60 protein-coding genes (2 of these 60 only partly in view) are annotated in these 54,848 nt (G+C 66.9%); 17 read left to right on the forward strand and 43 right to left on the reverse strand.

What is annotated here, in order from left to right; genetic code table 11:
• The 9 genes from IB230_RS07595 to IB230_RS07635 all read right to left on the reverse strand — a co-directional run.
• Window positions 1-1,619, reverse strand: the 5' portion of a protein-coding gene (locus IB230_RS07595; protein WP_192270565.1) for a VirB4 family type IV secretion/conjugal transfer ATPase. The gene continues 889 nt to the left of window position 1, outside the view; the window shows 1,619 of its 2,508 coding nt (coding positions 1-1,619); the start codon lies at window positions 1,617-1,619; the stop codon falls past the left edge of the window.
• Between the two features lie 4 nt (window positions 1,620-1,623).
• Complete coding sequence (locus tag IB230_RS07600) at window positions 1,624-1,938, reverse strand: VirB3 family type IV secretion system protein (protein WP_192270567.1); 315 nt, start codon at window positions 1,936-1,938, stop codon at window positions 1,624-1,626.
• A complete protein-coding gene (locus IB230_RS07605; RefSeq protein WP_192270569.1) occupies window positions 1,931-2,308 on the reverse strand; it encodes a TrbC/VirB2 family protein in 378 nt (125 codons plus the stop codon). The genes IB230_RS07600 and IB230_RS07605 overlap by 8 nt, the downstream gene beginning before the upstream one ends.
• A 73-nt stretch (window positions 2,309-2,381) precedes the next feature.
• The gene (locus IB230_RS07610; protein WP_192270571.1) at window positions 2,382-3,176 is read right to left on the reverse strand and encodes a lytic transglycosylase domain-containing protein; all 795 of its coding nucleotides are present in this window, start codon (window positions 3,174-3,176) and stop codon (window positions 2,382-2,384) included.
• 76 nt (window positions 3,177-3,252) lie between these two features.
• Window positions 3,253-4,293: a P-type DNA transfer ATPase VirB11 gene (gene virB11, locus IB230_RS07615; protein WP_192270573.1), complete on the reverse strand. Its 1,041-nt coding sequence runs from the start codon at window positions 4,291-4,293 to the stop codon at window positions 3,253-3,255.
• Window positions 4,294-4,302: 9 nt separating this feature from the next.
• Window positions 4,303-5,508, reverse strand: a complete 1,206-nt coding sequence (locus IB230_RS07620) for a TrbI/VirB10 family protein (RefSeq protein WP_192270575.1) — start codon at window positions 5,506-5,508, stop codon at window positions 4,303-4,305.
• A complete protein-coding gene (locus tag IB230_RS07625) occupies window positions 5,505-6,266 on the reverse strand; it encodes a TrbG/VirB9 family P-type conjugative transfer protein (protein ID WP_192270577.1) in 762 nt (253 codons plus the stop codon). The genes IB230_RS07620 and IB230_RS07625 overlap by 4 nt, the downstream gene beginning before the upstream one ends.
• The gene (locus tag IB230_RS07630) at window positions 6,263-7,183 is read right to left on the reverse strand and encodes a type IV secretion system protein (RefSeq protein ID WP_192270579.1); all 921 of its coding nucleotides are present in this window, start codon (window positions 7,181-7,183) and stop codon (window positions 6,263-6,265) included. Before IB230_RS07630 ends, IB230_RS07625 begins: the two co-directional genes overlap by 4 nt.
• A gap of 15 nt (window positions 7,184-7,198) precedes the next feature.
• The gene (locus IB230_RS07635) at window positions 7,199-7,621 is read right to left on the reverse strand and encodes a TcpQ domain-containing protein (protein WP_192271381.1); all 423 of its coding nucleotides are present in this window, start codon (window positions 7,619-7,621) and stop codon (window positions 7,199-7,201) included.
• A gap of 678 nt (window positions 7,622-8,299) precedes the next feature.
• Between IB230_RS07635 and IB230_RS07640 the strand changes: the two genes are divergently transcribed.
• The 3 genes from IB230_RS07640 to IB230_RS07650 all read left to right on the forward strand — a co-directional run bounded on the left by IB230_RS07640 (window position 8,300) and on the right by IB230_RS07650 (window position 11,046).
• Complete coding sequence (locus tag IB230_RS07640; RefSeq protein ID WP_192270581.1) at window positions 8,300-8,890, forward strand: hypothetical protein; 591 nt, start codon at window positions 8,300-8,302, stop codon at window positions 8,888-8,890.
• Window positions 8,891-8,953: 63 nt separating this feature from the next.
• On the forward strand, window positions 8,954-10,603 hold the full coding sequence (locus IB230_RS07645; RefSeq protein ID WP_343227290.1) for a type IV secretory system conjugative DNA transfer family protein: 1,650 nt from the start codon (window positions 8,954-8,956) through the stop codon (window positions 10,601-10,603).
• Between the two features lie 68 nt (window positions 10,604-10,671).
• On the forward strand, window positions 10,672-11,046 hold the full coding sequence (locus IB230_RS07650; protein WP_192270583.1) for a zf-TFIIB domain-containing protein: 375 nt from the start codon (window positions 10,672-10,674) through the stop codon (window positions 11,044-11,046).
• 15 nt (window positions 11,047-11,061) lie between these two features.
• Here the strand turns inward: IB230_RS07650 and IB230_RS07655 are convergent, their stop codons facing one another.
• From IB230_RS07655 to IB230_RS07700, 10 genes are all read right to left on the reverse strand, one after another.
• Window positions 11,062-11,784 (reverse strand): haloacid dehalogenase-like hydrolase, encoded by a 723-nt coding sequence (locus tag IB230_RS07655; protein ID WP_192270585.1) that lies wholly within the window; start codon window positions 11,782-11,784, stop codon window positions 11,062-11,064.
• Window positions 11,781-12,575: an indole-3-glycerol phosphate synthase TrpC gene (trpC, locus tag IB230_RS07660; RefSeq protein ID WP_192270587.1), complete on the reverse strand. Its 795-nt coding sequence runs from the start codon at window positions 12,573-12,575 to the stop codon at window positions 11,781-11,783. The genes IB230_RS07655 and trpC overlap by 4 nt, the downstream gene beginning before the upstream one ends.
• A gap of 47 nt (window positions 12,576-12,622) precedes the next feature.
• On the reverse strand, window positions 12,623-12,982 hold the full coding sequence (locus IB230_RS07665) for an antibiotic biosynthesis monooxygenase (protein ID WP_192270589.1): 360 nt from the start codon (window positions 12,980-12,982) through the stop codon (window positions 12,623-12,625).
• Window position 12,983: 1 nt separating this feature from the next.
• On the reverse strand, window positions 12,984-14,027 hold the full coding sequence (gene trpD / locus IB230_RS07670; RefSeq protein WP_192270591.1) for an anthranilate phosphoribosyltransferase: 1,044 nt from the start codon (window positions 14,025-14,027) through the stop codon (window positions 12,984-12,986).
• 3 nt (window positions 14,028-14,030) lie between these two features.
• The gene (locus tag IB230_RS07675; protein WP_192270593.1) at window positions 14,031-14,609 is read right to left on the reverse strand and encodes an aminodeoxychorismate/anthranilate synthase component II; all 579 of its coding nucleotides are present in this window, start codon (window positions 14,607-14,609) and stop codon (window positions 14,031-14,033) included.
• 3 nt (window positions 14,610-14,612) lie between these two features.
• On the reverse strand, window positions 14,613-15,701 hold the full coding sequence (locus IB230_RS07680) for a beta-eliminating lyase-related protein (protein ID WP_192270595.1): 1,089 nt from the start codon (window positions 15,699-15,701) through the stop codon (window positions 14,613-14,615).
• The gene (trpE, locus tag IB230_RS07685) at window positions 15,701-17,173 is read right to left on the reverse strand and encodes an anthranilate synthase component I (RefSeq protein WP_192270597.1); all 1,473 of its coding nucleotides are present in this window, start codon (window positions 17,171-17,173) and stop codon (window positions 15,701-15,703) included. The genes IB230_RS07680 and trpE overlap by 1 nt, the downstream gene beginning before the upstream one ends.
• A gap of 145 nt (window positions 17,174-17,318) precedes the next feature.
• On the reverse strand, window positions 17,319-18,257 hold the full coding sequence (gene yegS, locus IB230_RS07690) for a lipid kinase YegS (protein WP_192270599.1): 939 nt from the start codon (window positions 18,255-18,257) through the stop codon (window positions 17,319-17,321).
• A gap of 275 nt (window positions 18,258-18,532) precedes the next feature.
• Window positions 18,533-19,207, reverse strand: a complete 675-nt coding sequence (rpe, locus tag IB230_RS07695) for a ribulose-phosphate 3-epimerase (RefSeq protein WP_192270601.1) — start codon at window positions 19,205-19,207, stop codon at window positions 18,533-18,535.
• 8 nt (window positions 19,208-19,215) lie between these two features.
• The gene (locus IB230_RS07700; protein ID WP_192270610.1) at window positions 19,216-19,545 is read right to left on the reverse strand and encodes a DnaJ domain-containing protein; all 330 of its coding nucleotides are present in this window, start codon (window positions 19,543-19,545) and stop codon (window positions 19,216-19,218) included.
• 198 nt (window positions 19,546-19,743) lie between these two features.
• Here IB230_RS07700 and IB230_RS07705 point away from each other — a divergent pair, with 198 nt between their 5' ends.
• From IB230_RS07705 to IB230_RS07720, 4 genes are all read left to right on the forward strand, one after another.
• Complete coding sequence (locus IB230_RS07705; RefSeq protein WP_192270612.1) at window positions 19,744-20,670, forward strand: phosphoribosylaminoimidazolesuccinocarboxamide synthase; 927 nt, start codon at window positions 19,744-19,746, stop codon at window positions 20,668-20,670.
• Between the two features lie 94 nt (window positions 20,671-20,764).
• Window positions 20,765-21,097, forward strand: a complete 333-nt coding sequence (locus IB230_RS07710; protein ID WP_192270614.1) for an SMR family transporter — start codon at window positions 20,765-20,767, stop codon at window positions 21,095-21,097.
• Between the two features lie 89 nt (window positions 21,098-21,186).
• Entirely contained in the window at window positions 21,187-21,666 is a 480-nt protein-coding gene (locus tag IB230_RS07715) for an Mpo1-like protein (RefSeq protein WP_192270616.1), read from the forward strand.
• Between the two features lie 38 nt (window positions 21,667-21,704).
• Window positions 21,705-22,073, forward strand: coding sequence for a hypothetical protein (locus tag IB230_RS07720; RefSeq protein WP_192270618.1), 369 nt, complete (start codon window positions 21,705-21,707; stop codon window positions 22,071-22,073).
• A gap of 21 nt (window positions 22,074-22,094) precedes the next feature.
• Here IB230_RS07720 and IB230_RS07725 read toward each other — a convergent pair whose 3' ends face one another.
• The 9 genes from IB230_RS07725 to IB230_RS07765 all read right to left on the reverse strand — a co-directional run bounded on the left by IB230_RS07725 (window position 22,095) and on the right by IB230_RS07765 (window position 30,683).
• A complete protein-coding gene (locus IB230_RS07725; protein WP_192270620.1) occupies window positions 22,095-22,961 on the reverse strand; it encodes an NAD-dependent epimerase/dehydratase family protein in 867 nt (288 codons plus the stop codon).
• A 6-nt stretch (window positions 22,962-22,967) separates the two neighbouring features.
• Window positions 22,968-23,339, reverse strand: a complete 372-nt coding sequence (locus IB230_RS07730) for a Na+/H+ antiporter subunit G (protein ID WP_192270622.1) — start codon at window positions 23,337-23,339, stop codon at window positions 22,968-22,970.
• Window positions 23,336-23,578: a K+/H+ antiporter subunit F gene (locus IB230_RS07735; protein WP_255430486.1), complete on the reverse strand. Its 243-nt coding sequence runs from the start codon at window positions 23,576-23,578 to the stop codon at window positions 23,336-23,338. The genes IB230_RS07730 and IB230_RS07735 overlap by 4 nt, the downstream gene beginning before the upstream one ends.
• Window positions 23,579-23,616: 38 nt before the next feature.
• The gene (locus IB230_RS07740) at window positions 23,617-24,117 is read right to left on the reverse strand and encodes a Na+/H+ antiporter subunit E (RefSeq protein ID WP_192270626.1); all 501 of its coding nucleotides are present in this window, start codon (window positions 24,115-24,117) and stop codon (window positions 23,617-23,619) included.
• A gap of 2 nt (window positions 24,118-24,119) precedes the next feature.
• Window positions 24,120-25,685: a monovalent cation/H+ antiporter subunit D gene (locus IB230_RS07745; RefSeq protein WP_192270628.1), complete on the reverse strand. Its 1,566-nt coding sequence runs from the start codon at window positions 25,683-25,685 to the stop codon at window positions 24,120-24,122.
• The gene (locus IB230_RS07750; RefSeq protein WP_192270630.1) at window positions 25,682-26,104 is read right to left on the reverse strand and encodes a Na+/H+ antiporter subunit C; all 423 of its coding nucleotides are present in this window, start codon (window positions 26,102-26,104) and stop codon (window positions 25,682-25,684) included. Before IB230_RS07750 ends, IB230_RS07745 begins: the two co-directional genes overlap by 4 nt.
• A 16-nt stretch (window positions 26,105-26,120) precedes the next feature.
• Window positions 26,121-28,952, reverse strand: a complete 2,832-nt coding sequence (locus IB230_RS07755; RefSeq protein ID WP_192270632.1) for a monovalent cation/H+ antiporter subunit A — start codon at window positions 28,950-28,952, stop codon at window positions 26,121-26,123.
• A gap of 87 nt (window positions 28,953-29,039) precedes the next feature.
• Window positions 29,040-29,990 carry a calcium/sodium antiporter gene (locus IB230_RS07760; RefSeq protein ID WP_192270641.1) on the reverse strand — a complete coding sequence of 317 codons (951 nt, stop codon included), beginning with the start codon at window positions 29,988-29,990 and terminating at the stop codon, window positions 29,040-29,042.
• Between the two features lie 72 nt (window positions 29,991-30,062).
• Window positions 30,063-30,683, reverse strand: a complete 621-nt coding sequence (locus tag IB230_RS07765; protein WP_225589251.1) for a lectin — start codon at window positions 30,681-30,683, stop codon at window positions 30,063-30,065.
• 126 nt (window positions 30,684-30,809) lie between these two features.
• On the opposite strand from IB230_RS07765, the gene IB230_RS07770 reads away from it, so the two are divergent.
• Window positions 30,810-31,349 (forward strand): hypothetical protein, encoded by a 540-nt coding sequence (locus tag IB230_RS07770; RefSeq protein WP_192270643.1) that lies wholly within the window; start codon window positions 30,810-30,812, stop codon window positions 31,347-31,349.
• A 6-nt stretch (window positions 31,350-31,355) separates the two neighbouring features.
• Here the strand turns inward: IB230_RS07770 and hmgA are convergent, their stop codons facing one another.
• The 3 genes from hmgA to hppD are packed head-to-tail and all read right to left on the reverse strand — an operon-like array spanning window position 31,356 to window position 34,219.
• Entirely contained in the window at window positions 31,356-32,654 is a 1,299-nt protein-coding gene (gene hmgA, locus IB230_RS07775; RefSeq protein WP_192270645.1) for a homogentisate 1,2-dioxygenase, read from the reverse strand.
• Complete coding sequence (locus IB230_RS07780) at window positions 32,644-33,063, reverse strand: endonuclease domain-containing protein (RefSeq protein WP_192270647.1); 420 nt, start codon at window positions 33,061-33,063, stop codon at window positions 32,644-32,646. Before IB230_RS07780 ends, hmgA begins: the two co-directional genes overlap by 11 nt.
• Before the next feature lie 58 nt (window positions 33,064-33,121).
• Window positions 33,122-34,219: a 4-hydroxyphenylpyruvate dioxygenase gene (gene hppD, locus IB230_RS07785; protein WP_192270649.1), complete on the reverse strand. Its 1,098-nt coding sequence runs from the start codon at window positions 34,217-34,219 to the stop codon at window positions 33,122-33,124.
• A 78-nt stretch (window positions 34,220-34,297) separates the two neighbouring features.
• On the opposite strand from hppD, the gene IB230_RS07790 reads away from it, so the two are divergent.
• The gene (locus IB230_RS07790; RefSeq protein ID WP_192270651.1) at window positions 34,298-34,771 is read left to right on the forward strand and encodes a MarR family transcriptional regulator; all 474 of its coding nucleotides are present in this window, start codon (window positions 34,298-34,300) and stop codon (window positions 34,769-34,771) included.
• 87 nt (window positions 34,772-34,858) lie between these two features.
• On the opposite strand, the gene IB230_RS07795 is transcribed toward IB230_RS07790, so the two are convergent.
• The 3 genes from IB230_RS07795 to IB230_RS07805 form a co-directional block, all read right to left on the reverse strand.
• Window positions 34,859-36,361 (reverse strand): oligopeptide:H+ symporter, encoded by a 1,503-nt coding sequence (locus IB230_RS07795; RefSeq protein ID WP_192270653.1) that lies wholly within the window; start codon window positions 36,359-36,361, stop codon window positions 34,859-34,861.
• A 184-nt stretch (window positions 36,362-36,545) separates the two neighbouring features.
• Entirely contained in the window at window positions 36,546-38,129 is a 1,584-nt protein-coding gene (locus IB230_RS07800) for an AbgT family transporter (RefSeq protein ID WP_192270655.1), read from the reverse strand.
• A 122-nt stretch (window positions 38,130-38,251) separates the two neighbouring features.
• Window positions 38,252-39,112, reverse strand: a complete 861-nt coding sequence (locus tag IB230_RS07805) for a tryptophan 2,3-dioxygenase family protein (protein ID WP_192270656.1) — start codon at window positions 39,110-39,112, stop codon at window positions 38,252-38,254.
• 209 nt (window positions 39,113-39,321) lie between these two features.
• Between IB230_RS07805 and IB230_RS07810 the strand changes: the two genes are divergently transcribed.
• From IB230_RS07810 to IB230_RS07840, 7 genes are all read left to right on the forward strand, one after another.
• Window positions 39,322-42,567: a lamin tail domain-containing protein gene (locus IB230_RS07810; protein WP_192270658.1), complete on the forward strand. Its 3,246-nt coding sequence runs from the start codon at window positions 39,322-39,324 to the stop codon at window positions 42,565-42,567.
• A gap of 286 nt (window positions 42,568-42,853) precedes the next feature.
• Entirely contained in the window at window positions 42,854-43,939 is a 1,086-nt protein-coding gene (pdhA, locus tag IB230_RS07815; protein ID WP_192270660.1) for a pyruvate dehydrogenase (acetyl-transferring) E1 component subunit alpha, read from the forward strand.
• A gap of 8 nt (window positions 43,940-43,947) precedes the next feature.
• Window positions 43,948-44,979, forward strand: a complete 1,032-nt coding sequence (locus tag IB230_RS07820; RefSeq protein ID WP_192271387.1) for an alpha-ketoacid dehydrogenase subunit beta — start codon at window positions 43,948-43,950, stop codon at window positions 44,977-44,979.
• A complete protein-coding gene (locus IB230_RS07825; RefSeq protein ID WP_192270662.1) occupies window positions 44,979-45,347 on the forward strand; it encodes an SH3 domain-containing protein in 369 nt (122 codons plus the stop codon). Before IB230_RS07820 ends, IB230_RS07825 begins: the two co-directional genes overlap by 1 nt.
• Window positions 45,344-46,720, forward strand: a complete 1,377-nt coding sequence (locus IB230_RS07830) for a dihydrolipoamide acetyltransferase family protein (protein WP_192270664.1) — start codon at window positions 45,344-45,346, stop codon at window positions 46,718-46,720. The genes IB230_RS07825 and IB230_RS07830 overlap by 4 nt, the downstream gene beginning before the upstream one ends.
• Window positions 46,717-47,088: a VOC family protein gene (locus tag IB230_RS07835; protein ID WP_225589256.1), complete on the forward strand. Its 372-nt coding sequence runs from the start codon at window positions 46,717-46,719 to the stop codon at window positions 47,086-47,088. The genes IB230_RS07830 and IB230_RS07835 overlap by 4 nt, the downstream gene beginning before the upstream one ends.
• Before the next feature lie 50 nt (window positions 47,089-47,138).
• A complete protein-coding gene (locus IB230_RS07840; RefSeq protein ID WP_192270666.1) occupies window positions 47,139-47,525 on the forward strand; it encodes a VOC family protein in 387 nt (128 codons plus the stop codon).
• Window positions 47,526-47,529: 4 nt separating this feature from the next.
• Here IB230_RS07840 and IB230_RS07845 read toward each other — a convergent pair whose 3' ends face one another.
• The 5 genes from IB230_RS07845 to IB230_RS07865 form a co-directional block, all read right to left on the reverse strand.
• Entirely contained in the window at window positions 47,530-47,964 is a 435-nt protein-coding gene (locus IB230_RS07845) for a BLUF domain-containing protein (RefSeq protein WP_192270668.1), read from the reverse strand.
• Window positions 47,965-48,037: 73 nt separating this feature from the next.
• Window positions 48,038-49,642 (reverse strand): M28 family metallopeptidase, encoded by a 1,605-nt coding sequence (locus IB230_RS07850; RefSeq protein ID WP_192271391.1) that lies wholly within the window; start codon window positions 49,640-49,642, stop codon window positions 48,038-48,040.
• Window positions 49,643-49,824: 182 nt separating this feature from the next.
• A complete protein-coding gene (locus IB230_RS07855; RefSeq protein ID WP_192270670.1) occupies window positions 49,825-50,754 on the reverse strand; it encodes an MBL fold metallo-hydrolase in 930 nt (309 codons plus the stop codon).
• Between the two features lie 95 nt (window positions 50,755-50,849).
• A complete protein-coding gene (locus IB230_RS07860) occupies window positions 50,850-51,149 on the reverse strand; it encodes a hypothetical protein (protein ID WP_192270672.1) in 300 nt (99 codons plus the stop codon).
• Between the two features lie 2 nt (window positions 51,150-51,151).
• Window positions 51,152-52,447 carry a tryptophan--tRNA ligase gene (locus tag IB230_RS07865; RefSeq protein ID WP_192270674.1) on the reverse strand — a complete coding sequence of 432 codons (1,296 nt, stop codon included), beginning with the start codon at window positions 52,445-52,447 and terminating at the stop codon, window positions 51,152-51,154.
• Between the two features lie 192 nt (window positions 52,448-52,639).
• On the opposite strand from IB230_RS07865, the gene IB230_RS07870 reads away from it, so the two are divergent.
• Window positions 52,640-53,440 carry a hypothetical protein gene (locus IB230_RS07870; RefSeq protein ID WP_192270676.1) on the forward strand — a complete coding sequence of 267 codons (801 nt, stop codon included), beginning with the start codon at window positions 52,640-52,642 and terminating at the stop codon, window positions 53,438-53,440.
• A gap of 73 nt (window positions 53,441-53,513) precedes the next feature.
• Here the strand turns inward: IB230_RS07870 and IB230_RS07875 are convergent, their stop codons facing one another.
• From IB230_RS07875 to rocF, 4 genes are all read right to left on the reverse strand, one after another.
• A complete protein-coding gene (locus IB230_RS07875) occupies window positions 53,514-53,735 on the reverse strand; it encodes a CsbD family protein (RefSeq protein ID WP_062358006.1) in 222 nt (73 codons plus the stop codon).
• Window positions 53,736-53,960: 225 nt separating this feature from the next.
• Window positions 53,961-54,095 (reverse strand): entericidin A/B family lipoprotein, encoded by a 135-nt coding sequence (locus IB230_RS07880; protein ID WP_192270678.1) that lies wholly within the window; start codon window positions 54,093-54,095, stop codon window positions 53,961-53,963.
• Between the two features lie 191 nt (window positions 54,096-54,286).
• The gene (locus tag IB230_RS07885) at window positions 54,287-54,439 is read right to left on the reverse strand and encodes an entericidin A/B family lipoprotein (protein ID WP_192270680.1); all 153 of its coding nucleotides are present in this window, start codon (window positions 54,437-54,439) and stop codon (window positions 54,287-54,289) included.
• A gap of 149 nt (window positions 54,440-54,588) precedes the next feature.
• Window positions 54,589-54,848, reverse strand: partial view of an arginase gene (gene rocF, locus IB230_RS07890; protein ID WP_192270682.1) — the end only. It continues 664 nt past the right edge of the window; only the last 260 of its 924 coding nucleotides appear in the window; the start codon falls outside the window, past its right edge; it ends in the stop codon at window positions 54,589-54,591.

Here is a 54,848-nt window from a genome sequence, read left to right on the forward strand (position 1 = left end):
CGGAAGACGTCCTCGTCCTCGCGCGCGGTGTAATGGGCCTTGCCCGCCAGGACCTTGACCAGGCCGGCGAGGAACTGCACGTTGGCGTCGGTGCGCTCGCACTGGAACGGATTGAACCCGGTCGGCTGTCCGTTCTCCAACGCCAGGTAGTTGCCGCCGCAGGCGCGCACGAAGATCTCCGCGCCGCGATCCTTGTCGAAGAAGAAGATCGTCGGCACCGGGTCGAACTTCTGCACCTGGCTGAGCAGGAAGTTAATCAGCGCCGTCTTGCCGGTGCCCGACTTGCCGATGACCATCGTATTGGCGATCGCCTTCTCGCCCAGCGAGTTCTCGGCCGGATGGGTGGCGTGGAAGTTGAAGTAGTACGGCTGCCCGTTGGTGGTCTGCAGCACGGTGACGCTGTCGCCCCACGGATTGTTGTCGCGCTTGCCGGTCGCGAAATTGTGCAGCGGCGACAGGCCCAAGAAGTTCAGGGAACTGACGTTCGCAAGCCGCGTCCGGTAGCGCCAGTTCCCCGGCAACTGGGAGTAGAACGACGAGCAGACGGCCAGGTCTTCCTTGGCCGAGACGAAGCCCGCGTTGGAAAGCTCGGCACGGGCGACCGCCAGGTTCTGCGACAGGCGCTGCTGGTCTTCGGCATACAGCGCCATGATGAAGTGGTATTCACCCAGGACGAAATTGCCGGAAGCCACCTGGTCCATTGCATGGTCCAGCTCGGCGATCTGGCTGACCGCCTTGTCGCCTGACGAGATCATCATGCCCTTGGTTCGATCCAGCACCTTCAGCGCGTCCTGCCGCCCCATCGGGCTGAACGAGTGGGTGATGACGTACTCGAAGTCGAGGTACTTCAACCCGTTGAGGATGCCGGGCCAGGTGCCGTCCGTGTACTCCTTGATGTTGAGGATGGCACCGAAGTGGTTCTGTCCGTCGGGCGTACTGACGACGAAGTCGCCCGTCTTCGACGAGAACATGTGCCGGCTGACGGCGAGATAGTCGTACAGCGGCGCGCGCAGCACAGGAACCGGCTCCGAGATACGATTGAGCAGGAAGCCGAAGAACTCGAGCGTCTCGGAGAACACGCCGCCGGCGTCGGACTCGTACATGCCCAGCCGGACCGGCGCGTAATCCTTGAGCACCGCTTCCACGTTGCCGGCAAGTTCCAAGAGCTTGCCCACCGCCTGTTCCTGCTCGGCCTGCAGGCGCGGGATGCTGGCCGACTTCTCGACGAACTTCTTTCCCATCACGATGGGCCGGTAGATCATCGTGAGGTACAACTCGTTCTGCATGATCTTCTGCGACGACAGCGCATCGAAGTACCCGTCCGAGAGTTCCTGGTTGAACGCCTGACCGTAGCGTGCCCCCTGGCGGACACGTCCACGCCGCCGCAGATCGTGCACCCAGAACGCCACGTTGACGAAGTCCGGCGCGCGCAGGGTCTGCAGCATGCGATTGAACGTGTTGTGGCGATGCTCCAGTTCCCATTCCTCGCGCCCGACGAAAGGCAGGCCGTCCAGCCGCCACGTCAACAGGAAGTCGCCACCCGTCGTCTTGACCACGTGCGGCGACACATGGGCGGACAGCGGAATGAACTCGGCGATGGACAGGTCGGGCGCGAGCATGGGATCAGTCCGGAATCGAATCGTCGAAACGCTGGCGGTAGGCATTGGGCGTGAACACCCACATGCCTTCGTGATGGCGCACGTTCCGGACCCTGGTCCGGAACTGCAAACGCAGGCCGATCAGCCGGAAGATCATCTCGTCGCGGCGCGCCATCTGCCGCATGATGAAAATGACGACCGGCAGCAGGGCCAGCCAGAACATGTTGAAGTAGAACGTGAGCAGCAGGCAGCCACCCGCCGCGATCGTGAAGGGTATGTAAGGAACCCCCATGAACATCGGCGGGCGCGTGCACCCTCTGAACAGCACGTTCTTATGCATGGTTGGCCAGCATCTGGACCACCAGCATCGTCGTGCCGGAGGTGACGTCTTCGGGCACCAGCATCCGGGAGATCTGCGCCGCGGCGCCGATCAGGAATCCGCCGATCAGCACCGGCGCCACATCGCCGATCCGCTTGTGGTTGAAGGCGATCTGGTAGCCCGCGAAGATCACCGCGATCGTCACGACAGCGATCGAGGCCACATTGAGCAGGTTGTTGATGTTGGTGAAGAACGTGGTGACACGTCCTGCGGCGGCTTCGCCATCCTGGGCGAACGCCAGTTCGGGCATGGCCAGGGCCGCGACAGCGACCAGTGCCATGACGAGGGCGGCGGAGACTTGCTTGGCTTGCATCACATGCGTGTTGTTCATGGTAGACCCCATTGGTGGTTGCAACGGTGGATGGCACTTTCGCGTGCCGTTAAGCCATCCCTGGCGGGTGTTGCTAGAAGACGAAAGCGTCATCCCTCCCGGATGTCTGCACGACCGGTGGCGCTGAGGGCGCCACGGTGGTGTTCTGGTGATACGCCTGCACCAGGACGGGTGCATCGGCCGAAGCCTTCGCGACAGTTGGTGAGGCTGCCGGCGATGCGGGCGCCGCGGCGGGGAGCGGTGTCGGCACGGGAGCTGGCCGTGTCGCCGCAACAGCAGCGGATGCGACGACCCGGTCCGGCCGCGCCTCTTCGACGCGCCGCGCGACGCGCGACGAAACGGCGGCTGCGGCCGGCCGGCGGGTGGTGCCCCCGGGCTTCGGTGCGGTACGGCGATCGATGACCGCGATGGCGGGCGCGGCATCGTTCCCGGCCGTCCGCTGCCAGGATGCGAACACCTTCTGCACGTAGCCGTGGCGGTATCCGGTGGTGAAGTTGCCGGAGTAATAGCAACTGAAGGCCTTGCCCCAGTCCTTGCCGGAACGCGAGTAGCACTCGGCCAGGATGCGCGAGCCCGCCTGCAGGTTGGGGCAGACGTCGAATGCCTTTTCGTAGCTGTCCAGACCCTGCCGCGTCAGGTTGTAGCGGTTGACCTGTGCCAGCCCAAGCGAGAAGTTGTAACCGCGGTCTTCCAGCATGCGTGCGGTCGACAGCGCCTCGGGCAGGTTGCGTGGCTGCCGCGCCAGCCGCCCCCCCACCACGCCGATCGCGTAGGGGTTGAACGAGGACTCGACCTTCACGACGTGTTCCATCACCGTCGGCGGGACCGCCAGCCCGGTGCAGCCCATCAGCTCCATGCCAGGCAGCATCAGCAGACCCTCCCAACGGCGGAAGGTAGCCGGCTGACTCGCGATGTGTTCGTGACGTTCATGTGCTTGCTTCCCTTCAGGGCGCCAATGCGCGTGCGGGATCGAAATCGATGCCGGTGATGTAGCGACGGCCCGCATGCGCCTTGATGTGCACGACGATGTCGATGGTCATCTTCAGCAGGCGCTTGATCACCTCGAACTCCAGTCCCGCACCTTCGGCGGATGCCTTCACCATGAGCGCCAACTGGTCCCACGTCTGCGCGGTGCTGCCCGCATGGCAGCTGGTGATCGAGCCCGGGTGGCCCGACGCGCAGTTGCGGATGAAGTAGAACGACTCATCGCCGCGCAGCTCGGCCAGGATGATGCGGTCCGGCTTCATGCGCAGGCAGGCCTCCATGCAGTTCTTCGCGGTGACGTTGCTCGCGCTCTGGCCACCCTTGGAATACAGCAGGTGCACGACGTTCGGCTGCCGGATGAACAGCTCGCGCGCATCCTCGATGGTCACCAGCCGCTCCTGGTCCGGGATGTGGTTGACCAGTGACTTCATGAAGGTGGTCTTGCCGCTGCCGGTCGCTCCGGCCACCACGATGTTCTTGTGGTAGTGCACCGCCTTGCGGAAGAACTCGGCGTAGTTGCGGCTGCGGCGCAGCTCCAGCAGTTCCTGGTCGTGGTCGCCGAGCACCTGCTGCTGCTCGAGGATCTCGTCGAAGAACCCGTCCTGCTCGTACTGCTCCAGCGTCTTGCTGAACTTGGCCGGCAGGCGGATGGTGATCGATACCCTGCCCGCGTCGCAGGCAGGCGGGATCACGAACTGGGCGCGCTGACCGGTCGGGAAGGTCAGCGACACCATCGGGTCGATATCGGTGATGCGCTGGCCGGTATTGCTCTCGTTGACCACGGACGTGCAGAACTGGCGTGCCCGCTCGAACGTCAGCGTAGGCACGTCCGCCTTCAGCCAGCCTTCCTTCGCCGTCTCGAGATAGAGCTCACCGGGGCGGTTGATGCAGATCTCGGTCACGTCCGAGGAATGCATGTGCTCGCCTATTCCGAGCACCTGGTACTGGTAGTCCAGGAACTCGTTGGAGACGCGCGCCAGGGGCTCGTTCTGCGTATCCATGCGGCCGTCTCAGCGCATCACCGCGGAGAAGTCCACGTCGCGTGCGACATAGACATTGACGATGGTGCCCTGGTTGATGGTGACCGTCGGCGGGCGGGCCATGTTGCGGTCGAGCGCCATGTTCGCCAGCCGCTCCATGGTCCTGGCGGTGTTGCTCTCGTAGGGATTCTGGTAGATCGCGCCGTTGACGACGGCCGTCTCCTGCGGCCCATGCTTGGCGCCCGCGTACTTGAACGCATCGCTCAGCATGCTGATCAGCAGGGCGGACGAGATGCGTTGCGCCCAGTGCGCCGAGTAGTGCCCGGGATTGCCCGCCGAACCGAGCATGTCGGTGCCCGGGCTCTGCATGTTGACGTCCATGCCGGTGGGCGTGGTGATGCGGTCCCAGACGATGGCGGCGCGCTCGCCGATGATGGCGTCCGAGGTATAGCTGCCCATGACCTTGGAGCCGCGCGGCAACAGCAGGCGCTTGCCGTTGACCGAATACACGGGCTCCGTCACCACGCAGGACGTGTATCCGGGAACATCGGTGATCACGCGGGACTCGAGCACGCAGCGGATGTAGGTGCCCCGCAGCAGCAGCGTGTTCGGGTTGTAGAGCGGCTTGGCGCTGGTCATGCCATCCGGTGGCTCGCGGGGCGCAGCGGGGCCCTGCCCGGGCGGACCCGCCATCATGGCCGCGTACTCGGCCATGCCCGGCTCCTGCGGCGCGCCTTCGGCACCCGGGCCGCCCTCGCCGAACGTGCTGGCCATATCGAGCATGCGCCGTTCGCGCAGCGAAGGCTCCTGGCGTCCCGGCAGACCGGAAGGCATCGCCATCATCGACGCCGTGGACGGCGCCGCATCATCGATAACCGGGAGGGGCGGCAGGCTGGGCTCCATCGGCACCGGCGCCTCGGGCGGCAGCTCGGGCAGGTCGCGCGGTGCGGCGGGAATCACCACCCGTTCGCCCTTGGTGGGCGCCGGGTCCCGGTCACCCTTGGACGACAGGCCGCCACTGAAGATCCAGAACACCACCAGCAGCATCAGCACGATGATGCCGGCCAGGAACAGCAGCGCCTTGCGGTTCAGCCGCTGCACATCGGTCGAGCGCAGGTAGGGCGCATTGGCGTCAAGGTCCGGGTCCGGCGCCATGCGTGCCCTCTGGTAGGGATTCTGCGGATCCACCCGCTCGGGGCCGGCATCCGGGTGGTCGTGCGGGGTCTGGGTCGTCATTCCGGGCTCCTGCGCAGACCCACCACGTTGTCGCCGTGGCGGATGACCAAGTAGGGATAGGTGCCATGCACGACGATCGTGTCGTCCTGCACGGTCGAGTTGACGACGAACTCGTCGCCGTCCTGGCTGTCACGGGCGAACACCGCCGGGAAGTTGCCGCTCGGGAAACGCGTGCGATCACCCATGCGGATGTAGGTGAATCGACGGTCGTCATAGACCGTGGTGGGCACCAGCCAGGTCGGACCGCGCTTGCGCTGCGCGTACTCGTAATTGAAGTGGTACGCGCGATCGGGCTCGACCGATGTGCTCAGCTCGGCTGCGACTTCCTGCGGTCGGTTCGCGGTGCCGGCGAAGCTGGTGTCGCCCGGATACGCGAACTTGATGCGGTACTGCACGCCCGCCGCGCGGGCTTGGTCCAGCACGCGCCAGTCGGTAGCGACCACCCGCAACTCGAAGATGTACGAATGGGCCGCGGTGCGCACCAGCAGATTGGTGTCGACGTCGACGTTCCTGGGCTTCAGGTAGAACACGTTGCCGCGACGGCTGATGTCCCATCCGCCGCTGAAGCCGGTGCTGAAGTCCAGGATTTCCTCGTGCGGCGACAGCTCGATCTGCGTGGTGATGCCCAGGCCGGTGCGCACCGGGTACACCTTGTCAGGCGCATAGGTGTACTCCTCGATCACCTGCGCCATGGCCGGCAATGTCGTGAGCAGCAGGGCCATCGCGGCCAACCGCATCAGGGCGTCCTTCAACCTCATCGTTGGGGCACTCCAGGTCCAGTCTGGGCTTCCGATTGCTCCGCAGGTTGCGGGGCCGTCGATACGTCGTTCTCGTTGGGAGCCACGACCGCACCTTCCGCAGGGGGAGCGGCGGGCGGCGCGGCGGGCGGCGCGGCGGGCGGCGCGGGCGCCATCGGTGGCGGTGCCGGGAACTCTCTCTCGGGTACCGCGGCGGCGGCGAAATCATCATCCACGCGGTAGTTCACGACGCGGAAGCCGAGCGGATTCAGCAGCCTGTCCTCTTCGCTCAGGCGGAGATCCGCGTTGTAGGTGAACTCGAGCGTCGCGATGCGGCTGTCCAGCGGACGCGAACGACCGCTCCCTTTCTCGTAGACGCTGCGCTGGAACCTCACGGTCGCGCCAGTCGGTCGCGTGCCCGAACCGCCCCCGATCAGCACGATGCTGAGGATGCGCACGCGCACCGAACTCGATCCGCCATACAGCCGGAACGGCCGCTCGGGATTGTTCTCCGAGTGCAGCGCGGTGTAGGCCGGCGAGACGGCCGGGCCCGCCATGGACAGCGTCGTGCGCCAGTTGCGTTGGCCGATCAGACCGGAGTCGTAGGATTCCCGCGCCAGCACGAACTGCGCGACGTTGCTCTTGTTGATTGCTTCTTCCGTGGTGACATCGCGGTCCTGGAAATTTCCCGACAGCCGCGCCACGCTGGCGGTCCCCGTATAAGGGTCGGCCATGACCAGATACGGCACCTTCTCCTTCAGTGGCAGGAACAGGAAGTAGCCGCCGGCGAGGATCAGCGACATCAGGATCGCCGACCACGCCACCATCCAGGCACGCCGCTCGCTCTTGCGCGCGCGCTCGGCGAGCGTGAGCTCGAAACTCGCGCCTTGCGCGACGGCGCGGTCGATGTCGGGAGAGGACGTCTTCTTCTTGAACATACGTCCGCCGTCGCCTCAGTCGCCCAGCGCCGCGGCAGGCGCGACATCTGCCGGCGGCGGCACCGCCTGGCTCACGATGATCCGGGGACGTTCGATGACGACCTGCACGCCCTGTTCCGCATACGCGGCCGACAGCGATGTGGCGGCATCCTCCAGACTGTTGGTGCGGATGTGCGCGACCGGTGCGTGCAGCGTGTAGTCGTTCGGATGCAGATACGCCAGCGTGAGGCGCGCGTCCTTGGCCCAGCGACCCAGCATGGTCCTGAGCGTGCCGTCCGCGGGCGACGCCTGATACGTGTAGGCCTGCTGCAACGGAATGGCCTGCGGGGCTTCCGCGAAGCGATTGACGGGCCGCCACCGCCCATTGACATCGGCGGCCTTCGGCGTGGCGCACCCTGCGACCGCCAGCGGCAGCATCACGAGACCCAACACCACCATCTTGCGAAGAACGACGTTCCGGCTCACGGATCCACCATTTGGCAATCGTCGGCAACACACACCCGATACGCATCCGGAAGCGGATGCGCTACGGCACTGATGAATGTCTCCGGGTGGCAATGCATGCCTGCGCGCGACGGGATGCGGAAACTTCCCGTGGCTGACGCGTTGCACAGGACACACGCCTGCGCATTACCCCCTGTATTCGCATCCATGCGTTCACGCTCCTTCGACAATCACGCGGCACTTAACTCACACCGCACGATCAATCCGGTACTGCATCACGACAGTCGCGCCGAACATAGCCACGCATTTTTGTGTCGTCAACCCAAATTCAGAAGTAAACATGTGTAGAAAATTTTTTCTGCATTCACTTACTTCACGAAACCACATAAAACAGAGCGCGCGTTGCAATCAGATGAAAGCGGATGATGAAGTTCGATCATGTATGTGAAGAAGCGCGTGAAAAGTCGAACAGCGTCACATCGAATGTGAAAACATTCTTCACTGCGATTAATGAAAATGACACTAATCGAATGGGTGCACGAGTAGCGATGCCGTTATGTAGGAAATTTCCTACCCGGTTTTCTTCACGCATCACTTCCGCTTGAATGAAAAACACGTCTGGCATCATGCTGTCAGCAGGCTTGCGAAATTCCTCGCGCGACAAGGAGCGATATGGAACCGTCGAAGATGGAAGAGTTCGTCGCCAACGCGGCGTTGCTCGCGGCGCATCTGACAGAACAGTGCAACAAGGCGGCGGCCGCACAGCAGACCTCCGCGCAGGAACTGCAGGCCTCCGCCATCGTGGTGAGGAAGACCATCGAGGAAGGCAAGCGCGAAATGAGCGAGCAGGCACGGGGCGCCGTGCACGATGCGCTGGCCCAGGAAATTCCGGCCGCCACGCACAGCATCGGCGAGACGGCCGCGCGACTCCGGCATGTCGCGGATCATCTGCAACGCGAACAGGCGCAACTGTCGCAGCGTGCGCGCTTCCTCGGCTGGAAATCGCTGGGCGTGCTGTCGGTCGCCTGCCTGCTGCTGGTGGCAGGCAGCGGTTACGCGGCATGGCACAACGTGCAGCGCTCGGAGCGCGCGAAGGTGGACGCGGAGGTACTGGAAGCGTTGCAACACGTCACTATCACGTCCTGCGGCGGGCAACCCTGTATCAGGCTGCAGGATGGTCTGCCGCGCTGGCAGAAGAACGAGCAGTACGTGCTGATCGATACATCGGGAAAGCGGGAAGGAGCCGCGGGCGGCGGACGCTGAAACCGCCACCGCATTCATCATGGAACGACGACAGGGGGTCGCTTGGGCAGTACACGTATTCTGATCATCGGGGTGCTCGCGGTCCTCGCGGCGCTGGGCGCCCTGTATCTCTCCGGTTATCTGGCGCTGCTGTTCCTGGGTCTGGACGGCGGTCTCGTCGGCATAGGCACCTACATCGACTACCTGAAGCATCTCGATCACCCGCGTGTGCAGCCGTATGCATGGCGCATCAAGACCGCAGGTGCCGTGGGTGGCGGACTGATGCTGCTCGTCTGGGCCGCACTGTCGGTGATGGTCTACAAGCTGCGCAGTTACCGAAACCTGCACGGTCGTGCGCGCTTCGCCGGCATGATCGACCTGGCGAACAAGGGTTTCCTGTCGGGCAAGGACACCGGCATCGTGGTCGGCCAGATGAACGGCAAACTGCTGCGCCTGTCCGGACAACAGTTCGTCGTCCTCGCCGCGCCCACGCGCTCCGGCAAGGGTGTCGGCGTCGTGATTCCCAACCTGCTGGATTACCGCGAATCCGCGGTGGTGCTGGACATCAAGCAGGAGAACTTCGACCTGACATCGGGCTGGCGGCAGTCCATCGGGCACGAGGTGTACCTGTTCAACCCGTTCGCCGAAGACCGGCGCAGCCACCGCTGGAATCCGATGACCTACGTCTCGCCGGATCCGGCGTTCCGCGTATCGGACCTGCAAAGCATCGCCGCGATGCTGTATCCGGATGGCGACGACAAGGACAAGTTCTGGGTCAGCCAAGCACGCAATGCCTTCCTCGCCTTCGCACTGTATCTGTTCGAACGGCGCGACCACGACAGCACCGCGGAACAGCCCACGCTGGGCGCCGTACTGCGCCTGTCGTCAGGCGATGGCGGCGAGATGAAGCCGTACCTGCATAAGCTGGTGGAGGCACCCTTCCTGAGCGGACAGGCACGAACCGCGTTCGCCGGCCTGCTGTCGCAGGCGGACGTGACCTTCGCATCCATCATCGGCTCCTTCCGCGAACCGCTGAATCCCTGGCTGAATCCGGTGCTGGATGCAGCGACCAGTGCCGATGACTTCCGTCTGGACGACGTACGACGCCGGCGGATGACGATCTATGTCGGCATCCAGCCGAACAAGCTGGCGGAGAGCCGGTTGATCGTGAACCTGTTCTTCAGCCAGCTGATCAACGTCAACACCAAGGTCCTGCCGCAGAACGACCCCACGCTCAAGCACCAGTGCCTGCTGCTGATGGACGAGTTCACCGCCATCGGCCGCGTCGACATCATCGCCAAGGCGGTCGCCTACATGGCCGGCTACAACCTGCGCCTGCTGCCGATCATCCAGTCGATGGCGCAGCTGGACGCGGTCTACGGCAAAGAGCTGTCGCGCACCATCATCACCAACCATGCGCTGCAGATCATCTACGCCCCGCGCGAACAGCAGGACGCCAACGACTACTCGGAGATGCTGGGTTACACCACCATCAAGCGCCGCGCACGCACGCGCTCGCATGGCAGGGGAAGCAACGTGTCCGACAACGAGGTGCTGGAGAAGCGGGCGCTGATGCTGCCGCAGGAGCTGAAGGCGATGGGGCCGGAGAAGGAGATCGTGCTGTACGAAGGCCTCGCCCACCCCATCCTGTGCCGCAAGGTGCGCTATTACAAGGACGCGTACTTCACCAAACGCCTGCTTCCCAAGGTCGATATCGAACCGCTGCGCGTGTAGCACGGCCGTGCCTGGCGACGGCCGGCGTCCGGGGTAGAATCCGCCGACCGTCCCGGAGAGATGCCGCCATGCAATGCCCCAAGTGCCAAGGCACGATGGAACTCATCGTCGAACCCGAAGCCAGCGCGCATCGCTGCACCCGCTGCAAGGGGCTGTGGTTCGAGATGATGGCGCACGAAACGCTCAAGCACCGGGCCGAGGAGATCGATACGGGCGATCCGGCGCAGGGCGAGGAATGCAACAAGGTGGACCGGATCAAGTGCCCGGTCTGCATCGGCCGCTGGGACCTGATCCGGATGGTCGACCCGCAGCAGCCGCACATCTGGTTCGAGAGCTGCAAGAACTGCTACGGCCGCTTCTACGACGCCGGCGAGTACCAGGACTTCGCGGAGATCGAGTTCGCGGATCTGATCAAGGACTGGAACGCACCAGAACGCTTCTGAGCCGGTGCCAGGCGGTCAGGCCAGCCCTGCCCCGCCGCGGTCCTTGCAACCCCAGTTGAGGATGGGGGTCCCGGGCGGCAGCATCCGACGGAACATCGCCACCCGCGCGGCCTTCGGATTCACCACGACCGGTGCACGCGCCGCCTTCAGCAGCGGCAGGTCGGCACTGCTGTCGGAGTAGGCCACCGCGATCTCGCCATAGCCGCGTTCGCGCAGCATGCGCATCTTCTCTTCGTTATGGCAGTGGCGCGTGGCCACGACCGCGCCGAAACGCGGGCCGACGGCCGTGCCGATGACGGGCACGTCCTCGTGGGCGACGAAGCTCAGGATCGCGCGCGCCAGTTCCGGCGGCGCGCCGGTGGCCACCACCACGTTGTCGCCCCCGGCGCGGTGCTCACGGAACACCTCGAGCGCGTGGGGCAGCAGACGCTGCTGCACTTCGTCGCGATGCGTCGCCACATACTGGTCGATCAGCGCATCGAAGCTGCGGCGCCCGTGCAGGCCGAACGTGCCGATCCAGATATAGCCTGAGATCCCGCGACGGCGTGTCGGCAGGAACGCCACCATCGGCCCGAGCACGATCGACGCGGCCAGCGCGACCGCCGCGCGCAGCGGATTGCGCTGGATCAGCCATTTGACCAGGTGGCCACCGGAATCGCCGTCGTACAGCGTGTGGTCGAAATCGAAGACGACGACCGGGGCATCGGTGCGCGGCGTCGGATAGGGAGCGTCCGTCATGCCGCAAAGAATAGCTGACGTAGCGCCTCACCGGGTTCTTCGGCACGCATGAAGGTCTCGCCGACCAGGAACGCATTGACGCCGGCGTCCCGCATCGTGGCCACGTCCTCCGGCACCAGGATGCCGCTCTCGGTCACCAGCAGGCGATCCTTCGGCACCGCGTCTTTCATCTCCAGCGTGGTCTGCAACGAGACGTCGAACGTGCGCAGGTTGCGGTTGTTGATGCCCACCAGCGGCACCGGCACCTGCAGGGCGCGCTCCAGTTCGTCGATGTCGTGCACCTCGACCAGCACGTCCATGCCGAGCTGCATCGCCAGCCCCGACAGATCGACCAACTGCCCGTCGTCCAGTGCCGCGACGATCAGCAGGATGCAGTCCGCGCCGAGCACGCGCGCTTCGTAAACCTGGTACGGATCGACGGTGAAGTCCTTGCGCAGCACCGGCAGCGTGCAGGCGTCGCGCGCCTGCTTCAGGTAATCGTCCGCGCCCTGGAAGAAGTCGACATCGGTCAGCACCGACAGGCAGGCCGCGCCGCCGAACTCGTAGCTCACCGCGATATCGGCCGGACGGAAGTCCGGACGGATCACGCCCTTCGACGGGCTGGCCTTCTTGACCTCGGCGATGACTGCCGGATCGCCCTGCGCGATCATCGCGTTGAGTGCATCGGCGAAACCGCGCGTCGGCGATGCGTCGGCGACGCGTGCGCGCAGGTCGTCCAGCGAGACGCGGGTACTGCGCTCGGCGATCTCGTCCGCCTTGCGGGCGAGGATGGTGGTCAGGATGTCGCTCATGCAGTCCTCAGGCGGGCACCCGCCTGTGCGGGACCCCTATTTTCGCACTATCCGCGGCGCCCGGCGGCCTCGCGGTCCCAGCCATAGGCACGCTCGACCCTGGCGACCCGCAGCTCGAAATGGTCGTACCAGTCCCGACGTCCCTGCTCACGCGCCGCCGTGTGTTCGGCATGCTGGCGCCACGCGAGGATAGCGGCCTCGCTCTCCCAGTACGCCACCGTGATGCCGAAGCCATCCGCGCCGCGGGTGGACTCCATGCCGAGGAAGCCGGGCTGCTGCTGCGCCAGCTCGACCATGCGCTCGGCCATGGCACCGTAACCGGCATCGTCCTGGCCGTTGCGCTGCGAGGAGAAGACCACCGCGTAATAAGGAGGCTTGGGCAGGCTGGCGAATCCGCTGGCGGCCATGTCAGTGCGCGCCCTGTTTTCCCAGTGCCTGGGTGGTGGCGACGAACTGCTGCAGCCGCTCCAGCGCCTTGCCGCTTGTGATCGCATCGCGCGAACGTGCGATGCCGTCCTCGATGCTCTCCGCCACGCCGGCCACGTAGAGCGCGGCGCCGGCATTCAACACCACGATCTCGCGCGCCGGGCCGGGCCGGTTGTCCAGCACGCCCAGCAGCATCGCCTTCGACTCGGCCGCATCGCCAACGCGCAGGTTGCGGCTGGCCGCCATCGCGATGCCGAAGTCCTCGGGGTGCAGTTCGTACTCGCGGACCTCGCCATCGCGCAATTCACCGACCAGGGTGCCGGCGCCCAGCGAGAGTTCGTCCATGCCGTCGCGCCCCCAGACCACCAGCGCGCGCTCGGCGCCGAGTTCCTGCAGCACGCGCGCCTGGATGCCGACCAGGTCGGGATGGAACACCCCCATCAGGATGCTCGGCGCGCCGGCCGGATTGGTCAGCGGCCCGAGGATGTTGAAGATCGTGCGCACCCCCATTTCGCGCCGCACCGGTGCGACGACCTTCATCGCCGGGTGGTGGACCGGCGCGAACATGAAGCCGATGCCGGCCTGCGCAATCGACTGCGCCACCTGGTCCGGCTGCAGTTCGATGTTGACGCCCAGCGCCTCCAGCACGTCCGCACTGCCCGACTTCGACGACACACTGCGGTTGCCGTGCTTGGCGATGCGCGCACCTGCGGCCGCTGCGACAAACATCGAGCAGGTGGAGATATTGAACGTGTGCGAGCCGTCGCCGCCGGTGCCGACGATGTCGACCAGATGCGCGCGATCGGCGACGTCCACCATTCGAGAGAACTCGCGCATGACGGTGGCCGCGCCGGCGATCTCACCGACGGTTTCCTTCTTGACGCGCAGGCCGGTCAGGATGGCCGCCGTCATGGTCGGCGACACGTCGCCGCGCATGATCTGGCGCATCAGGTCGACCATCTCGTCGTGGAAGATCTCGCGATGCTCGATGGTGCGCTGCAGGGCTTCTTGCGGGGTCAGTGGCATGACTCAGCGCTCCAGGAAGTTCTTCAGCAGGGCGTGGCCATGCTCGGTGAGGATCGATTCCGGGTGAAACTGCACGCCTTCGACCGGGAACGCGCGATGCCGCAGCCCCATGATCTCCTCGAAGCTGCCGTCGTCGTTCTCGGTCCACGCCGTGACCTCCAGCGCCTCGGGCAGGCTGCTGCGCTCGACCACCAGCGAGTGGTAGCGCGTCGCCTCATAGGCGTCCGGCAGGCCGGCGAACACGCCCTTGCCTTCATGCCGGATACGCGAGGTCTTGCCGTGCATGATGCGGCCCGCACGGATGACGTTGCCGCCATAGGCCTGGCCGAGGCTCTGGTGCCCCAGGCAGACGCCAAGGATCGGTGTGTTCACCCCCAGCCGCTCGATGATCTCCAGCGAGACGCCCGCCTCGTTCGGCGTGCACGGACCAGGGGAGATGACGATGCGCTCGGGCGCGAGCTTCGCGATCTCGTCCACGGTCATCGCATCGTTGCGCACCACCTTCACCTCGGCCCCCAGCGACTGCAGGTACTGCACCAGGTTGTAGGTGAAGCTGTCGTAGTTGTCGATCATCAACAGCATCGCTCAGGCTCCTTGTGCCTGCGAAGCGGTCGTCGCCGACCTCTCCGGATAAATCGAAGAAAAAGTCGCAGCGAACGCCTCGATAGCCGACTCCGGCGTCGCCCACGATGTCATCAGCCTGATCAGGGTGGTGCCATCGCTGCGGCGTTCCCACGTCTCGAACTCGACGTGCTGCTGGAGGCGTTCGACGACTGCATCCGGCAGCACCGGGAAGACCTGGTTGCTCGGCGAATCGACCGCCAGCGGCACGCCGGCCTGCTGCAGGATCTCGCGCAAACGTTCGGCCATGACGTTCGCGTGCGTCGCCAGCACGAAGTACAAGCCGTCCTCGAACAAGGCCTCGAACTGCGCGCCGACCACCATGCCCTTGGCCAGCATCGCGCCGCGCTGCTTGATGACGTGGCGGAAGTCGGTCCGCAAGGCCGGATTGACGATGACCAGCGCCTCGCCCAGCAGCGCACCGTTCTTGGTGCCGCCGATGTAGAAGGCGTCGGCCTCCGTGGACAGCAGCGCCAGATCGACGTCGTTGCCCGGCGTGGTCAGCGCCGACGCGAGGCGTGCACCGTCCACGTAGAGCAGCAGCCCGCGGTTGCGGCAGAACGCGCCCAGCGCCTGCAGCTCAACGGCACTGTAGAGCGTGCCCCACTCGGTGGTGTTGGAGATGTAGACCAGCCGCGGCTTCACCATGTGCTCGCCGCTGTGGCCGTCGACACAGGGCTGGATCAGTTCGGGACTCAGCTTGCCGTCGGGCGTGGCGACCGTCAGCACCTTGTGCCCGCCGGCCTCGATGGCGCCGGTCTCGTGCGTCGCGATGTGGCCACTGGCAGGCGCAATCACCGCTTCGTGCGGACGCAGGAAGGCAGCCAGCGCGACCAGGTTGGTCTGCGTACCGCCGGCGAGGAAATGCACGTCGGCATCGCGGGCGAGACGGTCGCGGATCAGCGCCGCGGCACGGGCGCTGTGGACGTCCAGGCCGTAGCCGCGATTGATCTCCGCACTCGCCACGGCCAGCGCCTGCAGCAGTCGCGGATGTGCGCCCTCGCTGTAGTCGTTGCGCAGGCTGATCCTGGCGTTGTCGATGGCGACGTCCATCACAGCCCCTTCGCCGCTTCGGCCACGGCGCGGAACAGCGCGCGGCCCTTGTTCATCGTCTCGTCCCATTCCTTCTCGGGATCGGAGTCGTAGACGATGCCCGCGCCTGCCTGCACGTGCAGGCGACCGTCCTTGATGACCGCGGTACGGATCGCGATGGCGGTATCGGCATCACCGTGCCAGCCGATGTAGCCGATGCTGCCGGCGTAGACGTTGCGCTTGATCGGTTCCAGCTCGCGGATCACTTCCAGCGCGCGGATCTTCGGCGCGCCGCTGACGGTACCCGCCGGGAACGTCGCGCGCAGCACATCGGCATAGCTCAGGCCGGGCAGCAGCTTGCCGGTCACCTCGCTGACGATGTGCATGACGTGGCTGTAGCGTTCGATGACGAACTGTTCGCCCACCTGCACGGTGCCGGCTTCCGACACGCGGCCGGTGTCGTTGCGGCCCAGGTCGATCAGCATCAGGTGCTCGGCGCGCTCCTTCGGATCGGCCAGCAGCTCGGCTTCCAGCGCGACGTCCTCGTCGTGCGTTTTCCCGCGCGGACGCGTACCGGCGATCGGACGCACGGTGACTTCACCCTGCTCCAGGCGCACCAGGATCTCCGGCGACGAGCCGACCACCTGCACGTCGCCGACATCGAGGAAGTACATGTACGGCGACGGATTCAACGCACGCAGCGCGCGATAGACATCGACCGGGCGTGCATTGAACGGCACGCTGAGGCGCTGGCTCAGCACCACCTGGAAGATGTCGCCCGCGCGAATGTATTCCTTCGACTGCTCCACTGCCGCGATGAAGCCGTCATGGGTGAAGCCGGAAACGAAGTGGCTTTCGTCCAGCACGTCGCGGGTGATCGGCGTGGGATACGCGCCGGGCTGGCGCAGCTTGGTCGTCAATGCATCGAGTCGCGCCTGCGCCTGATCCCATGCATCCGCTTCGCGCGGATCAGCGTGAACGATCAGATAGAGACGGCCCTTGAGATTGTCGAAGACGGCAACTTCCTCCGACAGCATCAACAGGATGTCCGGCGTACCCAATTCGTCCGGCTTGTCGCCGGTCGCGAGCCGCGGCTCGATGTAACCGATGCACTCGAAGCCGAACCAGCCCACCAGGCCGCCGGTGAAACCGGGCAGGCCCTGCAGTTTCGGCACGGCGTAAGCGGCGCGCAGGGCTTCTACCTCAGCGAACGGATCGGCGACGTCGCGCGCCTCGACCAGCTGGCCGTGGTCGTGGATCTGCAGCGTGTGGCCGCGGAACGTCGCCACGCGGCGCACCGGCAGGCCGATGATCGAGTAACGGCCGAAACGCTCGCCGCCTTCCACCGATTCGAACAGGTAGGTGTGCGGCGCGTCGGCGAGTTTCAGGTAGACCGAAAGCGGCGTGTCCAGGTCGGACAGCACTTCACGGACGACGGGAATGCGATTGAAACCTTCAGCAGCGTACTGCTGGAACTGGGCGTGCGAGATCAAGCGGGCTTTCCTTCCGGGACACGGTGGCGGTACGGGCGACGGCTACGGGCCACCATCGCCAGCCAGGGCGTGCGGAATCTTTGGAAAGCGGGAGCGCGGGATGGGACACGGGCCTACTTTACCCGACGCATCGGCCCGCCGGCCACTAGGCGTCTGGTTGCAGACGCAACGGACAGGCCACCGGCAGGTGCATGCGGACACGGCCGGGGACGCATTCGATGCGGAAGCGCCGTGACTTCACCGGTTCGCCGTCGAGGTTCAGCGTCATCGGCTGGTCGGCCTCCAGCTCGACCCATGGCAGGCGCGCGCGGGTCGCCACGCGATCCAGCGCGGCATGCTTGCCATCCTTCACCAGCGTGCCGACGGTGGCGGCAACCTCGCCGGACAGTTCCGGAACGATGGTCAGGTCCAGCAGGCCGTCGTCCACCAACGCATCCGGGCACAGCGCCTGTCCACCGCCCGCCTGTCGCCCGTTGCCGATGCCCAGCGCGATGAAGTCGCCCTGCCAGTCGAAGTCCGGGCCGCGCACGCATGCAGTGACCGGCTCGATGCGTCCCAGCTTGGCGATGCCGGTGATGAGATACGCCAGGCCGCCGAGCATCTTCTTCAGCCCCTCATCGGTCTCCACGGTGACGTCGGTGCCGAAGCCGCCGCTGGCAAGGTTCGCGCACCAGTGCGGACCGTCTTCGGCATCGATGCGCAGAAGATCCACGGGAGCCGGTACGGCATCGCGGACCAACTGCAAGGCGGGCAGCGCGTCGTCCGGAATCCTGGCCGCGGTGGCGAAATCATTCGCCGTGCCCATCGGCACCAGCCCGAGCGATGGAAGGGAGCCGGCGGCCTCGTCGCGATGGGCAAGCGTCGTCGCCACTTCGCTCAGCGTGCCATCGCCACCGGCGGCGATGACGGTATCTACGCCGTCTGCGATCGCCTCGGCGACGTAGCGCTCGGCGTCGCCGTCTTCCCACGTGACCCGTACGTCCAGCGCGATGCCGGCGTCGCGCATCGCCCCCACGGCCGTACGCAGGTCGTCATTACCGGCGGACTTGCCGTTGAGGATCAGGCGCCAACGGGGTGCGGTCATGGGAGGGCTCCTGGGGGGACGCGCGAGGATAGCGGGTGCCGGTGTGGGAGCGACGTGAGTCGCGAACCTCTTCCCTCCCGAACGGACATTGGGATCGCGCTGGCTGGCGGGAGAGCTCGCGACTTACGTCGCTCCCACAACAGCCGCACGCACCGTCATCTTCCCGTCACAGACGATCCGTAACGTGGAAGGCCATAGCAGGGACGACGGGCGGAGGCAGGATCAGCCTCCAATTCTTCCGGGGCGGTGGCGCAGGCCATCGCCCTTCTGCTTTTTCAGGCGCGCGCGTCGGCCACGGCCTTGCGCATCCGCGCGATGACGTCGGCGTAGTCCGGCGCATTGAAGATCGCCGAACCGGCGACGAAGGCGTCCGCGCCCGCCGCCGCGATCTGGCCGATGTTGTCGGCCTTCACGCCGCCATCGATCTCCAGGCGGATGTCCTTGCCGGTCTTGTCGATCATCGCGCGTACCGCGCGCAGCTTGTCGAGCGCCGACGGGATGAAGGCCTGCCCGCCGAAGCCCGGATTCACCGACATCAGCAGTACCAGGTCCAGTTCCGGCAGCACCCAGTCCAGCACTTCGACCGGCGTACCGGGGTTGAGCACCAGGCCGGCCTTGCAGCCGAGCGACTTGATGAGCTGGATCGTGCGGTGCACGTGCTTCGACGCTTCCGGGTGGAAGCTGATGATGCTGGCGCCGGCCTCGGCGAAGTCCGGGATGATGCGGTCCACCGGTTCCACCATCAGGTGCACGTCGATCGGCGCTGTGACGCCGTGCTTGCGCAGCGCGCTGCAGACCAGCGGACCGATGGTCAGGTTGGGCACGTAGTGGTTGTCCATCACGTCGAAGTGCACCCAGTCGGCGCCGGCCTTCAGCACGTTGTCGACTTCCTCGCCCAGGCGGGCGAAGTCGGCGGACAGGATGGACGGGGCGATGATGCAGTTCGACATGGAAGGGCTCACTTGCGCTTGCGCAGGGTCTTGATGCGGTCGTAGGCGGCGTTGATCTCGCCGGCCTTCTGTTCGGCCTGGCGGCGCAGGTCTTCCGCGGCGCCGGCCATCTTGTCGGGGTGGTACTGGGAAATCAGCCGGCGATAGGCCTGGTCGATTTCCGCGTCGCTGGCATCGCTGGTCAGGTCGAGCACGCGATAGGGGTTGTCGCGGCTGAGCTTGAACCAGTCTTCGTCGAAGGCATGGCCGATGATCAGGCCCACCAGCCCGCCCAGGGGATGGCGCATCAGCAGCCACCCGGCCACGAATCCCAGCAATTTCCCGTACCAGCGCTTCATCCGGACCCGCCTTCTCCAGCAAGACCGGCATTTTACGGCACACGAAGGCCCCAAGCGCCGTACACTACGCGGCCCGGTCCGGTACCTGGCTCCGCAGCAGCGGATGGACGGCCGCCCCGGGGCACGGGCGCACGGCCTGCCGCACGCCCCCACGACGCTGTCTGCCTCGATGGTTTCCGGACTCCCGAAGGAGTGTTTGTGCCCACGACGTTGCTTCAATCCGATCTGCCCGGCCTCACCCTGCGCCACCGCGGCAAGGTCCGCGATGTGTTCGATATCCCCCGCGACCGCCTGCCTGCCGATGCACCCGCGGGCGATTACCTGTTGATGGTGGCCACCGATCGCCTCAGCGCGTTCGACGTAGTGCTGCCCGACCCGATTCCCGGCAAGGGCGAGATGCTCTGCCAGATCTCCAACTTCTGGTTCGCCAAGACGGCGCACCTGATGCCCAACCACCTGACTGGCATCGACGTCGCCAGCGTGCTGCCTGCCGGCGTCGATGCGTCGCTGTACGCCAAGCGCGCGGTGGTGACCAAGAAGCTCAAGCCGGTGCCGGTGGAAGCGATCGCCCGCGGCTACCTGATCGGCAGCGGCTGGAAGGACTACCAGCGCACCGGCAAGGTCAGCGGCATCGAGCTACCCGACGGCCTGCGCCAGGCCGAGAAGCTGGCCGAGCCGATCTTCACGCCGTCGACCAAGGCCGCCGTCGGCGACCACGACGAGAACATCGACTTCGACGCCATGGTGAAGACCGTCGGCGCCGAACTGGCCGAGCGCGTGCGCGACGCCACGCTGCGCATCTACCGCTATGCTGCCGATGTCGCGGCCGAACGCGGCATCCTGCTGGCCGACACCAAGTTCGAGTTCGGCACCGATGCGGACGGACGCCTCTACATCATGGACGAGATGCTGACGCCGGACTCCTCGCGCTACTGGCCTGCGGACCAGTACGAGGTCGGCACCAGTCCGCCCAGCTACGACAAGCAGTTCGTACGCGACTACCTGGAAACGCTCGACTGGAACAAGACCGCGCCGGGCCCGTCGTTGCCGGCGGAAGTCATCGAGCGCACGCGCGCCAAGTACGCCGAAGCGCTGCAGAAACTCGCCGGCATCCTCGTCGACTGACGGCATCGCTGCCCTGCATCCAGGCGATGCAGGGCAAGCCGGGGTTCAGCGTTCCGTGCAGTAGGCTTGCCCCCCTTCCATCGGGTGCTCGCGCATGAATGCCTACCTCTACCTCGCCCTGGCCATTGCGGCCGAGGTCATCGCCACCAGCGCCCTGAAAGCCTCCGAAGGCTTCACCCGGCTCGGTCCGTCGCTGCTGGTCGCCGCCGGTTACGGCGTGGCGTTCTACTTCCTGTCGCTGACGCTGAAGACCGTGCCGGTGGGCGTGGCCTACGCCATCTGGTCGGGCGCCGGCATCGTGCTGATCGCCCTGATCGGCTGGGTGGTGCTGAAGCAGCCGCTGGACCTGCCGGCGATGCTGGGCATGGGGCTGATCGTGGCCGGCGTGGCGGTGATCCAGCTGTTCTCGAAGGCCGCCGCGCACTGATCTCCCCGCCCTGACCGCCGGCACGGCAACCCCGGCCGGGCTGGGGTATGCTCCATACCCTGCCGCATTGCCATCCTCGGGAGGGATGAATGAACGCGACCGCGCAACGTCCGGTGGACCGCTGGTTCGCCAGCTATTCCGGCGACCACGTCAACGAGACCAACCAGCGGATCCATGTCTTCGCCGTGCCGGCGATCCTGTGGACGGTGGTGGCGCTGCTGTGGTGCATCCCGGTGTTCGGCACCTGGGTGAAATCGGGCATGTGGGCGGCGCTGGCGATGTTCGGCGCATGGATGTACTACTACAAGCTGTCGCGCCCGCTGGGCTTCGGCATGCTGGCGATCTTCATCGCGATGGCGTGGCTGACGCGCTGGCTGGAAGCGCTGCTCGGCCTGGAGAAACTGCTCTACGTCGCCATCACCGTTTTCGTGGTGGCCTGGATCGCGCAGTTCATCGGCCACAAGATCGAAGGCAAGAAGCCCAGCTTCCTGACCGACCTCACCTACCTGCTGATCGGCCCGGTATGGGTGCTCAGCAAGTTCTACCGGAAGATGGGCTGGCGGTACTGAGGCATTCCCGCATGAAGGTCGTCACGGGAGTCGTTCTCGTGTCGGCCCTCGTGCTGCCATGGCGTGCCGACGCCTCCTGGTTCGAGTTCTGCCGCATGGAAGGCGTGGTCGAGTCCGTCGTATCAACCGCGGACGGCGGCCATCGCTCGTTCGATTTCAGAATGACCGTGTCGTCCGCACGCGCGGACGAGAGTGCGGCATCGGAGAGCTACACCGACTGCTTCGGGTACATCGGTCGCGACATCGAGGTCACGCTGCGCCTGCCCCGCAAGCATGGCCAACCACAGCCCGGTGACCGCATGGTGATCACACGGTCCGTGGTCGACGGCTTCGACCTGAAGACGCTGCGGGAGGTCACCCACGTGAAGGCGAAACTGGTGTCGTACGGAGCAGCCACGCGCGACTGAGGTCGCCTGGGCCACCGGAAATCAGCCAACCTTCCGCCCCAATGCATTGGCATCAAGCTCGAAGGGCTTTGGCGCATAGCCGAAATCACGACGCGCTGGCGTCGCATCGAACACCAGGTCCTCGCGCATGCGGGCCACGGCATCGTCGGTGAGGCCACGCATCACGCCGGCCAGGCGGGCCAGCGACAATGCCATCCGGAACATCGGCATCGGCACCTGCCACAGCGTCGCGGGCGGCTCGAGTGCGGCCAGCGTCCGCGCCACCATGTCGCGGTACGCCAGCGTTTCGCCGCCCGGCAGCGCGTACGCCTGACCGTGTGTTGTCGGAGCATCCACGACGGCCAAGGCGGCAGCCGCCAGATCGTCGACATGCACGGGCTGGCGTTTTCCGTCCGCACCGCGCGGAAGCACAAAGAACCGCGTGCGCCGCGCCATCGCAGCGATCCGCGCCAGCGTCTGGTCGCGCCCCGCCCCATAGACCAAGGTCGGGCGCAACAGCGTGGCGGATGCGCCGTTCGCGGCGGCCGTATCGAAGACCAGCCTCTCGGCCGCCTGCAACCGCGCCACGATGTCGCGCTCGTAGGCGTCGCCGGAGGCCTGCTTGGTATCCAGGCTGGTGGATCCGAATGCGACCACGCGCGGCGTCGCGACGAGTCCTCGCTCGTACCACCACGCGAATCCGTCCAGCGGCCCCGTACTGAAGATCACGTCGACGACCGCCGGAAGACCTTCGATGCCGGCGAACTCGCCCCGCAGCCAGCGCACATTCGACGCATCGGGACGCGGCATCCGCGAGACGGCGAACACCTGCCAGTCGCGCGCATCAAGCCGGGCCAGCAGCGCCTCGCCGATCTGGCCGCTGGCACCGAAGACGAGGGCGGTACGCATGACGGATCAGGCGTCCGGTCGTGCGTCTTCGTTGACCGCGTCGATGGGCTTCTCGGGCTCGCCCGCCGGCATCGGCGGACGCTCCGCCATGTGCAGCGACAGCGCCGCCTTGGCCATCAGGTGCGCGCTGATCGGCGTGGTGATGAAGAGGAAGGCGGTGATCAGCAGTTCGCGCGGCTGCGGGTCGGTGCCGGTCAGCGCGTGGTAGCCCACCGATGCCAGCAGCACGCAGCCCACGCCCATCGTGCTGGCCTTGGTCGGCCCGTGCAGGCGCTTGAAGAACTCCGACAGCTTCACCAGGCTGAAGGAACCGACCAGGATGAAGAAGCTGCCCACCGCCAGCAGCAGCACCAGCAGGATGGCGAAGACCCAGCTCATTCGACGATGTCCCGGCGCAGCACGTACTTGCTCAGCACCACCGTGCCGACGAAGCCGAGCATGGCGATGATCAGCGCCGCCTCGAAGTAGACCGCCGTACCCACGTAGATACCGAACAGCATCAGCTGCGCAATGGTGGCGACGAACAGCGTGTCCAGCGCCAGGATGCGGTCGGGCACGGTCGGCCCGCGTACCAGCCGGAACAGGGCCAACAGCATCGCCACGGCGACGACATGCATCGACGCGACGACGGCGTAGATCACCAGGGTCTGCGGGGTCACGGGAAAATCTCCATGAGCGGCGCTTCGTAGCGCGTCTTGATCTGGCGGATCACCTCGTCGGCATCGTCGAGGTTCAGTACGTGCACCAGCAGGTAGCGGCGGTCGTCCGATAGCGCCGACGATACCGTGCCCGGCGTCAGCGTGATGATGCTGGTCAGCGCAGCGATGCCGTGGATGTTGCCGATGTCCAGCGGCACCCAGATGAAGCCGGGGTGGATGTTGCGCTCGGGCCCGAGCACCTGCAGCGCCACGGTGACGTTGGAGCGCACGATATCCAGCGCCAGCACGCACAGCATGCGCGGGATGCTGCTCAGGCGGCCGATGCGGGCGAACTCGCGGTCGAGCCGCGCGGCAAACAGCGGGATCGTCAGCGCCAGCACCAGCGCCAGGACGATCTGGCCGACGCTGATGTCGTCGTTCATCAGCAGCCAGAAGCAGAACACCGTCAGGCTCAACGGCAACGACGGCAGCAGACGCTTGCGCCATTTCGCGACCATGCTCAGGGCTCCCTCAGCTGCGGCGTGGCGGCGCGCACCTGTTCGACGTAATCAGCCGGCGACAGCAACTGCCGCGCAGTCGCCCGGGTGTAGTCCAGCAGCGGCGCGGCGGCCAGCACCATCGCCACGCCGTAGCCGAGCAGCAGCACGATGGCCGCCGACTCCAGTGGGCGCGACGGCGCGTCCACCAACTCGTTCGCCGGCGTAAAGGCGGCCTGCTTCTCGGCGCTGGCGTCCGGCCACGGCTCGGTGCGCCAGAACAGCCGTGTGCCGGCACGCGCCAGGCCCACCAGCATCAGGAAGCTGGTGCCCAGCACCAGCAGCCAGATCCAGAACGTGCGCGCGCCTTCCGGTACCGCTTCGAGCACCAGCAACTTGCCGATGAAGCCCGACAACGGCGGCAGCCCGGACAGCGATACCGCGGCGAACAGGAACAGCAGACCGGGCACGGTCTTGTCCGGCAGCGCAGCGATCAGGTCCTTGCGGTCGCCGGCGCGACCCCGCCGGCGGCGGATCAGGTCGGCAAGCAGGAACAGCGCCGCACCCGCGAAACTGCTGTGCACCAGGTAGTACAGTCCGGCGCCGATGGTGCCGGCCGTGCCCAGCGAGAACGCGACGAACAAGGTCGCCGCCGACCCCAGCACCAGGTAGGCCGCCAGCGCGCGCAGGCGGTTGGCCGCGAGCACGCCCAACGCGGCCAGCACCAGCGTGGCGGCGCCGAGCACCAGCAACGGTGTCCAGGCGAATCCGTCCAGCGGCCCCAGCGCGCCGAAGCTCAACGTGCCCAGTCGCAGCACGGCGTACAGGCCGACCTTGGTCATGATCGCGAACAGACCGGCTACCGCCGCCGGTGCATGCGTGTAGGTGTCCGGCAGCCAGAACGACAGTGGCAGCACCGCGGCCTTCGCACAGAACACCACGAACAGCAGGCCGGCCGACGCCTGCACCAGCGCCACGTCGCCGGCCGGGAGCTGCGCCACACGCACCGACAGCTCGGCCATGTTCAACGAGCCCAGCAGGCCGTACAGCAGGCCCAAGGCGATCAGGAACAGCGTCGACGCTGCGATGTTGAAGGTCACGTAGTGCAGGCCCGCACGCAGGCGTTCGCCGCGGCCGCCGCTGAGCATCAGGCCGTAGGACGAGATGAGCAGCACTTCGAAGAACACGAACAGATTGAAGATGTCGCCGGTGAGGAACGCGCCGTTCAGTCCCATCAACTGGAACTGGAAGAACGCATGGAAGTGCGGCGCGCGCCGGTCCCAGCCGGCGCCCGCATGCAGCAGGCAGGCCGCACCCAGCAGCAGCCCCACCAGCAGCATCAGCGCCGACAGCCGGTCCACCATCAGCACGATGCCCAGCCGCGCCGGCCAGTCGCCCAGCAGATAGACCGACACGTCGCCAGCGGCCGCCTGCGCGACCAGCACGCCCGCCACACCCAGCATCGCCGCGACCGACGTCCAGGCCACGATGCGCTGCGGCAGCATGCCGAAGCGGCGATGCTCGAAGAACAGCGCGATCGATGCAGCGAACAGCGGGATCAGGATGGGCAGGATCGGCAGGTGGCTCATGCCCGCGCCTCCGGCTCATCGGCCTTGGCGGCGTCGCGCGCTTCCTCGTGCCGGCGCTGTTCGCTGGCGAGGAACTCGCGTTCGGCCTTGCTGCCATCGACATGGTCGCTGTCGTTGTCCCCGCGGCTGCGGATCGCCAGCACCACCGTCACCGCGGTCATCGCGAACGCGATCACGATCGCGGTCAGCACCAGCGCCTGCGGCAGCGGATCCGTATGGTTCGCCAGCGTCGCCGCCACGTCGTCGCGCAGCACCGGCGGCTTGCCGGCCACCAGGCCGCCGGCAGCGAAGATCAGCAGGTTGGTCGCATACGACAGCAGCGTCAGCCCGAGGATGACGTCGAAGCTGCGCGCGCGCAGCAGCAGGTACACCCCCGCGGCGGTGAGGATGCCGATCGCGCTGGCCATCGCGAGTTCCATTACGGTGCACCTCCCATCAGCGCAGTTCTCCCGTGCGGGTGGATCGGTCGCCCGGTTCCATCACACCCAGGTGCGACACGCGCGTGCGCGACGGACGGATCGTGCCCATCATCGACAGGATCAGCATCGCGCCGCCGAACACGACCAGGTACACGCCGGTGTCGAACCCGATCGCGCTGGCCAGCGGCACCGTGCCGATCACCGGCAGGTCGAGATCCAGGTGGCCGCTGGTCAGGAACGGCACGCCGAACCCCATCGACGCCGCGCCACTCAGGCCGGCGACGATCAAGCCGACGCCGATGCACTTGATGTAGTCGAAGCCGAAGCGCGATTCCACCGACGCCGCGCCCTGGATGACGTACTGGATCAGCAGCGGCACCGCCAGCACCAGGCCGGCGATGAAGCCACCGCCCGGCGCGTTGTGGCCGCGCAGGAACAGGAACACCGACACAGTCAGCGTCAACGGGAACATCAGCTGCGCCAGGTCGGCCGGTACCGGCAGCTGCACCGGCGGACCGGAGACCACTTTCTCCGGCGCCATGCGCGCACGCCGCAGCAGCGCGTGCACGATCAGCGCGGCGACACCGAACACGGTGATTTCACCGAACGTATCGAAGCCGCGGAAGTCCACCAGGATCACGTTGACCACGTTGCGGCCATAGCCTTCCGGCAGCGAACGTGCCAGCAGCTCGCCGCTGATCGGATCCCCCGTGCGTGTCATCACCGCGTAGGCGAGCAGGGAAACGCCGACGCCGGCGACCAGCGCGATGGCGATATCGCGCAGGCGACGACGCGGCGTGCGTTCCGGCGGCGAGCGTGGCGGCAGGTAATGCAGGCCGAGCAGCAGCAACGCCAGGCTGACCATTTCCACCATCAACTGCGTCAGCGCCAGGTCCGGCGCGGACAGGAACACGAAGGTCAGGCTGACCACCAGGCCGGCACCTCCCAGCACGATCACCGCCAGCAGGCGCTGCCGGTACAGGCGGATGGTGAACACTGTGCAGGTCACCAGCACCAGCCACAGCAGCCAGCCCAGCAGCGGCATCGGTTGCGGAGTGCGCCACGGCAGCGGGTCGGAGACACCCATGAGGAACGGCGCGGCACCGGCCGCCACGGCGGCCAGCACCATCAGCATCAGACTGCGCTGCAGGCTGCCATTGACGAGCTTGCCGATGAAGCGGCCCGCCAGCGCGTACAGGGCTTCCATGTTCCAGCGGAATACGTTGCGTCCCAGCGAACGGCGCACGATGGTGTGCAGGTCGAACAGTCGTCGCAGGCCGAAATACAGTGCGATGCCGCCGGCGATGCCGGCCAGGCTCATCAGCAGCGGGGTGTTGATGCCGTGCCACACCGCCAGGCTGTATTCCGGCATGGCGTCGCCGAGGATCGCACCGGCGCCCGCATGCAGCACCGGCGCCACCGTCCACGCGGGGAACATGCCGACGGCCACGCACAGCACCACCAGCACTTCCACCGGGATCTTCATCCAGCGCGGTGGTTCGTGCGGCACCACGTCGAGGTTGCGCGGACCTTTGCCGAAGAACGTCTCGTAGACGAAGCGCAGGCTGTAGGCCACACCGAACATGCCGTACAGCAGGGCCGCCACCGCGATGGCATTGCGCATGCCGCGGTGACCGTCGATGTCCAGCGCTTCGGCGAAGAACATCTCCTTGGACAGGAACCCGTTGAGCAGGGGAATCCCCGCCATCGCCAGCGACGCGATGATCGCCAGCGCACTTGTCCATGGCATCAATCGTCGCAAGTTGCCAAGTCGCCGCATGTCGCGCGTCCCGGCTTCATGGTCGATGATGCCCGCCGCCATGAACAGCGAGGCCTTGAACGTGGCGTGGTTGAGGATGTGGAACACGCCGGCCACCACCGCCATCGGTGTGGAGATGCCGAACAGCAGCGTGATCAGGCCGAGGTGCGAGATCGTGGAATAGGCCAGCAGGCCTTTCAGGTCGTGCTGGAAGATCGCGAACCAGGCGCCCACCAGCAGGGTCAGCGCACCGACCGAGGTCACGACGTAGAAGAACAGGTCCGTGCCCGCCAGCGCCGGATGCAGCCGTGCCAGCAGGAACACGCCGGCCTTCACCATCGTCGCCGAATGCAGGTAGGCCGACACCGGCGTCGGCGCCGCCATCGCGTGCGGCAGCCAGAAATGCAGCGGGAACTGCGCGCTCTTGGTGAACACGCCCGCCAGCACCAGCGCCAGCGCCCACGGATAGAGCGCACTGCCGCGGATCAGGTCGCCCGACGCGAGCACGATGTCCAGGTCGTAGCTGCCGACGATGCGGCCGATCAGCAGCACGCCGCCCAGCAACGCGAGGCCGCCGGCACCGGTGATCGCCAGCGCCATCCGCGCGCCTTCGCGCGCGTCCTGCCGGTGCGACCAGAAACCGATCAGCAGGAACGAGCTGATGCTGGTCAGTTCCCAGAACACCACCAGCAGCAACAGGTTGCCGGCCAGTACCACGCCGAGCATCGAGCCCATGAACAGCAGCAGGCAGGCGAAGAAACGCGGCGCGCTGTCCTTCTCGCTGAGGTAGTAGCGCGCATACATCACCACCAGCGCGCCGATCGCCAGCACCATGCCCGCGAACATCCATGCCAGCCCGTCCAGCCGCAGCGTGAAGGCCAGGCCGATCTGCGGGATCCAGGCGTGGTCCGCGCGCAGGTTCCAGCCCTGCAGCACGCTGGGTGTCATCCAGGCCAGCAATACCAGGCCCAGCAGCGGCGCCAGGCCGGCCAGCCATGCGGTCGCGCCGCGCGGAAGGCCGCGCGCCAGCGCCACCACCAGCGCAAGCACGAACGGCAGCGCCAGCAGGATTTCAAGAAAAGGGATCATCAACGGCCTTGCAGGGAATGCGGGATTCGCGAGCAATCGGCCCGAGTTTAACAAACCCGTTCACATAAGCCTGACCCACTGTTCAGGTCAGGCGAGCAATGCGATCTCCAGGACCACCCAGCCGAGGAACGCCGCGAGCAGGATGCCGCCCTCGATGCGGCTGATGCGCAGATCGCCACGCAGCATGGGGTACAGCACCAGCACGAAGGCGATGGCGGCCGGCAATTCGAGCCGCACGAACGATTCCGGCAGCGCCAGCGGACGGAACGCCGCCATGCCGCCCACCACCACCAGCAGGTTGAACAGGCTGGAACCGATGACGTGCCCGGCGACCATGTCGCCTTGCCCGCGTCGTGCGGCCATCGCGGCGGCGGCGATTTCCGGCAGCGCGGTGCCGATCGCCACCGGCAGCAGGCCGGTCAGCAGCGGCGACAGGCCCCAGTGCGCGCCGATCACCGGTGCGCCCTGCACCACGAAACGCGCGCCGTAATACAGCAGCGCGGCGGCCACGACGAAGCGCAGCAGGTTCAACCACAGCACGGTATTGGTGTTGGCGTAGGCCTCGATGTCGGTACGCACCGCGACGTCCTCGCGCGGCGCACGCGCCAGCAGGAACGCCAGCGACGCCACGAAGCCCAGCAGCAGCACGCCGCCTTCGATGCGGCTGACCACGCCGTCCAGGCCGAACACGATCAGTGCCAGCGTAGCGAGCGCCAGCAGCACTAGCAGGGACGACAGCACGCGCATCCGCACGAGGACCGGCGCGACCAGCGCGGCGACGCCGAGCGCCAGGCCGAGGTTGACGATGTTGCTGCCCACCGCATTGCCCAGCGCGAGTTCCTGCGAACCCGTCCACACCGCGCGCGCATTGACCGCCAGTTCCGGCAGCGAAGTTCCGAACGCGATCAGCAATAGGCCGGCCACGAACGGCGACGCGCCGATGCGCTGGGCCAGGCCGGACGCGCCCTTGACGATGGAATCCCCGCCCAGCGCCAGCAGCACCAGGCCCAATGCGAAATAACCCCAGGCATCCGCCATCGCCACGCTCCCCGTCGAGTCTGCGGCGATTCTATGCCCGGCCCGCCGACGCGGCCAGCCGGGCGTCGTCGATCAGGAGCAGCCTTCGACGTACTCGACCTGCGGCGCCAGGCCCACGCGCCACGAGGTCACCTTGCCGCCGGCATCGGCCTCGAAGATGAGCTTGGTCGGCGCCACGTCGCCGGCGTCGATGGACAGGTATTGCCCGCCCTGCGTGTACTTGTGCGGCGACGCCTTCAGCGCGCCACCGTAGAGCTTCTGCACCTCGTCCACGCTCATGCCGACCTTGCCGCCGCCGGGTGCGGTTTCCTTGTCGGTGCCGACGTCGTAACGGACGAACTTGCCCTCTTCCATCATGAAGGCGAAGTCGGCGGGGCGGCTGATCCACTTCGGCCACAGGTAGTGGCAGGTGGTGCCTTCCATCGGCGCGCCATTGAGCTCGCCACCCCAAGCCGCGCGCGCTTCGTCGACCGTGCTGCCCAGCTTCATGTCGCCGTAGCCGAGGAAGCTGGCCTGGCTGACCGGTCCGGCGGGAGCGGCCGTGTCGTCGACCGCAGGTGCGGGCGCGGGTGCTTCCGCCATGGGTGTGCTGGTCGCCGTGGTCTGCGGCTCCGCCGGCGGCGCAGCGGCTTCTTCGCGCTGGCACGCGGACAACAGGGTGACGACCATCACGATCGGCAACATCGACTTCATGGGGGGCTCTCTCCAGTGCACAAACGTGAATCGTAGCGGCGGCGCGTTAAGTCACCGCGATGAAGCGCTGTCATCGGCACTTCATCGCGCGCCGCTAGCCTGCACGCGGCCTCATTGCCCTTCCCCATGCGCCCGTCGAAGACCGACCTTGCCCGCCAGACCCTGCAAGCCCACACGGGCGTGCTCGGCATGCGCGAGCGGCGCGCGCTGATCCTCTGCGACGGGCAGCGCGACATCGCGGAGCTGGTACGCCTGCTGGGCCAGGACGCCCCCATTCTGGTGCAGGGCCTGGTGAAGGCGGGCTACCTGATCATCGCGGGTAGCGCGCCGGCACCTTCTGCGGCGGCGGCAGCCGCGTCGATGCCCCCTATCACCACGAACGCGGCGCCGGCCGGACCGCGACGATCGCTGGTGGCCGCCAAGGTCTATCTGTCCGGCATGCTGGAGTTGCAGCGGGATGAAAGCGCGCGCAAGCATCGCGAGCGACTGCTGGCGCGGCTGGACGACGACGCGATGCTCGACGCGCTCGCCGATGCGCTGCGGTTCCTGGAAGGCCGCGTCGCCGCCACGCTCGCCGGACGCATCCGCGAGCGCCTGTTCGAGGCGCTGCCACCCGACGACCTGCAACGCCTGCTCGATGCGCGCATGGAAAGCGCGTTGCCCTGAACCGGCTCAGTCTTCCGGAGTGAAGTGCTTGCGCAGCCCCGCCCAGCAGGCCTGGTAGTCGCGCTGCCGGTGCGGCGCCTCGATGGCCTGCCGTGTCGGGCGGATCACCGCCCGTGTCTCGAACATGAAAGCCATCGTGCCGGTGATGACGTCGGGCTTCGACAGGTCGGCGTTCGACGCCTTCTCGAACGTCGCCGCATCCGGTCCGTGCCCGGTCATGCAGTTGTGCAGTGAGGCGCCGCCCGGTGCGAAGCCTTCGGCCTTGGCGTCGTACACGCCATGGATCAGGCCCATGAACTCGCTGGCGATGTTGCGGTGGAACCACGGCGGCCGGAACGTGTCCTGCGCCACCAGCCAGCGCGGCGGGAAGATCACGAAATCCATGTTGCCCACACCCGGCGTATCGCTCGGTGAGGTCAGCACGAGGAAGATCGACGGATCGGGATGGTCGAAGCTGATCGAGCCGATCGTATTGAAGCGGCGCAGGTCGTAGCGGTACGGCGCGTAGTTGCCGTGCCAGCCGACCACGTCCAGCGGCGAATGGCCGATATCGGCGCGCCAGAGGTGGCCCTGGAACTTGGCGATCAGTTCGAACCCGCCCTCCACGTCATCGTACGCTGCCACGGGCGTCTCGAAATCACGCGGGTTGGCCAGGCCGTTGGAGCCGATCGGCCCCAGGTCCGGCAGACGCAGCGCAGAGCCGAAGTTCTCGCAGACATAGCCACGCGCTTCGCCGTCCGGCAGCTCGACCTGGAAGCGCACGCCACGGGGGATGACCGCGATCTGTTGCGGCTCGATCTCGATCACGCCGAACTCCGTCGCAATGCGCAGGCTGCCCTGTTGCGGGACGATCAGCAGCTCGCCATCGGCGTCGTAGAAATAGCGCCCCTGCATCGACCGGTTGGCGGCATACAGGTGAATGCCCACGCCATGCATCGCATCGGGCGAACCGTTGCCGGCCATCGTGTACAGGCCATCAACGAAGTCCGTCGGCACTTCCGGCATCGGCAGCGGCGACCAGCGCATCTGGTCCGGCGACACCGGACCCGCGTTGAAGTCGCTGTGCAGCCGATGCTGCGCGTACGGCGCGAACGGCCCGTGCATCGCCGCCGGACGGATGCGGTACAGCCAGCTGCGCCGGTTTTCCGCGCGTGGCGCAGTGAACGCCGTGCCGCTCAGCTGTTCCGCATACAGCCCGTGCGCGACGCGCTGCGGCGAGTTGCGGCCCTCCGGCAGCGTGCCGGGGATCGCCTCGCTGGCGAAGTGGTTGCCGAAGCCGGTCTGGTAATTGTCGCTAGTCATCATCGCACTCGCTTATCGCTTGAGCCCCTCTCCCACCGGGAGAGGGGTTGGGGTGAGGGTACGGTCCACATGCGGCGTTCCAGATCGCCTCGACTACAGCCCCTGTCGCTCTCAATACATCATGATCCCAGAAGCGAAGGATGGTCCAACCTTTTGAACACAGGACTCGGGTGCGGGTCGCATCCGACGACGCAGCGTGCTGTGATCCATCCAGCTCTATGATCAGTTTCTTGTCGATACAGCAGAAATCGGCGATGTACGGTGGAATCGGATGCTGACGACGGAATTTAAGTCCTTCGAGTCCTCGCCCGCGCAATACCTTCCAGAGTTTTAGCTCCGCATCCGTCATTGTCCTGCGCAAACGGCGCGAGTTCTCAAGCGTGGTGGTAGGTAATGGCGGCTTGATGTCCATGACACCACCGTACCCTCACCCCAACCCCTCTCCCGTCGGGAGAGGGGCTCTCGCATCGTCAGAGAACCCCGCGCTTCATCTGGTCGCGCTCGATGCTCTCGAACAGCGCCTGGAAGTTGCCTTCGCCGAAGCCTTCGTTGCCCTTGCGCTGGATGATCTCGAAGAAGATCGGGCCCAGCGCGTTCTGGGTGAAGATCTGCAGCAGCTTGCGCTCCTTGGTCTCCACGTCGGCGTCGATCAGGATCTTGTTGCGTGCCAGGCGCGCGACATCCTCGCCGTGGTTGGGAATGCGCTGGTCGATCACGTCGAAATAGGTCTCCGGCGTATCGAGGAATTCCACGCCCGCTTCGCGCATGCGCTCGACCGTGGTGTAGATGTCGTCGGTGAAGCAGGCGATGTGCTGGATGCCCTCGCCCTTGTAGGCATCGAGGTATTCGTTGATCTGGCTCTTCGGGTCGCTCGACTCGTTGAGCGGGATGCGCACCATGCCATCCGGCGCGGTCATCGCCTTCGACAGCAGGCCGGTCTTGGCGCCCTTGATGTCGAAGTAGCGGATCTCGCGGAAGTTGAACAGCCGCTCGTAGTAGTCCGCCCACTTGGCCATGTTGCCGTGGTAGAGGTTGTGGGTCAGGTGGTCGATGAAGGTCAGGCCGAAGCCGGTCGGCATCAGGTCCACGCCGGGCAGGTATTCGTAATCCGGATCGTGGATCGTGCCCTCGCCGTCGTAGCGGTCGACGATGTACAGCATGCAGTCGCCGATGCCCTTGATGACCGGCGCGGCGACCGCCTTGGTCAGTTCGTCGGCGGCGTCGAAGGATTCGGCACCGTTCTTCAGCGCCTGCACGCGCGCCCATTCGGCCAGCTTCTTTACTCGAATCGCGAAACCGCAGGCGCTGGGGCCGTGTTGGGCGGCGAAGCGGGCGGCGAACGAATCCGGATCCTCGTTGATAAGGAAGGTGCAGTCGCCCTGGCGGTAGGTGCTGATCGCGCGCGTCTTGTGGCGCGCGACCTGCACGAAGCCCAGCTTGCGGAAGTAGTCGTGCAGCAGGTGCGCCTGGCCCTGCGGGGCGGCGAATTCGACGAATTCGAACCCGTCGATGCCCATGGGATTGTCGAAGGTCGTGGGCTGCATGCCCAGATTGGGTTGTGCGGTCATGGGGCGCCTCGCTAGGCTTGCCGGGATTTATCCCATTTTATAGTTTCAGCCGAAACCAACTACAAGCAGCAGTGCAGCATGAGCCAGCCAGCCAGCCCCGCCGTCCACGCCGATTTCGACCTCGACCGCCTGTTTTCCTACCGGTTGAGCGTGCTGTCCAACCGTATCAGCAGCGCGATTTCCCGCGAATACCACCGCCGTTTCGGCCTGGCCATCACCGAATGGCGGGTCATGGCGGTGCTGGGCCGCTTCCCGGGCCTGTCGGCGGGCGAGGTCGCCAACCGCACCGCGATGGACAAGGTGGCAGTCAGCCGGGCGGTGGCCCGTCTGCTTGAGCGGGCCCTGATCCAGCGCGAAATCCACGGCGACGACCGCCGCCGCTCGGTGCTGGCGCTGACCGATGAGGGCTTCCGGGTCTACGACGAGGTCGCCCCGATGGTCATCGAGTACCACCAGCGCATGCTGGAGCCGTTGACCGAGGAAGAGCGCACCATGCTCGATCAGCTGATCGACAAGCTGGCCGGGGAAGGCGTCAAGCGCATCGAAGGCTGAGGCCTTTCCGTCCCGGAAACGAAGAACGGCGGCCGATGGCCGCCGTTCTTTTTCCTGACGACCCGGCGGATACCGGGTCGGCGGGGATCACTTCACGCCGTGCATCAGGCGGTTGACCAGCGGCGCGATCAGGAACAACAGCACGCCCGAGCCGACCAGCGCCCAGAAGCCGAAGGTGTAGCCCGAATGCGCGGACTGCACGGTCATGCCACCGGTACCGCTGACGTGTCCGGCGAAGATGCCGGCCAGGTTGTTGCCGATCGCGATCGACAGGAACCAGCAACCCATCGCCATGCCGGCCAGACGGGCCGGCGCCAGCTTGGTCGTCATGGACAGGCCGATCGGCGACAGGCAGAGCTCACCGACGGACTGGATGACGTAGACCATGAACAGCGTCCAGAACGGGATCTTGCCGCTGCCGTCGACCATGCTGTTCAGCGCGATCATCAGCAGCAGGAAGGCCAGGCCGTTGAAGATCAGGCCGAGGCCGAACTTGCGCGGGATCGACGGATTGTTCTTGCCCATCCGCACCCACATCCACGCCATGATCGGCGCCAGCGTGATGATGGCGATCGAGTTCACCGACTGGAACCACTCCAGCGGGAACACCCAGTCGCCGAAGTCGCGGTTGACGATCTTGTCGGCGAGGAAGGTGAACGAGCTGCCGGCCTGCTCGAAGAACATCCAGAACAGCACGTTGAACACGAAGATGATCAGCATCGCCACGACCATGTCGCGCGCGACCTTGCCGTTGCGGGCGCCCTCGATCAGCAGCATCACCGCCGGCACGACGAACAGCGCCATCAGGATCGCCTGCAGCGCGCTGGCATCGATGGTCAGCAGGAAGTAGAACAGCGGAATGCCGACCACCAGGCCGAGCAGCGCGACCAGGCCGACACGGCCCAGGCCTTCCTGTCCCGGTGCCGGCAGGCCGATGCCCTTCAGCTGGCCGCGACCCATCCAGAACCACACCAGGCTGACGATCATGCCGATGCCGGCCGAGATGAACACCCACTGGTAATGCGGGTCCTCATTGGTGCCGAAGATCTTGCGCGCCAGCCAGCCGGTGATCACCGGGGCGATCATCGCGCCGATATTGATGCCCATGTAGAAGATGGTGAAACCGGCATCGCGACGGGCATCGCCCTGGAAGTACAGCTTGCCCACCATCGTGGAGATGATCGGCTTGAACAGGCCGTTGCCCACGATGATCGTGGCCAGGCCCAGCTTGAACAGCGGCTCGGTCGGCGAGGCCAGCAGGAACAGGCCCAGCGCCATGAACACCGCGCCGAGCAGGATCGAACGCTGGAAGCCGATCAGCTTGTCGGCCACGTAACCGCCGAAAATGGCACCGGCATACACCAGCGCCAGGTAGGCACCGTACATCTCGCTGGCGGGCTTCTCGCCGGCCGCATCGCCACCGTGGAACTGCGCGACGATGTACAGCACCATCGCCCAGCGGATGCCGTAGAACGCGAAGCGCTCCCAGAACTCCGACATGAAGAGCATCCACAGCGGACGCGGATGACCCAGGACCTGCTTGAATTCCGGTATCCGTTCCGGCGTTGGTGACTCGACGGCTCCGCTCATGCGGGCTCCCCCCTAAAAAAGTAGTTCAGGATTTCGGTTTCCCCTGCAACCGCAGGGGACGGGCGAGGATTACCGACCGGCCCGGGCGCGTCAATCCGAGCCTTCACGCCACCACCGGGCCCGCCCGCCCTGTTCAGACGCGCAAGCCCTTGCCGGGAAAAGGTTTTCCCGGCAGCCCGGACCCTCAGGCCGGCACGTAGTCGTAGCGCGCACCGATGCCCAGCGGGATGCCTAGGCCCCAGAACGCGAGCAGCAGCAGGGTCCACAGGAGCGACAGGGCGACCGAGTACGGGAGCATCAGCGACGCCAGCGTGCCGATGCCGGCCGCTTTCACGTAGCGCTGGCAGAACACCACGATCAGCGGGAAGTACGGCATCAGCGGCGTGATGATCGTGGTCATCGAATCGCCCACGCGGTAGGCCGCCTGGGTCAGGTCCGGGGACACGCCCAACTGCATCATCAGCGGCACCATGATCGGCGCCAGCAGCGCCCACTTGGCCGACGCCGACCCGATGAACAGGTTGACGATGCCGGTCATCGCGATCAGGCCGATCAACGTCAGCCACATCGGCAGGCCCAGCGCCTTCAGCAGATCCGCCCCCTCCACCGCCATCAGCGTGCCCAAGCCAGAGCCGTTGAATCCGGCCAGGAACTGCGCGATGAAGAAGGCGATGACGATGTAGTACGCCATGCCGCCCATCGCTTTGGTCATCGCCGCGATGACATCACGATGCGTCTTCACCGTGCCGGCGACATAGCCATAGACCACGCCCGGGATCAGGAACAGGATGAAGATCAGCGCCACGATCGACTGCATCACCGGCGCCTGCGCGACCAGCAGCGTGTTGCCGCCGGCCAGCACCGCGGGCGTGTCCGCCGGCGCGCGCCACGGCGAGGTCTCCGGCCACAGGCTGAGCGCGAACAGCGCCAGCGCAGCCAGCATGGACAACGTCGCCCACAGCAGGCCGCGGCGTTCGCCGGCGGTCAGCGGCTCCATCTTCGGCAGGTCCTTCGTATCGCCATCCACCATCGTCCGCGCCAGGCGCGGCTCGATGATGCGGTCGGTGACGAACCAGCCGATCGCGATGATCAGCGCACTGGAGACCGTGGTGAAGATCCAGTTGTTGAGCGGATTCACCACCAGCGCGGGATCGATGATGCGTCCGGCTTCCTGGGTGAAGCTCGCCAGCAGCGGGTCGAGCGAGGACGGCACCAGCAGCGTCGCCGAGAATCCGCCGGACACGCCGCAGAACGCGGCCGCGATGCCGGCCAGCGGGTGCCGGCCTGCCGCGTAGAAGATCACCCCGCCGAGCGGGATCACCAGCACGTAGCCCGCATCGACGGCGACGTGGCTCAGCACAGCGACGGCGACCAGCGCCGGCGTCAGCAGCGATTTCGGCGTGACCGACAACATGCGCCGCAGCGCCGCGTTGATGTAACCGGTGTGCTCGGCCACGCCGAGACCGAGCATCGCCGTCAGCACCACGCCCAGCGGCGCGAACGCCATGAACACCTTGTACATGTTGGCCATGAAGGCGGTCAGCGAGTCGCCCGCCAGCAGGTTGACGATCCGGATGGGCTCACCCGTGGTGGGGTTGATCGCTTCGAATTCCACGCCCGACAGCAGCCAGGACAGGCCCCAGACCAACAGCATCAGCAGCAGGAACAGCGCGGCGGGATCGGGTAAGCGGTTGCCGGTCCGTTCGACCAGGTCAAGCAGGCGGGTGGCGAGGCTGCGCGGGGCGTGCTCCGGACGGACGTCAGTCATCGTGCGGTCGTTTCCTGTCGTGGCGGTTCCCGCATGCTAACAGCGTGCGGCCGCCAGACGGTCCGACGATGGCGATATCGCACCCGCATCGTCGTCGCGATGCGATGACGATGCGAGGGTCTTCAGCGACCGGGACCGATCGAGGTGCGTACGTCGAACAGTTCCGGGAAGAACGTCAGCTCCAGCGCCTGCCGCAGGAAGCCCACGCCGCTGGAACCGCCGGTGCCGCGCTTGAAGCCGATGATGCGCATCACCGTGCGCATGTGGCGGAAGCGCCACAGCTGGAACTGGCTTTCCAGGTCCACCAGGTCCTCGCACAGCGAGTACTCGCGCCAGTAGCGGTCCGTGTCTTCGTAGATCGCCTCGAACACCGGCAGCAGCGCGGCATCTGCGGCATGCGACTGCCGCCAGTCGCGCTGCAGGTGCTGCGCCGGGATCGCGTGGCCCCAGCGCGCGAGGTACATCAGGAACTCGTCGTAGAGGCTGGGCGCATCGAGCACGGCCTCCAGGCCGGCATGGCCTTCCGGATCGTGCGAGAACACCTTCAGCATCGCGGCGTTCTTGTTGCCCAGCAGGAACTCGATGGTGCGGTACTGCAGCGACTGGAAGCCGGACGACGGCCCCAGCAGGTCGCGGAAGCCCATGTATTCGGACGGCGTCAGCGTCTCCAGCACCGACCACTGTTCGGTCAGCTGGCGCAGCACCTGCTTCGCGCGCGCCAACACCTTGCGGCACTGCCAGACCTGGTCGCGCTGCAGGAAGCCCGTGGCCGCACGCAGCTCGTGGATCATCAGCTTCATCCACAGCTCCGAGACCTGGTGCTGCACGATGAACAGCATCTCGTCGTGGTGCGGCGGGTCCGATACCGGGTGCTGCGCCGACAGCAAGCGATCCAACTGCAGGTAACCCCCGTAGCTCAGGCGGCCCGACAGGTCGGTGTGGATGCCGGCTTCCAGCGGGCGTTCGTTCTTCTCTACGGTCATCCGTCGGTCAACCGGTGCGCCACGGGGGCAGCGGGGGCGCCAGCGTAACCGATGGCGGCCGGCACCCCGGACAAGCCGAATGAAATCCGGCACTTATGTCATGCCGATGAAATGCGTGTAGCCCACGCTTTGGTTACATTGCGTCGGCCGGGGGCGGCATCGCCTCCGACAGGGGGCGGCGTCCATTCCACTGAGGGAGAACCCGTTACATGGAAATGCCACGGGGCCGCGTTGCGGCCGTGCTCGCGTCATTCGCCTTGCTCTTCGCCGCCACGTCGGCGCAGGCGCAGGTGGTCATCAGCCAGGTCTACGGCGGCGGCGGCAACAGCGGCGCCACGCTGAGACATGACTTCATCGAGCTGCGCAACAACGGACCCACCGCGGTCGACCTGAGCGGCTGGAGCATCCAATACGCCTCCTCCGCGGGCAACAGTTGGGGCGGCCGCACCAACCTCAGCGGCAGCATTCCGGCCGGCGGCTTCTACCTGATCCAGCAGGCGCAGGGCGCCGGCGGCACGGTCGACCTGCCCACGCCGGACGCGGTCGGCACCATCGCCATGGCGGGTACCGCCGGCAAGGTCGCCCTGAGTCGCAGCACCACGGCCCTGACCGGCGCCTGCCCGCTCACCGATGCGAACGTGGTCGACTTCGTCGGCTTCGGCAGCGCCGCCAACTGCTTCGAAGGCAGCGCGCCGACCGGCACGCTCAGCAACACCACCGCCGCGCTGCGGGGCGGCGACGGCAGCATCGACACCAACAACAACGGCGCCGACTTCGCGGTCGGTACGCCGAATCCGCGCAACAGCGGCGCCGAGCCGCCGGAACCGCCCGATCCGCCGGTGGCCCTGACCATCGCGCAGATCCAGGGCAGCGGCCTGTTGTCGGCATACAACGGCAAGCGCGTGGTGACCGAAGGCATCGTCACCGCCATCAAGTTCAACAACGGCTTCTTCCTGCAGGCCGCCAACGACGACGGCGACCCGACCACGTCCGACGCCGTGTTCGTGTTCACCAGCAGTGCCCCGCCGGCGACCGCCGCGGTCGGCACACGCGTGCGCGTGACTGGCACGGTCGAGGAATACACGCCGTCGTCGAATCCGCACCAACTGGCGATCACCGAGATCGTCACCCCGACCGTCGAAGTGCTGGAAACCAGCGTCGCCCTGCCCGCCGCGATCGAACTGACCGCCGCCGAACTGGGCCCCGACGCCCTGCCCGGCACGCTGGAGCGGTTCGAAGGCATGCGCGTCAGCGTGGCGCAGTCCGTGGTCATCGCGCCGTCCGGCGGCAGCCTCAGCGAGGCCAACGCCACCTCCAGCAGCGATGGCGTATTCCATGTCGCCCTGCCCGGCGTGGCGCGTCCGTTCCGCGAACCCGGCATCGCCGTGATGGATGCCATCACCCTGCCGGCCGGCAAGAACCCGCCGCGCTTCGACACCAACCAGGAACGCCTGATGGTGCGCAGCCGTGGCCAGGTGGGTGCCGTGCCGCTCTCGGTCGACACCGGTGCGGAAGTCGCGGGCCTGATCGGCGTGCTCGACTACTTCGCCGGCACCTGGGCGCTTCTGCCCGACGTGGCCACGCCGCCGACCGTCACCGGTGGCCGCCTGCCCGAAGCCGTCAACGACGCGAGCTACGACGAAGTCACCATCGGCAGCTTCAACTTGTTGCGCCTGTTCGACGAGGTCAACGACAGCAACGGCGCGGTGACGCTGACGCCGGAAGCGCTGGACAAGCGCCTGTCGAAGGCGGCGCTGGCGATCTGCGACTACCTGAAGGCCCCGGACATCGTGGGTGCGGTGGAAGTGGAGAACCTGCGCGTGCTGCAGCTGCTGTCCGAGCGCATCGACGCCACCTGCGCGGCGCGTCCGGGCTACGTGCCGTACCTGCAGTCGGGCAACGACGTCGGCGGCATCAACGTCGGCTTCCTGGTCAGTTCGCGCCAGACCGCCGCCGGCGTGGCCCGTGTCGAGGTGCTGGATGTCGCGCAGTTCGGCAAGGAAACCACCATCGCCAACCCGAACGGCACCACCAGCCTGCTCAACGACCGTCCGCCGCTGCGCCTGCGCGCCCGCGTGCACCAGGATGCGACGTCGAGCTATCCGCTGACGGTCATCGTCAACCACCTGCGTTCGCTCAACGACATCAACGACACCCTGCCGGGCAGCAGCGGTTGGGCCACCGGCGGCGAGCGCGTGCGGGTCAAGCGCGGCGCCCAGGCGGTCTACCTGGCCCAGCTGGTGCAGGAGATGCAGCAGGCGAACCCGGACGAGAAGATCGTGCTGGTCGGCGACTTCAACGCGTTCGAGTTCAACGACGGCTACGTCGACGTGCTGGGCATCATCAAGGGCGACGCGGCGGCGGAAGACCAGGTGCTGACGTACATGGCCAGCCCGCTGACCACGCCGCTGGTCGACGGCTCGCAGCTGATTGCCGACCCGGCGCAGCGCTACTCGTATTCGTTCGAGGGCAATGCGCAGACGCTGGACCACGTGCTGGTCAACGAAGCGCTGGTGATGGACGCGACACTGCGCGTGGACCATGCGCGCATCAACGCGGACTTCGGCGTCGACAACTTCGGTGATGCCTCGCTGGCCGTGCGTTCGTCCGACCACGACCCGGTGCGCCTGACCATCCGCGTGCCGTCGTTCGCCCGCGCCGACCTGTCGGCGACGGTCTCGGTCGACCGTGCCACCGCCAATGTCGGCGAGACCGTGCGCTACACCGCGACGGTCCACAACGCCGGTCCGGGCGCGGCCTCGCCGGCAGCGTTCGCCTTCGTGTTCTCGGCGGAACTGTCGCCGTCGCTGACGACGCTGCCCGCCGGCTGGAGCTGCGCGGCGCCCGAGGTCACCGGCGGCACCACCCGCGTGGCCTGCACCGTGCCGTCGCTGGCGGTGGGCAGCGAGGCGACATTCGCGATCGACGCGGTCGTCCCGGCCAGTGCCTCCGGCACCACGCTGGGCCTCGGTGTGTCGGCCAACTCCACCGTGCTCGACCCGGCCAACGGCGACAACGCCGCGTCGGTGTCCGTGGCCGTCGCCGCCCTGCCGACCCGCAAGGCCGACCTGTCGGTGAAGCTGGCCGGCGGTGCGCTGCCGCTGCTGCGCAACACCATCGCCACCCTCCTGGTGCCGGTCCGCAATACCGGTCCGGACACCGCCGAGCAGGTCAAGGTGGTGCTGACCAGCAACGTGGACGCCCGCTACGCCGCCGTCGCCGCGCCGAGCGGCTGGTCGTGCACCCGCGTGCAGGACACCGCCGACGGCTCAAAGGCCGAATGCACCCGCCGCGGCGCCATGCCGAAGAGCGTGCAGACGCTGGCCTTCGCGATGGTCGTGCCCGGCAAGCCGAAGCGCGGCACCTCGTTCGAGTTCGAAGCGACGGTCAGCAGCGACACGCCGGACCCGAACACCGGCAACAACCACGACCGCCTGGTCCAGCGCATCCGCTGAACTTTCGCGACATCGTGGGGTCGACAGGGGCGCGGGCAACCGCGCCCCTTGTCGTTCCGGGGCGCCGTTCGCGCATGATGGGACGCACGACACGTCCAGCCCACCCCGAGCGGCAGGCGGACTGACACCGAACGACACGCGGCAACCGCCTGTTTCCGCACCGTTTTCGCCCGACGACGCGCGCCATGCGCCCTCGTCTTGCTGCAATGCACGACGGCAGTCGCGAGCGCAGTCCCTAAAATTACATTTGAAACCAATTCCGCCGGCCGACGAGAACACCGTCCAGATGACCACCGCCGCAAGCTTCGAAATCGAATACCTCCAGTACCTGGGCCCCGACGGCACCCTGGTGCGCGACGACCTGCCCGAGGCCGGGCGCGATGTCGCCCGCCTGCGCGAGCTGTTCAAGCAGATGCTGTTCGTCCGCACCTTCGACACCAAGGCCATCGCCCTGCAGCGCACCGGCAAGCTGGGCACCTACGCCAGCTGCCTGGGCCACGAGGCCACCCATGTCGGCATCGGCGCGTCGATGCGCACCGGCGACGTCTACGCCCCCAGCTACCGCGAGTACGGTGCCATGTTCATGCGCGGGGTGAAGCCGCGCGACGTGCTGATGTACTGGGGCGGCGACGAACGCGGCAGCGACTACGACCGCGCCAGCGACGCGCGCAACGACTTCCCGTTCTGCGTGCCGATCTCGACGCAGTGCCTGCACGCGGCCGGCGCCGCCCTGTCGTTCAAGCTGCGCAAGCAGTCGCATATCGCGGTGAGCACCTGCGGCGACGGTGGATCGTCGAAGACCGACTTCTACGCCGCACTGAATTCCGCCGGCGCCTACGAATTACCGCTGGTGCTGGGCGTGATCAACAACGGCTGGGCCATCTCGGTGCCGCGCAGTGCGCAGACCGGCGCGCAGACGCTGGCGCAGAAGGGCCTGGCCGGCGGCCTGCACTGCCTGCAGGTCGACGGCAACGACCTGATCGCCGTGCTGGACGGCATGCGCCGCGCCAGCGAGCGCGCCCGCAAGGGCCAGGGCGGCACGGTGATCGAATTCGTCACCTACCGCCTGTCCGACCACACCACCGCCGATGACGCCCGCCGCTACCGCGACGATGCCGAGGTGAAGGCCGGCTGGGAGCGCGAACCGATGACACGCCTGCGCACCTGGTTGACCGCGCAGGGCGCGTGGAGCGAGGCCGACGAGGCCGCGTGGAAGGAAGAATGCGGCGCGCTGGTCGACGAGGAGGTCAATGCCTACCTCAATACGCCGGTGCAGCCGGTCGAAGCGATGTTCGACTACCTGTACGCCGATCCGCCGCCGGAACTGCTGCAGCAGCGCGCCGCCGCGCTGGCCGCGGAGGGCCGGGCATGAGCGCCGTGATGGAGAACAAGACCGTGGCGAAGACACAGAACGCCGGGACCGTGGCCACCCCGACCGCGATCACCCTGATCGAAGCGATCACCCAGGCGCTGGCCTGGGAGATCGCGCACGACGAGTCCGTGCTGGTGCTGGGCGAGGACGTGGGCGTGAACGGCGGCGTGTTCCGCGCCACCGCCGGCCTGCAGCAGAAGTTCGGTCCTGAGCGCGTGCTGGACACGCCGCTGGACGAGACCACCATCGCCGGCCTGACCATCGGCCTGGCCGCGCAGGGCATGAAGCCGGTCGCCGAAGCGCAGTTCGATGGCTTCGTCTATCCGATGGTCGACCACATCATCTGTCACGCGGCCCGCCTGCGTACTCGCACACGCGGGCGCCTGCACTGCCCGATGGTGCTGCGCGTGCCGTGGGGCGGCGGCATCCGTGCGCCGGAACACCACAGCGAAGCGAATGAGGCCATTTTCACCAACGTGCCCGGCCTGCGCGTGGTGATGCCGTCCTCGCCGCAGCGCGCCTACGGTCTGCTGTTGGCCGCGATCCGCGATCCGGACCCGGTCATCTACATGGAACCCAAGCGCATCTACCGCCAGTACAAGGAAGTGGTCGCCGACGACGGCGAAGCGCTGCCGCTGGACGTGTGCTTCGTGCTGCGCGACGGCACCGACGTGACCCTGGTGACTTGGGGCGCGCAGGTGAAGGAAGCGCTGGAGGCCGCCGACAAGCTGGCCGGCGAAGGCATCAGCGCGGAAGTCATCGACGTCGCCACGCTGCGCCCGCTCGACTTCGACACCATCGCCGAATCGGTCGCCAAGACCGGCCGCTGCGTGATCGTGCACGAAGCGCCGCGCACCGCCGGCTTTGGTGCCGAGATCTCCGCGCGCCTGGCCGAGCACTCGATGTACGACCTGCTGGCCCCGGTCGAGCGCGTCACCGGCTACGACACCCACATCCCGCTGTTCCGCCTGGAAATGAAGTACCTGCCGAGCGTCGACAAGATCGTCGCGGCAGCGAAGCGGGCGATGGCGGCCGGCTGATGCACGCCCACGCCGTCCGCGACTACCGCACGCAGTACGCGAACCCGATCCGGTTCGCGCGCGGCGACGTGGTTGCGCTCGGCGCACGCGACACCGAGTGGCCGGCATTCGCCTGGACCACCACCGCCGACGGCAACGCCGGCTGGGCGCCGGTGGACTGGCTGCAACCGCAGGACGACGGTCGCGCCATCGCCCTGCGCGACTATTCCGCGCAGGAACTCGACGTGCAGGCCGGCGAGACCGTCGCCCTGCTCCACGAACTGGGCGACTGGTGGTGGTGCACGCATGCGGACGGCCGCAGCGGCTGGCTGCCGGCGCGCGACCTGCAACCGATCAACGAAACGACTTCCGAAGAGACATCCGCATGAGCGAGAGCAAGACCTTCCACCTTCCCGACCTGGGCGAAGGCCTCCCGGACGCCACCATCGTCGAGTGGTTCGTCAAGGAAGGCGACGTGATCCGGCTGGACGAGCCGCTGGTCTCGATGGAAACGGCGAAGGCTGTCGTCGAAGTCCCGTCGCCCGTCTCCGGCAAGGTCGTGAAACTGGCCGGCGCCGCGGGTGATGTCGTCGTCACCGGCAGCATGCTGGCGGTGTTCGAACCCGACGCCAGCCTGCCGCAGCGCGCGGAAGGCCAGGACACCGGCCACCACCACGGTCCGCCGAAGCCCGCTTCTGTGGGAGCGACGTCAGTCGCGAACCCTGCACCCGATGCCGCCTCGACCGCGACTGACGCCGCACCCAGCGATGAGGAAGCAGACGCCGGCACCGTGGTCGGCGCGATGCAGTCCTCCAATGCGATCCACACCGAGCAGGCGGTCGCCGTCGGCGGCGTCAAGGCGATGCCGGCCGTGCGCGCGATGGCGAAGAAACTGGGTGTCGACCTGGCACGCGTTCGCGCCACCGGCGCCGACGGCGCGGTGACGATGCAGGACGTGAAGCAGGCCGCCGCGGACGTCTCCGCGCGTGGCGGCAGCAGCGCTGCGCCGCCGGCCGCGCGCAGCGTCTCCGCTCCCGCGCCTGCGCCGATCGCGACTGCGCAGCGCACCACGCTGTCCGCCAGCGGCAAGCCGATGCGCACGCAGCCGCCGGGCGTCTCCGTCAGCGGCCAGCCCGAGCAACTGAAGGGCGTGCGCCGCAACATGGCGCGCGTGATGGCCGACGCGCATGCGAAGGTCGTGCCGACCACGCTGAGCGACGACGCGGATATCCATGCCTGGACGCCCGGCAACGACGTCACTGGCCGCCTCGTCCGCGCCATTGTCCGCGCTTGCAAGGCGGTGCCGGCGATGAACGCGTGGTTCGACGGCGACAAGCTGACCCGCACGCTGCACCCGCATGTGGACATCGGCATTGCCGTGGATACCGACGATGGTCTGTTCGTGCCGGCGCTGCGCAACGCCGACCTGCTGGAAGCCGGCGGTGTGCGCGAAAGCATCAACCGCCTGCGTGCGCAGGTGGAAGACCGTAGCATCCCGCCATCGGAACTGACCGGCTACACGATCTCGCTGTCGAACTTCGGCATGTTCGCCGGCCGCTACGCCACGCCCGTGGTGGTGCCGCCGTGCGTGGCCATCGTCGCCGCGGGCCGCGCGCGCCACCAGGTCACGCCGGTGATGGGCGGCTTCGAGTCGCACAAGATCATCCCGCTGTCGGTGACCTTCGACCACCGCGCCTGCACTGGCGGCGAGGCGGCGCGCTTCCTCAAGGCCCTGATCGACGACCTCGCCCTGCCGGCATGAGCTTCCGCCGGCTGACGCCGATGCTGCGGACGCCGGACCTGCCCGGCACGCTCGCGTTCTATCGCGACGTGCTGGGCTTCGAAGTTGCTTCGGGCGCGCCGGAACACGGCTGGCTGGCCCTGCGCCGCGACGGCGCCGGACTGATGCTGTCCGGACTGAACGACCACGAGGGCGACACCGCGCCGGGATTCACCGGCTCGCTGTACCTGGAAGTGGCCGACGTCGACGCACTCTGGGACGCCGTGCGCGACCGCGCCCGCATCTGCTACACGCCCGAGACCTTCGCCTACGGCATGCGCGAGTTCGCCGTCTACGACAACAACGGCTACCTGCTGCAGTTCGGCACGCCGGTCGCGGACGACGCCTGACCGCGAACGGTGGCAGGATGGCGCCGTCGCCCATCACCCGGTAATCCGCCATGGCCCACCGCAGCCGTCTCGCCGGTTTCATCATCGACAGCCAGGTCGACGACCTGCCCGCGGCGTCCGCGTTCTGGAGCGCCGCCCTCGGGCTGAAGGTCACCGATCCGGATGACGGCGATCTGGGCATCTACGACAAGTTCGAACCGGGTCCGGGCGGCCTGCATATCGAAGTGCAGAAGGTGAAGCACGAAGCGCGCGTGCACCTGGACATCGAAACCGACGACATCGAGGCCGAAGTCGCGCGGCTGGAAGCGCTCGGCGCGAAGCGCGTGCAGCACGTGCGCAACCGCTGGTGGGTGATGGAAGCGCCTACCGGCCACCGCTTCTGCGTAGTGCCGATGAACGAAGGCAGCACGCGGGCGAAGCCGAACCGCTGGCCCTGAAGTCTCAGCGCGCGAGCGCTGCGTCGTCTTTCCAGAATGCCAGCAGGCGTGCCAGCCCCACCGACGACGCAATGTCGTCCTCCAGCCAGGGCGCATCGCGCTGCCACTGCGCCTGGCTCAGCTGCTGCACGACACTTCGCGGCGCTTCCGAAAAGCCCATGTGCCATCGCTGGAAACGACGCGCCTCCACCCTGCCCTGCTCCAGGATCTCCAGCCGATGGTGCTGGCTGGCGCGGGTGATCCGCGCATAGATCTGCTCGACATCCGCGCGCGTGCCTTCAAGGTACTGCACGAACTGCTGGTTGCCGTAGATCAGCGCGCCGGTGACGTTCGCGAGTTCGTTGTTGACGCGCGCATCCAGCAACAGGACATCAAGGTCCGACGCGTCCATCGGGCGCGTCGCGTGGCTCTGGTAGACCAGTGCATGAAGAGGCGCCACGGAAGGACCGGTGTTGCAGGAGGAAGCGGCAGCATAGCGCGGGCACGACCATGAACGGCGTGCGCCAGCGCCGCTATTTGCGTTCAGTCTCGCTGCGCTCGCGCACGGCCTTGAACTCCGATCCTTCCCGCCAGCTCGGCCATGCAGCACCATCCGCGATCTCGCGGCCCAGGAAGTAGAGCAATCCCACATCCTGCGCCTGGCCCGTCGCGTCCCATGCCTTCGTCCACGCATCGCAGGGCTGGTGGTAGCACTTGGCGAAGTACGCATCGCGCAGCGCCTTGCCGCTGTCGATGCCGCCTTCGACACGGTCCAATCCCGCACCGATGGTGATGGCGGGCACGCCGGCACGCGCGAATGCGAAATGATCGGCGCGGTAGAAAAAGCCCGCTTCCAGATTGGGGTCGGGCGAGTAGCGGCGCCCGTTCGCCTCCGCCACACGCTTCAGGTCGCTCTCCAGCGACACGCGGCCGTTGCCCCATGACGCAATGTCGTGGTTGGGACCGTCCGGACTCAGCATCTCGATATTGAGCACGGCCGCGGTCTTCTCCAGCGGCGCCAGCGGGTGCGCGGCGTAGTAGGTCGCGCCCTGCAGGCCCTTTTCTTCCGCGGTCAGCGCCATGAACAGCAGCGTGCGCTGCGGGCGGGGGCCGGCGGCGAACACGCGCGCCAGTTCGATCACCGCCGCCACACCCGTGGCGTTGTCGATGGCGCCGTGGCGGATGCCATCGCCCTGCGCATCCGGCGCACCGATGCCGTACGCATCCCAGTGCGCGGAGTAGATGACGGTTTCGTCCGGACGCTGCGCGCCCTCGATCCGGCCGATGACATTGTGCGATACCACTTCGTCGCGCTTGACCTTGAACGCCGCGGACAGCGTCGCGTCACCCAGCGGGACCGGCACGAACGCCGCAGTCTGCGCGCGCCGCTTCTCTGCTTCGAAATCCAGGCCCGCGCCGGTAAACAGCGACTCGGCCAGACTGCGCTGCATCCAGCCGCGTACGCGCGTGTGGTAGCGAGCGGCGTCCTCGCGCGGGATATCGAACACCGGCGACAGGCCCGACGCCCGCACCGTGGACCAGCCGTACGCGGCGGGCGCCGTCTCGTGCACGATCAGCACGCCCACCGCACCCTGGCGCGCGAGTTCCTCGTACTTGTAGGTCCAGCGGCCGTAATAGGTCACCGCGCGACCATCGAAGACACCCGGTTGCGGGGTCTCGTAGTCCGGATCGTTGATCAGCACCACCGCGACCTTGCCCTTGAGATCGACGCCCTTGTAATCGTCCCATTGCCGCTCAGGCGCATGCACGCCATACCCGACGAACACCAGCGGCGCGTCCTCCAGCGCGACCTCCGACACCGGACTGAGGCTCTGCAGAACGAGGTCCTCGCCGTTGGCCAGCGTGCGCGACCGACCCTGTGCACGCAGGGTCGCCGTCACCGGGCCGTCGACCTGCGCCCGCACCAGCGGCACGGCCTGCGTCCATCCACCTTGTTCGCCACCGGGTTGGACACCGGCCTTCTTCAAGGCGTCGACGATGTAGGCGATCGTCTTCGTCTCGCCCGGTGTCGCCGGCGCGCGGCCCTCGAACTCATCCGAAGCCAGCACTTCCACGTGCTTCGACAGGTTGTCGGCGCTGATGCCGCCGCCGGGGATGTCCGCGGCGAACGCGGGCATCATGCCAAACGACAACAACAGCAACGGGAGTGAGCACTTCATGGGAGTCTCGATCTGATGCGATGGACGTCGCGAGTCTAAAGGATGGACGTGGGAGCGACGCCAGTCGCGATGAAGAGCGCAAGGTCCGTCATCGCGACTGACATCGCTCCCACAAACGAGAATTCATAGACCTGCGGGCTTCACGGACGCCCGCGGTCCAGCCAGACGCCCAGGCCTTGCGCGTTCAGTTCGATGTCCATCGCCAGAATGCGCGCGACATCCTCGTCCGCCAGCGGCACCTGCATCGCATGCGCGCGCTCCAGATACAACGCGGTCAAGCCCGCGGCCAGGCAGCGATGCCGATCGGCGCGCCCGTCGCAACTGTCGGCGATCGCCACCATCGCATCGATCTGTTCGTACAGCGCGTGTGCCAGTCGCGAGACATCGCCGACACGGCCATAGTGGGTCAGGTACATGCCCTCCGGCGCATGCGCGACCATGCGTGCGATGCTGGCCTTCAGCGCCACCGGCTCGAACTGCACGGGCGTGCTGGTCGGCAGGATGAAGGCACCCTGCGGGCCGTCCAGTTCGCGGTAGGACAGCCCGAACGTATCGCCGGTGAACCAGCAACGGCTGCGTTCGTCCCACACGCAATGGTGGTGGCGCGCGTGGCCCGGCGCATCGATGCAGAGCAGCGGACGTTCGCCCAGCATCACGACCTCGCCATCCCCCACGACGCGCACGCGGGATTCCGGCACCGGCTGGATCGCGCCGTAGCTTCGCTGGATCTCTTCTTCGCCATAAACGGCCGTGGCGCCCGCGATCAGCTTGGTCGGATCGACCAGGTGCGGCGCCGCACGCGAGTGTGCGATCAGTGTGGCATTGGGCAGGTGCTGCATGAGCAGCCCGGCGCCACCGGCATGGTCCAAGTGCACGTGGGTGACGATGAGGAAGTCGACGTCCTCGGGCGTCACGCCAGCCCGCTGCAACGCAGCGAGCAGGTGAGGCACGGAATGGTTGGTGCCGCAGTCGATGAAAGCAGCGCGACCGTCTTCGACGACGAGGTAAGCCGCGTCGAAATGATCGCGCTGGAACGCGGTGTCGATGGTATGGATGCCGTGCAGGCTCATCCGCGTACCTGTGTGGGGACGGATGATCCGATTCTAGTCCCGGTATCGCGGCCTTACGACCCGCCTTTGGTGGAACGGTCCATCCGCTGACGGCATCAGCCCCGCGACAACCACCAGACTCGCAGCGGCACCGCCAGCGTCAGCACGAACAGGAACGCGCCGTACGCCACGAGCGTGGCCAGCACCTGCTTCCAGATCGCGCCGGTGCCGACATCGGCCGCGCCCAGGGCATAGCCCCACTGCATGCCGATGAAGCTCAGCAGGAACGCCACCGCCAGCACCACCAGGTCGAAGCCCTTGCGACGCGCATTGCGCGGCTGGCGCGGGAACAGCCAGAACAGCGAGCCGAGCAGCAGGAACCAGGGCAGGAACAGGATCACCGCGAGATACGGCATGCTCAGGCCTCCGCGGCGCGCAACGCCGCCAGTGCCGCCAGTGCTTCGTCGACCGGCACCTGCAGCACGATCGCCGGCGTCTGCATCGCATCGGCCTGCTCGGCCTGCTTCAGCACGCCGATCAGCTTGCCGGCGTCCTTGGGCGAGTCGAAGCCGTTGCTCTGTATCAGCACGTTGCCGTCCGCATCCGCCAGCTTGAAGTAGAACCGGCCGTCGGTATCGCGGTACTGCTTGAATGCCGGCAGCGCGACCTTGGACGGCCCGACCTTCGCTTCCACCACCGGCACCTGCGACAGGTCGCGCAGGCCCACGGCGTGGCGAAGCTCCGCCAGCAAAGGCGTGGCGTAACGCTCGCGCAGGCGGCGCGCACCGTCGCGCAGGATCGCTTCGATGTCGCCGGGTTTCGCCATCAGCGCTTCGTACTTCTCGCGCAGCGGCGCGATCTCGGCATCGATGCGTTCGAACAGCTGCTGCTTGGCCTCGCCCCAGCCGATGCCGTCGGCGAACTGCTGCGCGAAGGCGCGCGTCTCGTCTGCGCTGGCGAAGGCCTGGTACAGCTGGAACAGCGCCGAGCCTTCCGTGTCCTTCGGCTCGCCCGGACCGCGCGAGTCGGTGAGGATGGAGAACACCAGCTTCTTGAGCTCGTCCCGAGGCACGAACAGCGGAATGGTGTTGTTGTAGCTCTTGCTCATCTTGCGGCCGTCGAGGCCGGGCAGCGTCGCCACGTTGTCGTCGATCAACGCTTCCGGCAGGGTGAAGTACTCCTTGCCGTACACGTGGTTGAAGCGCTGGCCGAAGTCGCGCGCCATCTCGATGTGCTGGATCTGGTCGCGCCCCACCGGCACCTGGTGCGCATTGAAGATCAGGATATCCGCGGCCATCAGCACCGGGTACATGAAGAGGCCCGCGCTGACCCCCGCATCCGGGTCTTCGCCGTCGGCGTTGTTCTTGTCCACCGCCGCCTTGTAGGCATGCGCGCGGTTGAGGATGCCCTTGCCCGCCACGCAGGTCAGGAACCAGGTCAGCTCGGTGATCTCCGGCACGTCGCTCTGGCGGTAGAACCACACCTTGTCCGGCTCCAGGCCACAGGCAAGCCAGGTCGCCGCGATCTCCAGCGTGGAACGCTGCGTGCGCCCCGGGTCCTGCGCCTTGATGAGGCTGTGCAGGTCGGCCAGGAAATAGAAGCTTTCCGTATCCGCGGCGCGGCTGGCGGCCACGGCAGGGCGCACGGCGCCGACGTAGTTGCCCAGGTGCGGCGTGCCCGAGGTGGTGATGCCGGTAAGGACGCGGGTGGTCATGTGCAGTGCGGGGGAATGCGGGAAAGCGGCCAGTTTACCGGCTGGGGCCAGGGCATGCGGACCCAAGGCCTGCGACACGGCGTCGCAGGCGCACCCTGCCCGCGGCTTAACCGGCACCGGCATCGTCCACCCGGACAACCCCGTTGCCTCCGGCCGGCCGTTCGCAGCAACGTCCCCACCAGGAGAACGGACATGCTGCACCGCATCCTCGCATCCCTCGCCACGCTGGCCCTGCTTGCCTGCGCACCCGCCCATGCCGGTCCGCTGGTCGACGTCAGCGTGGTCGACCGCGACACCGGCGAATGGCTGGCACAGCATCCGCACCGGGGCGATCTCTGGGTCGCCGGCACGCCCGGCAACCGCTACAGCGTCCGGCTGACCAACACGACGGGCGAGCGCGTGCTGGTGGTGCTGTCCGTGGACGGGATCAACGCCATCACCGGCCAGACCGCCAACCCCTCGCAGGCCGGCTACGTGCTGGAGCCGTGGCAGACCACCGAGGTCACCGGCTGGCGCAAGTCGATGAGTGACGTGGCGCAGTTCGTATTCACCGACCTCGGCGACAGCTACGCCGCACGGACGGGACGGCCGCGCAACGTCGGTGTGATCGGCGTTGCCGCGTTCCGAGAGGCCCGTGCCTACCGCTATCCGCAGTACACGCCACCGCCGATCGCGCGCGGATCGATGGAGAAGCGGGCGGAGGCGGAAGCCGCCGCGCCAGCGGGCTCCTCCCGTGGCATCGCCGCCAACGACGCAGCCAGGCAGCAGAGCATCGGTACCGGTCACGGCGGTCGCGAGTGGTCACCGACGTCGCGAACGGGGTTCGACCGCGCGACCCGCCAGCCGGAGCAGGTGAGCGAAGTGCGCTACGACGAGTACCGCCGACTGGTCGCACTGGGCGTGGTTCCCCGTCGTCATGGACCGACGTGGCGCGATGAAGGCCCGCGCGCATTCCCCGGCGGATTTGTCGCCGACCCGCCGCGCTACCGCTGACCCTCGCGCACGAAAGAAGACGGGCCGCATTGCGCGGCCCGTCTTGTACTGTCCGTCAGCATGATTGCGCGCGTCAGTGCTTGAACGTGCTGTCCGAACGCAGCGTGCGCTGGAAATCCTCGACTTCGGTGTTGGCACGGTCACGGTCGTACCCGTAACGCTCCTGCAGCTTGCCGGTCAGGTACTCGGCATTGCCTTCCGCGACCTTGAAGTCGTCATCGGTCAGGTCGCCCCACTTCGCCTGGATCTTGCCTTTCAGCTGCTTCCAGTTACCGGCGATGATGTCCTGGTTCATGGTGTTGCCTCATTTGATTGAGCGGCAGGGGGCGCCGCGCGGACAGCATCGCAACGCGTCCGTTGCGCGACGATCAACCCGACGTCAACACGCCATTAGGAATCGCTGAACCGTTCACCGGCATGAGCCCGCATTCTCAACCGTGAATACGCGCGGGTCGCTTCCAGGCCGCCGGAAACGAAGAAGGCCGCCCGGAGGCGGCCTTCTTCGTGCGACGGAATCGCGTCACTTGCCGGACGCGTCCTCGACCTTCTCGCCGACCTTCTGCACATCCTTGCCCACGCCTTTCACGGTATTGCAGCCGGACAGCACGGCAATCGACAACAGGGCCAGTACGATCAGTGCGGAAAAACGCTTCATGGCAGAACTCCTCGACATAGGTGGAAAGGGCGCGATGCGGGCGGCGTGCCCTGTCGTCGCGTGCGGCGAGTCTGATTCAACCACACTGGCTGGCGCCTGACCAACGGGCCGGCCGGAACGACGGGGGCCGGGTCGCCCCGGCCCCGTCATCGCCCCGCGACCCCGCTTTCAGGCGCGCGGGACCGGTGCGATCAGCAGCGGCCGTCCTTGCAGTCCTGGGCCTTGTCTTCGACCTTTTCGCCCACCTTCTGGACGTCCTTGCCGGCGCCGGCCACGGTGTTGCAACCGGACAGGACCGCCATCGAGAACATCGCCATCATCAACAGGGCCATTGCACGCTTCATGAGTCGCCTCCTTGGATTGGACAGGGAGCCACCGCAGGTGCGTCCGACGCCGCGGTGGCGTGTGCAGCCACCTTCAGCGGCGCAACGTATAGGCCACGTGAAGCCGCCTATGGCCTGTTCAGTCGCAGTTTTCCCAATCGCGGCCGGCGTCAGTCGCGCATCAGCGTGGACTTGCCGAACAGGCTTTCCACCAGATCCACGGTCAACTTGGCGGTGCGGTTGCGACGGTCAAGCACCGGGTTCAACTCGACGATATCCAGCGACCCCATCAGGCGCGTATCGGCGATCATCTCCATGACCAGCTGCGCCTCGCGGTAATTGGGGCCGCCCGGTACCGTGGTGCCGACGCCCGGCGCGATGCTGGGGTCGAGAAAGTCCACGTCGAAGCTGACGTGCAGGTGGGTATCGC

Source organism: Pseudoxanthomonas sp. PXM01 (assembly GCF_014851815.1).
GTDB lineage: Bacteria > Pseudomonadota > Gammaproteobacteria > Xanthomonadales > Xanthomonadaceae > Pseudoxanthomonas_A.

What these genes read in the sequence shown, in the direction of transcription:
- IB230_RS07620 (WP_192270575.1), bottom strand. Translation starts at nt 5,508, where the DNA reads ATGACGACCCAGACCCCGCACGACCACCCGGATGCCGGCCCCGAGCGG.
- IB230_RS07605 (WP_192270569.1), bottom strand. Translation starts at nt 2,308, where the DNA reads ATGAACAACACGCATGTGATGCAAGCCAAGCAAGTCTCCGCCGCCCTC.
- IB230_RS07760 (WP_192270641.1), bottom strand. Translation starts at nt 29,990, where the DNA reads ATGGCGGATGCCTGGGGTTATTTCGCATTGGGCCTGGTGCTGCTGGCG.
- IB230_RS07865 (WP_192270674.1), bottom strand. Translation starts at nt 52,447, where the DNA reads ATGACCACCCGCGTCCTTACCGGCATCACCACCTCGGGCACGCCGCAC.
- virB11 (WP_192270573.1), bottom strand. Translation starts at nt 4,293, where the DNA reads ATGGATACGCAGAACGAGCCCCTGGCGCGCGTCTCCAACGAGTTCCTG.
- IB230_RS07830 (WP_192270664.1), top strand. Translation starts at nt 45,344, where the DNA reads ATGAGCGAGAGCAAGACCTTCCACCTTCCCGACCTGGGCGAAGGCCTC.
- IB230_RS07885 (WP_192270680.1), bottom strand. Translation starts at nt 54,439, where the DNA reads ATGAAGCGTGCAATGGCCCTGTTGATGATGGCGATGTTCTCGATGGCG.
- IB230_RS07825 (WP_192270662.1), top strand. Translation starts at nt 44,979, where the DNA reads ATGCACGCCCACGCCGTCCGCGACTACCGCACGCAGTACGCGAACCCG.
- IB230_RS07650 (WP_192270583.1), top strand. Translation starts at nt 10,672, where the DNA reads ATGCAATGCCCCAAGTGCCAAGGCACGATGGAACTCATCGTCGAACCC.
- IB230_RS07735 (WP_255430486.1), bottom strand. Translation starts at nt 23,578, where the DNA reads ATGCATGTCGTCGCCGTGGCGATGCTGTTGGCCCTGTTCCGGCTGGTA.
- IB230_RS07755 (WP_192270632.1), bottom strand. Translation starts at nt 28,952, where the DNA reads ATGATCCCTTTTCTTGAAATCCTGCTGGCGCTGCCGTTCGTGCTTGCG.
- IB230_RS07765 (WP_225589251.1), bottom strand. Translation starts at nt 30,683, where the DNA reads ATGAAGTCGATGTTGCCGATCGTGATGGTCGTCACCCTGTTGTCCGCG.
- trpD (WP_192270591.1), bottom strand. Translation starts at nt 14,027, where the DNA reads ATGCCACTGACCCCGCAAGAAGCCCTGCAGCGCACCATCGAGCATCGC.
- IB230_RS07630 (WP_192270579.1), bottom strand. Translation starts at nt 7,183, where the DNA reads ATGTTCAAGAAGAAGACGTCCTCTCCCGACATCGACCGCGCCGTCGCG.
- IB230_RS07700 (WP_192270610.1), bottom strand. Translation starts at nt 19,545, where the DNA reads ATGAAGCGCTGGTACGGGAAATTGCTGGGATTCGTGGCCGGGTGGCTG.
- IB230_RS07850 (WP_192271391.1), bottom strand. Translation starts at nt 49,642, where the DNA reads ATGCCCGCGTTCGCCGCGGACATCCCCGGCGGCGGCATCAGCGCCGAC.
- IB230_RS07750 (WP_192270630.1), bottom strand. Translation starts at nt 26,104, where the DNA reads ATGGAACTCGCGATGGCCAGCGCGATCGGCATCCTCACCGCCGCGGGG.
- IB230_RS07780 (WP_192270647.1), bottom strand. Translation starts at nt 33,063, where the DNA reads ATGGACATCAAGCCGCCATTACCTACCACCACGCTTGAGAACTCGCGC.
- IB230_RS07870 (WP_192270676.1), top strand. Translation starts at nt 52,640, where the DNA reads ATGCTGCACCGCATCCTCGCATCCCTCGCCACGCTGGCCCTGCTTGCC.
- IB230_RS07710 (WP_192270614.1), top strand. Translation starts at nt 20,765, where the DNA reads ATGAATGCCTACCTCTACCTCGCCCTGGCCATTGCGGCCGAGGTCATC.
- IB230_RS07860 (WP_192270672.1), bottom strand. Translation starts at nt 51,149, where the DNA reads ATGCCGTATCTCGCGGTGATCCTGTTCCTGCCCTGGTTCCTGCTGCTC.
- IB230_RS07625 (WP_192270577.1), bottom strand. Translation starts at nt 6,266, where the DNA reads ATGAGGTTGAAGGACGCCCTGATGCGGTTGGCCGCGATGGCCCTGCTG.
- IB230_RS07675 (WP_192270593.1), bottom strand. Translation starts at nt 14,609, where the DNA reads ATGCTGTTGATGATCGACAACTACGACAGCTTCACCTACAACCTGGTG.
- IB230_RS07790 (WP_192270651.1), top strand. Translation starts at nt 34,298, where the DNA reads ATGAGCCAGCCAGCCAGCCCCGCCGTCCACGCCGATTTCGACCTCGAC.
- IB230_RS07610 (WP_192270571.1), bottom strand. Translation starts at nt 3,176, where the DNA reads ATGCTGCCTGGCATGGAGCTGATGGGCTGCACCGGGCTGGCGGTCCCG.
- IB230_RS07800 (WP_192270655.1), bottom strand. Translation starts at nt 38,129, where the DNA reads ATGACTGACGTCCGTCCGGAGCACGCCCCGCGCAGCCTCGCCACCCGC.
- yegS (WP_192270599.1), bottom strand. Translation starts at nt 18,257, where the DNA reads ATGACCGCACCCCGTTGGCGCCTGATCCTCAACGGCAAGTCCGCCGGT.
- IB230_RS07715 (WP_192270616.1), top strand. Translation starts at nt 21,187, where the DNA reads ATGAACGCGACCGCGCAACGTCCGGTGGACCGCTGGTTCGCCAGCTAT.
- IB230_RS07655 (WP_192270585.1), bottom strand. Translation starts at nt 11,784, where the DNA reads ATGACGGACGCTCCCTATCCGACGCCGCGCACCGATGCCCCGGTCGTC.
- IB230_RS07795 (WP_192270653.1), bottom strand. Translation starts at nt 36,361, where the DNA reads ATGAGCGGAGCCGTCGAGTCACCAACGCCGGAACGGATACCGGAATTC.
- IB230_RS07880 (WP_192270678.1), bottom strand. Translation starts at nt 54,095, where the DNA reads ATGAAGCGTTTTTCCGCACTGATCGTACTGGCCCTGTTGTCGATTGCC.
- IB230_RS07665 (WP_192270589.1), bottom strand. Translation starts at nt 12,982, where the DNA reads ATGGCCGCCAGCGGATTCGCCAGCCTGCCCAAGCCTCCTTATTACGCG.
- IB230_RS07730 (WP_192270622.1), bottom strand. Translation starts at nt 23,339, where the DNA reads ATGAGCTGGGTCTTCGCCATCCTGCTGGTGCTGCTGCTGGCGGTGGGC.
- IB230_RS07640 (WP_192270581.1), top strand. Translation starts at nt 8,300, where the DNA reads ATGGAACCGTCGAAGATGGAAGAGTTCGTCGCCAACGCGGCGTTGCTC.
- hmgA (WP_192270645.1), bottom strand. Translation starts at nt 32,654, where the DNA reads ATGATGACTAGCGACAATTACCAGACCGGCTTCGGCAACCACTTCGCC.
- hppD (WP_192270649.1), bottom strand. Translation starts at nt 34,219, where the DNA reads ATGACCGCACAACCCAATCTGGGCATGCAGCCCACGACCTTCGACAAT.
- IB230_RS07745 (WP_192270628.1), bottom strand. Translation starts at nt 25,685, where the DNA reads ATGAGCCACCTGCCGATCCTGCCCATCCTGATCCCGCTGTTCGCTGCA.
- trpC (WP_192270587.1), bottom strand. Translation starts at nt 12,575, where the DNA reads ATGAGCGACATCCTGACCACCATCCTCGCCCGCAAGGCGGACGAGATC.
- IB230_RS07770 (WP_192270643.1), top strand. Translation starts at nt 30,810, where the DNA reads ATGCGCCCGTCGAAGACCGACCTTGCCCGCCAGACCCTGCAAGCCCAC.
- IB230_RS07875 (WP_062358006.1), bottom strand. Translation starts at nt 53,735, where the DNA reads ATGAACCAGGACATCATCGCCGGTAACTGGAAGCAGCTGAAAGGCAAG.
- pdhA (WP_192270660.1), top strand. Translation starts at nt 42,854, where the DNA reads ATGACCACCGCCGCAAGCTTCGAAATCGAATACCTCCAGTACCTGGGC.
- IB230_RS07635 (WP_192271381.1), bottom strand. Translation starts at nt 7,621, where the DNA reads ATGGTGGTGTTGGGTCTCGTGATGCTGCCGCTGGCGGTCGCAGGGTGC.
- IB230_RS07600 (WP_192270567.1), bottom strand. Translation starts at nt 1,938, where the DNA reads ATGCATAAGAACGTGCTGTTCAGAGGGTGCACGCGCCCGCCGATGTTC.
- IB230_RS07855 (WP_192270670.1), bottom strand. Translation starts at nt 50,754, where the DNA reads ATGAGCCTGCACGGCATCCATACCATCGACACCGCGTTCCAGCGCGAT.
- IB230_RS07740 (WP_192270626.1), bottom strand. Translation starts at nt 24,117, where the DNA reads ATGGTCGCGAAATGGCGCAAGCGTCTGCTGCCGTCGTTGCCGTTGAGC.
- IB230_RS07725 (WP_192270620.1), bottom strand. Translation starts at nt 22,961, where the DNA reads ATGCGTACCGCCCTCGTCTTCGGTGCCAGCGGCCAGATCGGCGAGGCG.
- IB230_RS07680 (WP_192270595.1), bottom strand. Translation starts at nt 15,701, where the DNA reads ATGGACGTCGCCATCGACAACGCCAGGATCAGCCTGCGCAACGACTAC.
- IB230_RS07805 (WP_192270656.1), bottom strand. Translation starts at nt 39,112, where the DNA reads ATGACCGTAGAGAAGAACGAACGCCCGCTGGAAGCCGGCATCCACACC.
- rpe (WP_192270601.1), bottom strand. Translation starts at nt 19,207, where the DNA reads ATGTCGAACTGCATCATCGCCCCGTCCATCCTGTCCGCCGACTTCGCC.
- IB230_RS07810 (WP_192270658.1), top strand. Translation starts at nt 39,322, where the DNA reads ATGGAAATGCCACGGGGCCGCGTTGCGGCCGTGCTCGCGTCATTCGCC.
- IB230_RS07840 (WP_192270666.1), top strand. Translation starts at nt 47,139, where the DNA reads ATGGCCCACCGCAGCCGTCTCGCCGGTTTCATCATCGACAGCCAGGTC.
- IB230_RS07820 (WP_192271387.1), top strand. Translation starts at nt 43,948, where the DNA reads ATGGAGAACAAGACCGTGGCGAAGACACAGAACGCCGGGACCGTGGCC.
- IB230_RS07835 (WP_225589256.1), top strand. Translation starts at nt 46,717, where the DNA reads ATGAGCTTCCGCCGGCTGACGCCGATGCTGCGGACGCCGGACCTGCCC.